Annotated in this window: 50 protein-coding genes and 1 other RNA gene (2 of these 51 cut by a window edge); 37 read left to right on the top strand and 14 right to left on the bottom strand. The window is 37.8% G+C overall.

Translation table 11 applies throughout. The annotated features are described in order from the left end of the window. Positions 1-391: the 3' portion of a glutathionylspermidine synthase family protein gene (locus tag AEA09_RS11170; protein ID WP_053583912.1), read on the top strand. 845 nt of this gene lie to the left of the window's left edge; the window shows 391 of its 1,236 coding nt (coding positions 846-1,236); the start codon falls outside the window, past its left edge; its stop codon occupies positions 389-391. A gap of 133 nt (positions 392-524) precedes the next feature. Here the strand turns inward: AEA09_RS11170 and AEA09_RS11165 are convergent, their stop codons facing one another. Further along, a complete protein-coding gene (locus AEA09_RS11165; RefSeq protein WP_281176746.1) occupies positions 525-794 on the bottom strand; it encodes an ECF transporter S component in 270 nt (89 codons plus the stop codon). A 267-nt stretch (positions 795-1,061) separates the two neighbouring features. Between AEA09_RS11165 and mmuM the strand changes: the two genes are divergently transcribed. From mmuM to AEA09_RS11150, 3 genes are all read left to right on the top strand, one after another. Further along, positions 1,062-1,997, top strand: coding sequence for a homocysteine S-methyltransferase (mmuM, locus tag AEA09_RS11160; protein ID WP_053583910.1), 936 nt, complete (start codon positions 1,062-1,064; stop codon positions 1,995-1,997). A gap of 75 nt (positions 1,998-2,072) precedes the next feature. Further along, positions 2,073-3,617, top strand: a complete 1,545-nt coding sequence (locus tag AEA09_RS11155; protein ID WP_053583909.1) for a BCCT family transporter — start codon at positions 2,073-2,075, stop codon at positions 3,615-3,617. A 53-nt stretch (positions 3,618-3,670) separates the two neighbouring features. After that, positions 3,671-4,804, top strand: coding sequence for a M20 family metallopeptidase (locus tag AEA09_RS11150; RefSeq protein ID WP_053583908.1), 1,134 nt, complete (start codon positions 3,671-3,673; stop codon positions 4,802-4,804). Positions 4,805-5,016: 212 nt separating this feature from the next. Here AEA09_RS11150 and AEA09_RS11145 read toward each other — a convergent pair whose 3' ends face one another. Then, positions 5,017-5,673, bottom strand: a complete 657-nt coding sequence (locus AEA09_RS11145) for a CatB-related O-acetyltransferase (RefSeq protein ID WP_053583907.1) — start codon at positions 5,671-5,673, stop codon at positions 5,017-5,019. A 901-nt stretch (positions 5,674-6,574) separates the two neighbouring features. Between AEA09_RS11145 and AEA09_RS11135 the strand changes: the two genes are divergently transcribed. From AEA09_RS11135 to AEA09_RS11120, 4 genes are read left to right on the top strand one after another with little or no spacing between them, the layout of a single operon-like run. Continuing rightward, on the top strand, positions 6,575-7,345 hold the full coding sequence (locus AEA09_RS11135; RefSeq protein WP_053583905.1) for an isocitrate lyase/PEP mutase family protein: 771 nt from the start codon (positions 6,575-6,577) through the stop codon (positions 7,343-7,345). A 24-nt stretch (positions 7,346-7,369) separates the two neighbouring features. Further along, positions 7,370-7,927 carry a bifunctional transcriptional activator/DNA repair enzyme AdaA gene (locus AEA09_RS11130; RefSeq protein ID WP_211263246.1) on the top strand — a complete coding sequence of 186 codons (558 nt, stop codon included), beginning with the start codon at positions 7,370-7,372 and terminating at the stop codon, positions 7,925-7,927. Between the two features lie 12 nt (positions 7,928-7,939). Further along, a complete protein-coding gene (locus tag AEA09_RS11125; protein WP_053583904.1) occupies positions 7,940-8,848 on the top strand; it encodes a DNA-3-methyladenine glycosylase 2 in 909 nt (302 codons plus the stop codon). Beyond that, positions 8,841-9,329 (top strand): methylated-DNA--[protein]-cysteine S-methyltransferase, encoded by a 489-nt coding sequence (locus AEA09_RS11120; RefSeq protein WP_053583903.1) that lies wholly within the window; start codon positions 8,841-8,843, stop codon positions 9,327-9,329. Before AEA09_RS11125 ends, AEA09_RS11120 begins: the two co-directional genes overlap by 8 nt. 77 nt (positions 9,330-9,406) lie before the next feature. Here AEA09_RS11120 and AEA09_RS11115 read toward each other — a convergent pair whose 3' ends face one another. Beyond that, positions 9,407-10,981 carry an L-lactate permease gene (locus tag AEA09_RS11115; protein WP_053583902.1) on the bottom strand — a complete coding sequence of 525 codons (1,575 nt, stop codon included), beginning with the start codon at positions 10,979-10,981 and terminating at the stop codon, positions 9,407-9,409. 44 nt (positions 10,982-11,025) lie between these two features. Further along, positions 11,026-11,958, bottom strand: a complete 933-nt coding sequence (locus tag AEA09_RS11110; protein WP_053583901.1) for an L-lactate dehydrogenase — start codon at positions 11,956-11,958, stop codon at positions 11,026-11,028. Between the two features lie 959 nt (positions 11,959-12,917). On the opposite strand from AEA09_RS11110, the gene deoD reads away from it, so the two are divergent. From deoD to splB, 5 genes are all read left to right on the top strand, one after another. Next, the gene (deoD, locus tag AEA09_RS11105; protein ID WP_053583900.1) at positions 12,918-13,637 is read left to right on the top strand and encodes a purine-nucleoside phosphorylase; all 720 of its coding nucleotides are present in this window, start codon (positions 12,918-12,920) and stop codon (positions 13,635-13,637) included. Positions 13,638-13,765: 128 nt separating this feature from the next. Further along, complete coding sequence (locus AEA09_RS11100; protein ID WP_053583899.1) at positions 13,766-15,100, top strand: MFS transporter; 1,335 nt, start codon at positions 13,766-13,768, stop codon at positions 15,098-15,100. A gap of 164 nt (positions 15,101-15,264) precedes the next feature. After that, positions 15,265-16,005: a GntR family transcriptional regulator gene (locus AEA09_RS11095; RefSeq protein WP_053583898.1), complete on the top strand. Its 741-nt coding sequence runs from the start codon at positions 15,265-15,267 to the stop codon at positions 16,003-16,005. Positions 16,006-16,301: 296 nt separating this feature from the next. After that, the gene (locus tag AEA09_RS11090; RefSeq protein WP_053583897.1) at positions 16,302-16,526 is read left to right on the top strand and encodes a transcriptional regulator SplA domain-containing protein; all 225 of its coding nucleotides are present in this window, start codon (positions 16,302-16,304) and stop codon (positions 16,524-16,526) included. 12 nt (positions 16,527-16,538) lie between these two features. Further along, entirely contained in the window at positions 16,539-17,567 is a 1,029-nt protein-coding gene (gene splB / locus AEA09_RS11085) for a spore photoproduct lyase (RefSeq protein ID WP_053583896.1), read from the top strand. A gap of 85 nt (positions 17,568-17,652) precedes the next feature. Here the strand turns inward: splB and AEA09_RS11080 are convergent, their stop codons facing one another. Continuing rightward, positions 17,653-18,387 (bottom strand): glucose 1-dehydrogenase, encoded by a 735-nt coding sequence (locus AEA09_RS11080; protein ID WP_053583895.1) that lies wholly within the window; start codon positions 18,385-18,387, stop codon positions 17,653-17,655. A gap of 716 nt (positions 18,388-19,103) precedes the next feature. Between AEA09_RS11080 and AEA09_RS11075 the strand changes: the two genes are divergently transcribed. Then, the gene (locus AEA09_RS11075) at positions 19,104-20,429 is read left to right on the top strand and encodes an amino acid permease (protein ID WP_053583894.1); all 1,326 of its coding nucleotides are present in this window, start codon (positions 19,104-19,106) and stop codon (positions 20,427-20,429) included. A 411-nt stretch (positions 20,430-20,840) separates the two neighbouring features. Here AEA09_RS11075 and AEA09_RS11070 read toward each other — a convergent pair whose 3' ends face one another. Next, on the bottom strand, positions 20,841-21,272 hold the full coding sequence (locus AEA09_RS11070; protein WP_053583893.1) for a MarR family winged helix-turn-helix transcriptional regulator: 432 nt from the start codon (positions 21,270-21,272) through the stop codon (positions 20,841-20,843). A gap of 119 nt (positions 21,273-21,391) precedes the next feature. On the opposite strand from AEA09_RS11070, the gene AEA09_RS11065 reads away from it, so the two are divergent. Then, positions 21,392-21,979, top strand: a complete 588-nt coding sequence (locus AEA09_RS11065; RefSeq protein ID WP_053583892.1) for an NAD(P)H-dependent oxidoreductase — start codon at positions 21,392-21,394, stop codon at positions 21,977-21,979. Between the two features lie 482 nt (positions 21,980-22,461). Here AEA09_RS11065 and AEA09_RS11060 read toward each other — a convergent pair whose 3' ends face one another. Continuing rightward, entirely contained in the window at positions 22,462-24,111 is a 1,650-nt protein-coding gene (locus AEA09_RS11060; RefSeq protein ID WP_053583891.1) for a putative bifunctional diguanylate cyclase/phosphodiesterase, read from the bottom strand. Between the two features lie 240 nt (positions 24,112-24,351). Continuing rightward, positions 24,352-26,121, bottom strand: a complete 1,770-nt coding sequence (locus tag AEA09_RS11055; protein WP_156312149.1) for a multicopper oxidase family protein — start codon at positions 26,119-26,121, stop codon at positions 24,352-24,354. A gap of 461 nt (positions 26,122-26,582) precedes the next feature. On the opposite strand from AEA09_RS11055, the gene AEA09_RS11050 reads away from it, so the two are divergent. The 6 genes from AEA09_RS11050 to AEA09_RS11025 all read left to right on the top strand — a co-directional run bounded on the left by AEA09_RS11050 (position 26,583) and on the right by AEA09_RS11025 (position 31,495). Further along, positions 26,583-27,065, top strand: a complete 483-nt coding sequence (locus AEA09_RS11050) for a cell wall elongation regulator TseB-like domain-containing protein (RefSeq protein WP_053583890.1) — start codon at positions 26,583-26,585, stop codon at positions 27,063-27,065. A gap of 16 nt (positions 27,066-27,081) precedes the next feature. Further along, the gene (locus AEA09_RS11045; RefSeq protein WP_053583889.1) at positions 27,082-28,275 is read left to right on the top strand and encodes a pyridoxal phosphate-dependent aminotransferase; all 1,194 of its coding nucleotides are present in this window, start codon (positions 27,082-27,084) and stop codon (positions 28,273-28,275) included. Between the two features lie 28 nt (positions 28,276-28,303). After that, the gene (gene asnS / locus AEA09_RS11040; protein WP_053583888.1) at positions 28,304-29,599 is read left to right on the top strand and encodes an asparagine--tRNA ligase; all 1,296 of its coding nucleotides are present in this window, start codon (positions 28,304-28,306) and stop codon (positions 29,597-29,599) included. 130 nt (positions 29,600-29,729) lie between these two features. Beyond that, positions 29,730-30,461 (top strand): DnaD domain-containing protein, encoded by a 732-nt coding sequence (locus AEA09_RS11035; RefSeq protein ID WP_053583887.1) that lies wholly within the window; start codon positions 29,730-29,732, stop codon positions 30,459-30,461. 15 nt (positions 30,462-30,476) lie between these two features. Beyond that, positions 30,477-31,139, top strand: coding sequence for an endonuclease III (nth, locus tag AEA09_RS11030; protein WP_053583886.1), 663 nt, complete (start codon positions 30,477-30,479; stop codon positions 31,137-31,139). Next, on the top strand, positions 31,136-31,495 hold the full coding sequence (locus AEA09_RS11025) for a YpoC family protein (protein WP_053583885.1): 360 nt from the start codon (positions 31,136-31,138) through the stop codon (positions 31,493-31,495). Before nth ends, AEA09_RS11025 begins: the two co-directional genes overlap by 4 nt. A gap of 137 nt (positions 31,496-31,632) precedes the next feature. Here the strand turns inward: AEA09_RS11025 and AEA09_RS11020 are convergent, their stop codons facing one another. Both AEA09_RS11020 and recU read right to left on the bottom strand, forming a co-directional pair. Beyond that, positions 31,633-34,326 (bottom strand): transglycosylase domain-containing protein, encoded by a 2,694-nt coding sequence (locus AEA09_RS11020; RefSeq protein WP_053583884.1) that lies wholly within the window; start codon positions 34,324-34,326, stop codon positions 31,633-31,635. Positions 34,327-34,351: 25 nt separating this feature from the next. Further along, entirely contained in the window at positions 34,352-34,981 is a 630-nt protein-coding gene (recU, locus tag AEA09_RS11015) for a Holliday junction resolvase RecU (RefSeq protein WP_053583883.1), read from the bottom strand. Between the two features lie 281 nt (positions 34,982-35,262). On the opposite strand from recU, the gene AEA09_RS11010 reads away from it, so the two are divergent. From AEA09_RS11010 to AEA09_RS10975, 9 genes are all read left to right on the top strand, one after another. Next, complete coding sequence (locus AEA09_RS11010) at positions 35,263-35,460, top strand: hypothetical protein (RefSeq protein ID WP_053583882.1); 198 nt, start codon at positions 35,263-35,265, stop codon at positions 35,458-35,460. A gap of 57 nt (positions 35,461-35,517) precedes the next feature. Next, positions 35,518-35,904 carry a YppE family protein gene (locus tag AEA09_RS11005; protein WP_053583881.1) on the top strand — a complete coding sequence of 129 codons (387 nt, stop codon included), beginning with the start codon at positions 35,518-35,520 and terminating at the stop codon, positions 35,902-35,904. Beyond that, positions 35,876-38,152 (top strand): DEAD/DEAH box helicase, encoded by a 2,277-nt coding sequence (locus AEA09_RS11000; protein ID WP_053583880.1) that lies wholly within the window; start codon positions 35,876-35,878, stop codon positions 38,150-38,152. The genes AEA09_RS11005 and AEA09_RS11000 overlap by 29 nt, the downstream gene beginning before the upstream one ends. 5 nt (positions 38,153-38,157) lie before the next feature. Then, entirely contained in the window at positions 38,158-39,408 is a 1,251-nt protein-coding gene (locus AEA09_RS10995) for a ribonuclease H-like domain-containing protein (RefSeq protein ID WP_053583879.1), read from the top strand. 121 nt (positions 39,409-39,529) lie between these two features. Next, positions 39,530-39,823, top strand: coding sequence for a cell division regulator GpsB (gene gpsB / locus AEA09_RS10990; RefSeq protein ID WP_053583878.1), 294 nt, complete (start codon positions 39,530-39,532; stop codon positions 39,821-39,823). A gap of 58 nt (positions 39,824-39,881) precedes the next feature. Then, positions 39,882-40,263: RNase P RNA component class B (gene rnpB, locus AEA09_RS19635), an RNA gene on the top strand. A gap of 277 nt (positions 40,264-40,540) precedes the next feature. After that, the gene (locus AEA09_RS10985; RefSeq protein WP_245622830.1) at positions 40,541-42,304 is read left to right on the top strand and encodes a sensor domain-containing protein; all 1,764 of its coding nucleotides are present in this window, start codon (positions 40,541-40,543) and stop codon (positions 42,302-42,304) included. A 3-nt stretch (positions 42,305-42,307) separates the two neighbouring features. After that, positions 42,308-43,444, top strand: a complete 1,137-nt coding sequence (locus AEA09_RS10980) for a THUMP domain-containing class I SAM-dependent RNA methyltransferase (RefSeq protein WP_053583877.1) — start codon at positions 42,308-42,310, stop codon at positions 43,442-43,444. Positions 43,445-43,655: 211 nt separating this feature from the next. Beyond that, on the top strand, positions 43,656-45,563 hold the full coding sequence (locus AEA09_RS10975; protein WP_053583876.1) for an ATP-dependent DNA helicase: 1,908 nt from the start codon (positions 43,656-43,658) through the stop codon (positions 45,561-45,563). 84 nt (positions 45,564-45,647) lie between these two features. Here AEA09_RS10975 and AEA09_RS10970 read toward each other — a convergent pair whose 3' ends face one another. The 4 genes from AEA09_RS10970 to AEA09_RS10960 all read right to left on the bottom strand — a co-directional run bounded on the left by AEA09_RS10970 (position 45,648) and on the right by AEA09_RS10960 (position 48,842). Continuing rightward, positions 45,648-47,306: a b(o/a)3-type cytochrome-c oxidase subunit 1 gene (locus AEA09_RS10970; protein ID WP_053583875.1), complete on the bottom strand. Its 1,659-nt coding sequence runs from the start codon at positions 47,304-47,306 to the stop codon at positions 45,648-45,650. Then, positions 47,296-47,784, bottom strand: a complete 489-nt coding sequence (locus AEA09_RS10965; RefSeq protein WP_053583874.1) for a cupredoxin domain-containing protein — start codon at positions 47,782-47,784, stop codon at positions 47,296-47,298. The genes AEA09_RS10970 and AEA09_RS10965 overlap by 11 nt, the downstream gene beginning before the upstream one ends. A gap of 70 nt (positions 47,785-47,854) precedes the next feature. Next, positions 47,855-47,977: a hypothetical protein gene (locus AEA09_RS20495; RefSeq protein ID WP_281176721.1), complete on the bottom strand. Its 123-nt coding sequence runs from the start codon at positions 47,975-47,977 to the stop codon at positions 47,855-47,857. Positions 47,978-48,386: 409 nt separating this feature from the next. Then, positions 48,387-48,842, bottom strand: a complete 456-nt coding sequence (locus AEA09_RS10960) for a chemotaxis protein CheX (RefSeq protein WP_053583873.1) — start codon at positions 48,840-48,842, stop codon at positions 48,387-48,389. A 385-nt stretch (positions 48,843-49,227) separates the two neighbouring features. Between AEA09_RS10960 and AEA09_RS10955 the strand changes: the two genes are divergently transcribed. The 7 genes from AEA09_RS10955 to AEA09_RS10925 form a co-directional block, all read left to right on the top strand. After that, positions 49,228-52,839, top strand: coding sequence for a dynamin family protein (locus tag AEA09_RS10955; RefSeq protein ID WP_053583872.1), 3,612 nt, complete (start codon positions 49,228-49,230; stop codon positions 52,837-52,839). Positions 52,840-52,849: 10 nt separating this feature from the next. Beyond that, positions 52,850-53,659: a sulfurtransferase gene (locus tag AEA09_RS10950; RefSeq protein ID WP_053583871.1), complete on the top strand. Its 810-nt coding sequence runs from the start codon at positions 52,850-52,852 to the stop codon at positions 53,657-53,659. 203 nt (positions 53,660-53,862) lie between these two features. Then, on the top strand, positions 53,863-54,378 hold the full coding sequence (locus AEA09_RS10945; RefSeq protein WP_053583870.1) for an RNA polymerase sigma factor: 516 nt from the start codon (positions 53,863-53,865) through the stop codon (positions 54,376-54,378). After that, complete coding sequence (locus AEA09_RS10940) at positions 54,375-55,493, top strand: DUF1206 domain-containing protein (RefSeq protein ID WP_053583869.1); 1,119 nt, start codon at positions 54,375-54,377, stop codon at positions 55,491-55,493. Before AEA09_RS10945 ends, AEA09_RS10940 begins: the two co-directional genes overlap by 4 nt. Continuing rightward, positions 55,480-56,037, top strand: a complete 558-nt coding sequence (locus tag AEA09_RS10935) for a hypothetical protein (protein WP_053583868.1) — start codon at positions 55,480-55,482, stop codon at positions 56,035-56,037. The genes AEA09_RS10940 and AEA09_RS10935 overlap by 14 nt, the downstream gene beginning before the upstream one ends. A gap of 57 nt (positions 56,038-56,094) precedes the next feature. Beyond that, complete coding sequence (locus tag AEA09_RS10930; RefSeq protein ID WP_245622829.1) at positions 56,095-56,928, top strand: MBL fold metallo-hydrolase; 834 nt, start codon at positions 56,095-56,097, stop codon at positions 56,926-56,928. A 387-nt stretch (positions 56,929-57,315) separates the two neighbouring features. Then, positions 57,316-57,671, top strand: partial view of an NAD(P)-dependent malic enzyme gene (locus AEA09_RS10925; protein ID WP_053583866.1) — the 5' portion only. Its footprint extends 847 nt past the window's final position; the window shows 356 of its 1,203 coding nt (coding positions 1-356); its start codon is at positions 57,316-57,318; its stop codon lies off the right edge, out of view.

Genomic DNA, 57,671 nt, shown 5'->3' with positions numbered 1-57,671 from the left:
GGAAGAGCATAAGTGGATCGATGAATATTTTCTTCCGACTTATCTTGAACCAGATTATTTTTTACAAAAAGGCCTCCCTTTTGTGAAAAAGCCTTCTTTTGGGAGAGAAGGGGACACCGTAGAAATATTTAATTATGATGGTCAGTTAATCCACACGGATGTTCAAAGATCTTATTCGGAATATATCCCTGTTTATCAACAATTTGTCGAGCATCCATCAATTACTTTTAATAGTAAAAAGGGAAAACAAGATGGTCGACTTTTACTTGGAAGCTTTTTACTTAACGGTAAATCGGCAGCACTCGGTTATAGAGTTGGAGGTACCATAACTAATAATTTATCTTATTATTTGCCTGTAGGACTCTTAAAAGAAGAGGAAAGGCATATGTGAATTTAAGAAATAAGTAGTTTTCTTAGATTAGTTTTAGTAATTAAGCCTATCTCTTAGAAAAACAGGAGATAGGCTTTTATGTAGTAATGAGAGTACTTCAGTTTGTTGCTGGAGTCACATATTTTAAGAGTTATTAAAAAATAGGAATTCTTTTTAGCACTAGACAAACCGGAATGGCTACACAGATTCCTACTGCCTTCTGAAGAAGGTTCCCAGGAATAGTGGCAGCTGGTACAATCCAATTCCCTAATAGAACGCGTTCACAAATGTAATAACCTGCTAACATATAGGGAACTGAACTGATAATAGCCAGTGGATTGAAAACTAAACTTTTTCCATTGTGGCCCATCGACCAAGCCATTTTCCCAAATATATATCCTTGCAAACCACTATTTACTGATATGGGCAGTTTGATATATCACGGTTTTTATTTAATAGGAAATAAGCCGACTCTCATTATAATGGAGTCGGCTTTTCAAATTGTTTAATTCAGGAAGGAGTTATTTATTTTAAAGACAGTAAATGCTCATATTTACCTTTTACTTTTACGAAACGAATTAAATATTGCACTATTAGTATGAAAAGTTATAATATTAGTTTTATTGAAAATATTTAGATATATGTTAGTGTGTCTTCTATTTTTACTAAAGTTTTTGGGAGGAAAAAACAAATGAATCCAGTAGAAAAAATTTTGAACGATTTCCCTGTTATGATTCTTGATGGTGCCATGGCTACCGAACTTGAGGGGTATGGTTGCAACTTAAACGATAGTCTATGGTCAGCGAAAGTACTGATGGAAAATCCAGAACTCATCAAGAGAGTTCATTTGGATTATTTTAAAGCAGGTGCTGATTGTGCAATAACAGCAAGTTATCAGGCAACGGTAGTAGGGTATATGGAACGAGGATTGAATGAGGTTGAAGCAATTGAGCTTATCAAAAAATCTGTTCAAATTGCGATCCAAGCACGGGATGAATTTTGGGGAAATCCCGAAAATCGAGTAGATCGACCAAAGCCATTAATAGCAGCTTCTATAGGACCATATGGTGCTTTTTTGGCTGATGGATCTGAGTATAGAGGAGATTACACTGTAACTGAAGATGAATTAGTAGATTTCCACAGAACACGTATGAAGGCGTTGATTGAGGCAGGCGCTGATATTTTAGCTTGTGAAACGATCCCGTGTTTAATGGAAGCAAGAGCAATTGCAACACTCTTGAAGGAATTCCCTGAGGTATATGCATGGATTAGCTTTAGTGCAAAGGATGAGTTACATATCAGCAATGGAGAAACGATTGCGGAATGTGCCAAATGGTTGGATGAGCAAGAGCAAATAGTTGCAGTGGGCATCAACTGTACACCGCCATCTTATATTCCGTCACTGATTAATGGAATACATAAACAGACATCTAAACCGATTATCGTTTATCCGAACTCTGGTGAGGAGTACAATGCTGTAGACAAGACATGGACAGAAGCGTCTTCTGGCGAAAGTTATGGATGTAGTACGAAGCACTGGTATGAGGTAGGTGCAAAATTAATAGGTGGTTGCTGTAGGACTAATCCCGAGGACATCAAAGCAATTGCTGCTTGGGCAAGGAAGTAGTACTCAAGCAGAAAATAGTGGGTAGCTATAAAAACTGTAACGAGGGTTACAGTTTTATTCATTGGAGGAATTAACGTGAGTAATAAAGTAGAGTATAAATTAATAGCATTGACGTTAGTTTTATTGACGTGTATTGTCGTGCCTATTGTATTTTGGCCAAACGAAACGTCAGAGGTAATTAATACATTTTTTAAAAGCATGACGACCGATTTTGCATGGGCTTTTTTGTTAATCGGATTTGGGTGTGCAGTATTTGCAGTCTTTATGATGTTATCTAAATATGGAAGTATTCGATTAGGTGGAGAGGATGCAAAGCCACATTATACGAAGTTTACATGGATTTCGATGATAATTACATCTGCATTGGCAGCAGGTATTCTCATATTTGGAACAGTCGAGTGGATGTATTATGTGCATGGAACGCCATTTGGTATTGAACCGAAATCTGTTGCAGCTTATGAAACAGCATCGGCATATGGAATGTTCCACTGGGGATTTTCGGCATCTGCATTCTATTTACCCGCATCTTTAGCGATTGGTTATATGTACTGGAATCGCAAGGCAGAATCTATGAAGATTTCTGAAGCTTGTTCTGAAGTATTGGGCAAAGATAAGAGTAGAAATTCCCTTTTAAAATTGATTATTGATGGATTAGTAACGTTTTGCTTTGTAGGTGGAATGTTAATTACTGTAGGTCTGGGCACATCTGTTTTGGGTGAACTAATAGCGAATTTATTACATATTGAAAATACACTTACGCTTAGAATTTCAATTATCGTTATGTTTTGCATATTCTTTATTGGTGCTACTTCACAATCGATTTCAACAGGTATGGCGAAAATTAGTAATTTCAATATTTACTTAGCACTTGCCTTCTTTTTGTTTGTTTTTTTAGTAGGTCCAAAATCATTTATGTTAAATAACTTTGTCATGGCTATGGGAAATAATATTACAAATTTCGTCAAGATGAGTTTTTATACAGATGCAGTGGCACAAACAGGATTTATCCAAAGCTGGACAATCTTTTACTGGGCATGGTACTTAGGTTTATCGATATCAATAGGGTTATGGGTAGCGCGCGTATCGTATGGAAGAACATTTAAAGAAATATCAATGGCTATTTCAATCTTCTTACCTTTAGCATGCTGGATTTCATTTGGTACTTTAGGGAATTACGGTATGGGACTAGAAGTAAATAATATTGCTAATTTCTCAGATATTGCAGTAGCACAAGGAAACAGTGCTGCAACACTTGCTGTATTAAAAACAATGCCGCTTTCAACAATAGCAATCATTGTATTTGTTATATTAGTATTCTTTAACCTTGCAACAAGTGCGACGAGTGTTTCAACAGTTGTTGCAATGCTTACATCTAAAAATCTAAAAGCCGATGAAGAACCAAATAAGTGGTTCAAGGTAATGTGGGGATGCATCTTCATGGTGTTACCAGTAGCTATTTTGTATTTGGAAAACGTAGTAGATGGATTAAATATATTAGGGATTTTACAATCCTTTACATCGATATTTGGCATACCTATGCTTTTTGTTAATATTATCCTTCTCTGGTCAGCGGTTAAAGCCATAAAAGCAGATCTTCAGAGTGGTAAATTAAAGTTATAAGGCACGATTAGTTATTTATCGGGGGTAGGGTAAGATTTATGGGAGGGATAGGGATGTACGACAACATAGCTGTTTCATTAACAAAGGAACTTATAAGTATCGAATCCTTTACGCTAGAGGGAAAACGAGAAATATTAAAATTTATGTATAACAAAATAAAAGAAGAAACTGCAGCAGATGTACAAATTATTGATGCGCAAAGTGAAAATCCATATTTGATTGCACATCATAAAAATGGAGAAGGCTATAAACTGCTATTACATGGACATCTTGATACGGTATCTTTAGATGGAGTAAATAATCCGTTGAATCCCATAGAAAAAGCAGGCGAAATTTATGGCCGTGGCTCGTGTGATATGAAGTCTGGTTGTGCATGTAATTACGCCGCATTTAAGTATGCATGTGATCATCATGTAAAAGGCGATGTGTACTTGATGTATTCTACAGATGAAGAGACTAATGCGCAGCAAACGGTATCTGCTTTTGAAAAAGGATTATTGCCTCGTTGTGATATAGGCATAATCACTGAGCCAACGAACCAAATTCTTATGGTTGCACAAAAGGGTGATGCATGGATAGAAGTAGAGTTTATTGGTAAAAGTGCTCACTCAAGTATGCCTGGGCTTGGGGAGAATGCTATTTACATGGCCTGTGAATTTATATTGTCATATAAAAAATATACAGAGAAAAAATACAAAAGTAACCCACATCATTTATTAGGTGAGTCTAAAATGAATGTTGGGGTAATAGGTGGTGGTATTCAGGCCAATAGTGTGCCATCCAGCTGCAAAATTGTTATTGATAAAAGATATCTTCCAAACGAAACGATAGATGATTTTATAGAAGAAATTGATGCAGTTGCAGCAAAAATAAAAGAAACCTATCCAGCATTTCACTATGCAACTAAAACAATAGTGGATTGTACACCAATGGAATTTGATAGTGGCTCGGAGAAGTTTCTACAACTCAAATCATTACTTGAACATGAGCTTGAGCGAAATATAAAGGTTGATGTATTTGGTGGATGGGCAGAGGGTGGCACACTGGCTAAATTTGATACGGATACATTGTACTTTGGTCCAGGCAATCCGATTTATGCCCATGCAGAAGATGAAAGAGTTGGCGTAGAAGACATTAAGGAAGTTACCCGAGGAATGATTTCAATTGTCAAAAATAAGTGTATGTAAAAGTCGACTCAAAGGCAAGATCCAGGTTAACAATGATTCCCTGAAGCAATTTGTCACATAAATTCTTCGGCCTATATCTCAATAAAGATATAGGCCGAAGAATTCTAAATCAATCAGTTTATATTAGTGAATACATATTGATGTCAATAAAGTTTCCATTAGATTTTTAGTACTGTCTTAGTGCCATTCAATGGTGTTGTTCGAATCAGATATTATGACTTAATTTCTCTATGATAAAATTCATATAATTGATCAATAGATGAACTTGATAGGATATGAGTGACTTGTTCAATTTTATCACGTTCCCAATCAAACCAACGCATTTCCATTAACAGTTCGATCTCTTTGTCTGTAAATCGTTTCTTTATCTCTTTAGCAGGATTGCCTCCTACCATTGTGTACGGTGGTACATCTTTAGTAACAACTGATTCAGCTGCAACAATAGCACCTTCGCCTATTGTCACACCGGGCATAATCATTGCATTCATGCCAATCCAGGCATCGCTTTTAATGATTGTATCCCCTTTTGGTTTATATGAATTTTTTATTTGGTCTATAAACGGATACACGGTAATCCACTCAGAATGATGATTGTGATTTCCACCCATTAAAATAATTACACCACTTGCAATGCAAACATAATTTCCTATAATCAATTTATCTAAATACCAACCATTGTCTATGATTGGATTGAATAATTCTCTTGATTTTTTATCTCCCCATAGGTATCTAACACACCCATCTTCAAATTCATAGTTATCGTAGTAACCAGAATAGTAGGAGTATTCCCCTACTTCAATCAAAGGGTTAGTGACAATATCCTTTAGGTACTTTATTTCAGACCAGTGATTAAATTGATGTTGTTTCATTTTTTTTCCTCGCTTCTAAGTAGAATAAATAGGTTTACTTAGAAGCTTGATACCGTAGCAACATTCTTAAGCCGTTTCAAACGACGAACCATCGTTCTCATCCTTTTCCTAATTGATGAGGAGATTGTATCAAATGAATAATCTGATAGTCAAATCTTCTATTGAAAAGTACGAGTTTAGAAGAAAACAAGAAACATATTGTTCAGCAAAAAAAGGAGGGATATCCCATCCCATAACGAAAGAAAATTTACTCAATGAATATAACTAATATTCTCTTTTAAGGTCGGTGAAATCCCAATATACCTAGTAAAATTGCACATAGAAACACTATCAAAAAGAATGAATTGACCAGTATAAGAATCATTCGGATAGTACCTTTAATTCCAAGAAAAGCACTTAATATACCTAGAGCTCCTATAATTAAAGGTGTAAAAATGCTTATATCGAAGAGAAAATCAATAAATTTACCGTACCATTTTGTTGAGTCATACCCAAATATAAGAAAGGTTAACACTAAACAAGCGACAGATAATCCTGTGAAAAATTTTTGCTTCAATTTATCACCACCATCTGAATTGTTTTATAAAGATCTTGTTGAGAAAGTTAGTAGACGTTTTTATAAAATGCTAATATTTGGGATTTATATTTATAAAAGGATAACATAGTTAGAGTGTGTTTAAAACTACGAACTTATTTTAAACTGAACACTTTGAGTGAATTGATAAGAAATTTCATAGGGTATTCTACTTACTACTTCGAATACTCATTCTAATAAACTGAAAGGAGAAGTTATCGTTAACTTCTCTTTTTTTATTTATCTAGACTATAAGAGCAAGAATGAGGACACATTGAATGTCGCTTCCTAGTAAAATGAGATTCATAAACATTAGGAGGCAGTAAAATGACAAAAATTCAAGAATTCAATGAACTCCACACTTCACAGGACATATTATTTATTGGGAATGCTTGGGATCTTCTTTCTGCATTAGTTCTTGAGAAAGCGGGATTTAAAGCCATTGGTACGACAAGTTGGGGAATTGCCAATTCACTAGGATATGCAGATGGAGAATGTATTGATTTTGATAGACATTTAGGGATTATCCAAACAATTACGGGAAATGTAAATATACCAGTTTCCGCTGACATTGAAGCAGGCTATAGTGAAGATATAGATACGATTATTCATCATGTATTAAGGACGGCAGATGTTGGTGTTGCAGGCATCAATATCGAGGATTCATTAAAAATAAAAATGGGATTGAGAGAAACGAAGGATCACAGTCGTCTTTTAACAAAAATGAGAATGGCACTAGATCAAAATGGGTTTAAAAACTTTTATATTAACGCTAGAACAGATACATATTTACAAAGTAATACCCCATTTTTGGAAACGATAGAGAGGGGAAAGGCATACGTGGAAAGTGGGGCAAGTGGGATTTTTGTACCGGGTTTAACTAAGGAAGAAGAAATTAAAGAAATTGCTCTTAATATAGAAGCACCATTAAATATATTATCTTTACCAGGGTTAACAAATTGTCAAAAGCTGAAAGAACTAGGGGTAAAACGATTTAGCTTTGGAAATGCATTCTCTGATAAAGTTATTGCCTATATGGAAAAGAATGCGGCACAATTGTTGGAGTCAAAAGATACAGCATTATTATATAAGGATTAAACAATAAAAGGTGGGGATTCGAAGGTGGATAACATTAATCTCTCTTTTGAAGAAATGTGGGAAAAAATAATTACATGTGATAGTACATACGACGGACTATTTTATACAGCTGTAAAAACGACAAAGATCTACTGTCGTCCTTCATGTAAATCAAGGAAGCCGAAAAAAGTAAATGTAGACTTCTATTATGAAATCATGGAAGTTGAAAAAGCTGGTTTTCGTGCCTGCAAGAGATGCCAGCCGGAAGTTGAGCATTCCCACCACACTGAACTTGTTAAAAAAGTAACGAGCTTTTTAATAAATCATTATAATCAAAAGTTAACTTTACAAGATATTGCCGATCATGTCGGGATAAGCCCTTTTCATCTTGAACGTATATTCAAACAGGAAACTACAGAGACGCCACGAGCTTATTTAGAAAAAATAAGAGTAGATAAAGCAACACATCTTCTTAAAAGTACAGACCTGACTAATCTTGAGATTTGCTATGAAGTTGGATTCCAAAGTACTTCAAGTTTTTATAAATCATTTCGCCATTTAACAAAATGTTCGCCAAGTCAGTATCGTAGTCAAGAAGGCTAAGGGGGTGTGAAAATGAATTGGATTAATCACCAATCATATTTAGAAATTTATCCACCAGCAGAATTCAATTTTGAAGAGTGCTTGGTGTTCTTAAGCAGGTCTGACCAAGAATTGTTGCATCAAATAAGAGATGGTTATTTGTATAAACTAATAAAAATAGAACAAGAATTAGTGCTATGTAAAATTGGGTGTAGACAAAATGTAATGCAAGTTGAATTTCCAATCAATCCTCCTGTTCAGCGAATCCGAGAAGAAATAGTAGCGTATATATGGGAATGGTTTGATTTGGATAGTGATTTAACTGCTTTTTATGTAGCAGCAAAACAAGACAAGATATTACAGGGAGTTGTCTATAAATATCATGGCTTAAGGATGATGTGTATTCCGGATTTATTTGAAGCGCTGACTTGGGCAGTTATTGGTCAGCAAATTAATTTAACATTTGCTTATACATTAAAGAAACGTTTTATTGAAAATTTTGGTGAGTGTCTCATTTTTGAAGGAAACACCTATTGTTTATTTCCTACATTTGAAATGATCGGAAGCATAGAAGTGGAGGATTTACGGAAACTTCAATTTACTGCTAGGAAGTCTGAGTATATTATTGAACTTGCAAAAAGGATGGGAAATGGTCAACTAACAAAAGAAACTTTAATTCAGAAAAAAGACTATCCAAAAGTAAAGAAGGCTTTAATGGAACATAGAGGGATAGGTGCTTGGACCGCTGATTATGTAATGATGAAATGCTTACATCACCCAAATGCTTTTCCAATAACTGATGTCGGTCTTCACAATGCATTGAAATTACAATTAGGACTGGAACGCAAGCCAACACTAGAAGAAATTAAAAACCTAGCTGAAAATTGGGTAGGGTGGGAAGCATATTCTACTTTTTATCTTTGGAGGTCACTATATGATTAGTCTGCACAAACTGGATTATCTATCACCAATAGGCGTATTAGAGATAATAGGAACAGATGAAGCAATTGTTTCCATAATGTTTAGCAATGTTGATAAAATTGTTAACAGGAAAAATGCTGAAACACCGCATGTTTTAGAAGAGTGCTACAAGCAACTGGATGAATATTTTAAAGGAAAGAGATATACATTTACCATTCCAATTATGTACGAGGGGACAGCTTTTCAAAAAGAAGTGTGGGGCTATTTAGCAAGTATTGCTTATGGTACAACTAGTACGTATAAAGATATTGCTATCGCCATTGGAAATGAAAAAGCAATCAGAGCAGTGGGGGCTACAAATGGTAAAAATAAGTTAAGCATCGTCATTCCTTGTCATCGAGTAATCGGAACAAATGGAAAATTAACAGGCTATGCAGGTGGATTATGGAGAAAAGAGTGGCTCTTGCAGCATGAAAAATCGAATAAACACCCTTTTCAATAATTTTAAACATAACATAGTACCTTCCGTCTAAAAAGAAAAGAAGCTTTCGTCTGTAATGACAAAAGCTTCAGCAGATTTTAATAAATCATGGATAGGATGAATGTCCAGATACAAACAAATGCCAGTAATGCGATACTATATTTCAACGTCATTTTCGTTAACTCGGACTCTTTACCAGTTTGTCCAACAGCAGCCGTTGCAATGGCGATCGATTGTGGGGAAATTAGCTTGGCCATTACACCCCCAGCAGTATTAGCAGATACTAATAAAGCTGAATCTACACCAATAATGCTACCTGCAGTGGCTTGGATTGGTGCAAACAATGTATTATTATTTACTACGGATCCCGTCATAAATACGCCAATCCATCCTAGAATTGGTGATAATAATGGGAAGACATTGCCTGTCGTTGCTACTGCTTCACCTAATGCACTAGTTAAGCCCGCATACGTCATGAGTTTAGCAATTCCGAGAATGGCACAAATCATTACAATTGGAATCCAAAATTCTGAAATTGTTCTTTTCAAAAGTTTAAAACCATGACCTAAATTAATGGATTCTGTTGTGAATATAGTAGTTAAACCTGCCAACAAGATGGCTGTACCTGTCGCACTTACTAACTCAATACTTGAACTCAATGTGGATCCAGGTATGCCAAAGGTCAATTTAGTAAAGGAAAGTGCGCCACCTTCTGCAAATAGGTTTTTAAATGCTGGAATACTCCAAATTAAGATAAAGATACTCAATAAGTAAAATGGAGACCAAGCTTTTATTACGTCACTTCTTGAATGTTGTTCAATTTTAACCTCTTCATTATTAAGTAAGAAGATATTTTTTGGCTTCCATTTTCTCAAGAAGACAGCTAATAAGCCCATAGCTAGTAAAGGAGGAATAATATCAGCTAATTCAGGACCGACAAACACGGTAATAATTGCTTGCGTAACCGTATAGGTAGCAGATACAACAAGAATTGCTGGTAATGTTTCTTTAATCCCTTTAATCCCATCAATTAAGAAAACAAGTAAGAATGGAATTGTAAAGTTAATAATAGGAAGCGTTAATGCTGTCATTGCCGAAACATCCATTGTCGTTACGCCGCCTGCTAAATTTAATGTACCTGTAATACCTACTGGAATACCAATTGCACCAAATGCTCCAGAGGCACCATTTGCTATCAGACAGAGCATCGCAGCTTGTAAAGGTTTGAATCCTAACGAAACTAAAAGTACCGCACAGATAGCAATTGGTACACCAAATCCGGCCGCTCCTTCAAGGAAAGCATTAAAACAGAAACCGATTAGCAGTAGCTGTAGTCGCTGATCTTGTGAAATACCAGCTATACTTGCACGTAATACATCAAATTTTCCTGAATCAACCGAAATTTTATATAACCAGACGGCCATAACAATAATATAACCAATGGGCCAAATACCTTGAATGGCACCTTGAATGACACTTCCAACTGACTCGCTAATAGGTAGTTTAAATACAAGCATAGCGATAATAAAGGTGATGACTAAATTTAATAAGGCTGCATAAATACCCTTCATTTTAAATATAGTCAAACATAACAGAAATATTATAATGGGAATTGCTGCAATCATTGAGGAGAGAACTAAATTATCGAATGGATTATAAGTTTCTACTAACATGATGTATTGCTCCTTTGTTAGAAAATCTTAAAACCTTTTTGGAATTACTTCCAAAAAGGTGATTGAACTTCTTTCAACGTTTTAACGGAATGTGCTAATTTTTCTTGCTCTTCCGGGCTCAAAGGAAGTTCTACTATGTTTTTTCTTCCGCCGCGATTAATAACTGTAGGGACACCAATATACACATCGCTGTGACCATATTCGCCTTCTAACAAAGAGCCAACAGGTAAGACGACTTCTTCATTTCGTAAGATGGCTTTTGTGATTCGAGCTAGCCCCATTGCAATACCATAGTAAGTAGCACCTTTTGCATCAATAATTTCATAAGCTGCATCACGAACTTGCGTGTAGATTTCTTCTTTTCTTTGATCTGATAGTTCAGAGGCAATTTGCTTTCCAGAAATATTCGCTGTACTCCAAACAGGAAGTTCTGAATCTCCATGCTCACCAATGATATACGCATGAACACTTGTTGGTGCTACATCAAATTCTTCACCAAGTAGGTAACGGAATCTTGCAGAGTCTAAAATTGTTCCTGAACCGATAACTCTCTCTTTCGGCAGACCTGAGTATTTCCAAGTTGCATAAGCTAAAATATCTACCGGGTTGGAAGCGACTAAGAATATACCATCAAATCCAGATTCCATTATGCTTCCTACGATGGATTTAAAAATTTTAAGGTTTTTGCCTACAAGGTCAAGGCGTGTTTCACCAGGCTTTTGAGCTGCTCCTGCACAAATAACAACAATTGCGGCATCTTTGCAATCACTGTAAGTACCGTATTTAATTTTCTGAGGAATCGGTGCATACACAAGACCATGATTTAAGTCCGCTGCGTCTGCTTTTGTTTTTGCTTCGTTTATATCTACAAGTACTAACTCTTCGCAAATTCCTTGATTTGTTAATGCATAGGCATAACTAGATCCCACTGCTCCTGCACCAACTAATACAACTTTATCTCCACGTGTTAAACTCATCTTACATACCTCCAGTTAAAATTTTATGATCATTAAAAGGAATTTCACAAATGACTAAACGTAGTTTGGCATTGATTATTAGGAATATACTCTCTTTTAAAAGTTCCAATATATTCATGCATGCCATGTATTTCATTGAACTGCACAACATTTTTTTGCTTAATGTGTGGTGTTTTTTTATGATTTGTACTCAAAAAAATTTTATGAAAGAAGATTCTAGTTTAAGGTGCTCTATTTCCTTGAAATTTTGAATTAGTTTCTTTTCAAGGAGAATGGGACAACTCATGTTTTGACCGGTCAGCTTGTATAGTAAGTTGTCTAATTTTTACGTTTATAAAATACCATATGTTTATTTCATTTTTCAAACCAATTTTAAATTTTTTTTATTAAGTTTGAACTATTTGTGATAGTTTTAAAAAATATTCAAAAGTGCCTTTATAGCTAGGGTATAGGAAGATTATTTTTTTAAAAAAGTCTTCCTATATATAAGATTTTCACGACTTTGGGTCTGAGAAAATCTCAATACGTATCGCGTATCTATGCGCGGGTGAGCTTATTTTTATAAGTGGATAATGATTCACAACATACGCTAAATCAATAGGGTCTGATAGAGGATATTAACAAAATAAAAAGCATTCACTATAGAAAATCTTAGTGAATGCTTTTTGATTTCTATAATAGTAGAAGCAGGCTTTTTAAAATGATATTTTGACGAAAATGTGAAAGGGTTTTCATTTTTGTAAGAGAATCTCGAAAATAGGTTTGAAAAAGTAAGGGAACATGTGATACTTTATATACATACCAATTAGACAACTAATTATACAAGTTAAATATTTATTAAATAGTTGTGTAATTATTTTTTTCCTTGAAAAGAAAACGCATTCATACTTCCAAGGAAATAGTACACCCTAATTTAGTATCTGCTTTATAAATTTTTTTAAAAGAAGGAGACTTATTCGATGACTACAACACACAAAGAAACACCACACATTAAGCCTAATGGAGTAGAAATTGCAGAAACAATTCTACTACCAGGAGATCCACTACGAGCTAAATTTATTGCTGAAAACTTTTTAGAAGATGTTGTACAGTTCAATGAAGTGCGTGGCATGCTTGGCTATACTGGGACTTACAATGGTAAGAAAATCTCTGTAATGGGTACAGGTATGGGTACTGCGAGTATGGGTATCTATTCATGGGAATTAATCAATATCTTTGGCGTTAAAAACTTAATTCGTATTGGATCTGCGGGTTCAATTCAAGACGATTTGAACTTATATGACATCGTGTTTGCAATGGGTTCAGCAACAGATACAAACTACGCACACCAATATAACCTACCTGGACACTATTCAATTACTGCATCTTATGAATTGTTAGAAAAAGCGAAGAAAGTTGCAGATGAAAAAGGATATCCAGTTCGTGTAGGTAACGTTCTTTCAAGTGATATCTTCTACAACGCTGATGAAACAGCAATGCAAAGATGGAGTGAAATGGGTATTTTATGTGCGGAAATGGAATCAGCTGGTTTATACATGAATGCTGCACGCGCAGGTGTAAATGCACTTTGTATCTTAACAATCAGTGACCACATCTTCAAACATGAGCAAACAACTCAATTAGAAAGACAAACTGCATTTACTAAAATGATGGAAATCGCTTTAGAACTTGCTGAATAAATGAGCTGTATCAACCAATAAAGACTGTGGGGAAAGGAAATTGTCTAATTTCCCACACCCCCACAGACTATTTTAATATCAAAAATGAATTTGAAAAACGATAAATATTTCGGGAGGAGAAACTTAAAATGGAAGCGGTTAATAAAAATGAAACGCAAAACTTTAATGCGAAAAAAGCAGTTCCTGTAATCTTATTTTTCTTCCTTTTTGCATTAATTATTGATAACTCGTTTAAATTAGTATCCGTAGATATTGCAAAAGACCTTGGTATTTCAGCAACAACAGTTAGTTGGCAAGCAACATTAGCTGGTTTAGTAATTGGTATAGGAGCAGTAGTATACGCTTCATTAGCAGACACAATTAATATCCGTACACTTTTAAGCGCAGGTATTATTTTTATCGTTGTTGGATCGTTAATTGGCTATATTTTTAGAGACAATTTTGCAATGATTCTTTTTGGACGTATTATTCAAACAGCTGGTTTAGCATCTGCTGAAACATTGTATGTTATTTACGTTACGAAACACTTACCTAAAGAGGAACAAAAGAAGTTCTTAGGATTAAGTACAAGTAGTTATGCCTTGTCAATGTTAATTGGTTCTTTAACAGGTGGATTTATTTCTACTTACTTACACTGGACAACTTTATTCTTAATTGCTTTATTATCAATCGCTATCCTGCCATTCATCTTAAAGCTTTTACCGAAAGAAAAGTCTACGAAGGGTCATGTTGACGTAATTGGATTATTCTTAATCGCAGCAATTGCTACAACAATTATGTTATATATCTCAAACTTTAACTGGCTATATCTAATCGGTTTTGCGGTTGCATTGGGTCTATTCTTAACTTACATCAGTAAGAGCTCAAAAGCATTAATTGATGCGAGTTTCTTCAAAAATAAACATTTCATTCGTACGCTACCAATAGTATTTATTATTTACTCTGTACAATTAGGTTATATTTTTGCCTTCCCATTCATTTTAGAGGAAATATATGATTTGAAACTAGATATGATTTCACTGTTACTAATCCCAGGATATGTGGCTTCTGTTATTATTGGTGCACTTTCTGGTAAGATTGGTCAAGTATTAAGCAGTAAGCAAGCTACACTAATTGCACTAGGTGGTATCGCAATTGCGCTACTCATTCCAGGATTATTTACTGACAGCTCTGTTGTTATTTACGTACTCTCTATGGTTATATTCTCTGGTTCATTTGCATTTATGTATGCACCTTTACTTGATACTTGTCTCAGCTCGATTCCTAAAGAAAAATCAGGAACAGCAATTGGTTTCTACAACTTAACGATAAATGTATCTGCTTCTATCGGTATCGCTTACACAGCAGCCATGCTTGATAAAATCAGCATTTCAACAATTTTAATTGTACTTTCAGTTATTGTAGTTGTAGCACTTGGATTGTACTGGGTTTTATTAGGTAAACTTTTGAAAACAGAAAATTAAGTAAGATTTTTAAGTGAATGTGTCACAGCCAAAAACTGTGGCACATTTTTTAATATATAGTTAAGTAATACCAATATTTAGTAAGCGTAAAATACATGATATAATACATAGTAAAGGAAAATCAGATGGTCAATCATATGAAAATAATATAGGTGTGTGAAAAGATGGAATCTAAAATCGCTAACATGCAAGAAAGAAAAAAACCTTTATATATTACTGTTTATGATGAATTATTTAGATTGATAATGGAAGGTACGTTTCAGTCAGATAGCCAATTGCCTACGGAACCCGAATTAGCAAAAATGTTCGGGGTAAGCAGAATGACATTAAGGCAGGCCCTTTCTCTTCTAGAAGATGATGGACTGGTGAGAAGGGTACATGGCAAAGGGAATTTCATTACAAAAATTCCAACCAATGCGCCAAAAATTGGACTTGAGAAAATAGGGAATCCCATTTATAAAACCCATACAAAACAAATAGACGATGTCGAAATGAAGTTTAGAATTGATTTGGATAGCGACTATACACAGCAAGTATTGTGTAGGAAATCAGCGGCAGTAGTTGCGTTGGAGCGTTTTTATAAAAGTGATGGAGAGGTAGTAGCGTATGGCTTCACGTTTATGTCAATAGAAGCTGTGTCTGAACTAAATTTAAATTTACAAGAAAATGATCAATTATTAGAAATGCTGGAAAGCGGTATTTACGAGCTTGCAAATAGATCCACGACTGAAATAAAACGTTCGACCTCTGTAAATTCTTCACTACAAGAATATAAAGTTGTTGGTGGAGAAGACTGTGATTTATTATTGGAGAGTGTATTCGTCCATGATAATTATCCATTAGTTTATAATAAATACTATATTCCTAAAGAATTTAGTCTCTTGAAAATAAATGCAGTAAAATAAGGTTTGTACCTATAAAAGCGGGATTTTGTAGTGTTTTATAGAGAATAGCCTTTGGACTAAAAGCTTGTATATGCGCAAGTTTGACGTAGAAAACATGTATGACCACTCAATTGGATTCAATTCAATTGAGTGGTTTTTTGTTTTTTATATAGAACATTAGGTAAAATATTTCAGAGGTAAAGGCTGTGTCAATACTAAGTCAGTAGAAATACTATCACTACAGTAATCCAAAAGTCATGACATAATTCCCACGTATTTTGCCAAGCTATATGAAAAGATTTAGGGAAGGTGATGACATGCAAAACGACTATCATGCAGGAGATATTGTCTATATTTTTTATCGAAATCCGCATATCCAGAATGTAGCTAATATACAGGAAGCGGCGGTTGTAAAGAATCCAGAAAATCCAGGTGAATTAGCGCTTTTTTTGTATGAGACGTACTATCCGTTAACAAATGAGCTAGCTATATATGCTAGTGAAGCAGATGCAGAACATGCATATCAAAAGTACTTTCATTAATGGAGGCGGGTCATGAGAAAGCCCTTTATACCGCAACTTGTTTATTTTGAGCCGAATGCTTTAGATTATCCGCTTGGCAAAGAACTAAAAGAAAAATTTGAGCAGATGGGCGTGGAAATTCGCTATACGACTTCTCACAATCAGGTGCGCAATCTTCCTGGAGATAATGATTTTCAAAAGTACCGTATTGCAAAATCTACACTGGTCGTTGGCATTCGAAAAACGCTTAAGTTTGATACATCAAAACCCTCAGCTGAATATGCGATTCCCTTTGCGACAGGCTGTATGGGGCATTGTCATTATTGTTATTTGCAAACAACGATGGGGAGTAAGCCTTATATCCGTACGTATGTGAATGTCGATGAAATTCTGGAAGCTGCTGACCAGTATATGGCTGAGCGTGCTCCTGAAATTACGCGATTTGAAGCGTCTTGTACGTCTGACATTGTAGGAATCGATCACTTAACGCATACATTGAAAAGGGCAATTGAGCATTTTGGGCAGACAGAACTTGGTCGATTGCGATTTGTGACGAAATTTCATCATGTCGATCATTTGCTGGATGCCAAGCATAACGGTAAGACAAGATTTCGTTTCAGTGTAAATGCCGATTATGTCATTAAACACTTTGAGCCGGGCACCTCTCCTTTAGCCAAACGGATAGAAGCTGCAGGAAAAGTGGCAAGAGCCGGGTATCCACTTGGATTTATCGTAGCACCAATTTACCTCCATGAAGGATGGGAGGAAGGGTATTATCACATGTTTGAACGCCTTGATGCGGAATTGCCGCGTGATGCACGAGATGATATTACGTTTGAATTTATTCAACATCGGTTTACGAAGCCTGCTAAAAAAGTCATTGAAAAAAACTATCCAATGACTAAATTGGAACTGGATGAATCCGCAAGAAGGTATAAATGGGGCAAATATGGGATTGGCAAATACATCTATCAGAAAGAAGAGGAAGAGGATATAAAGGAGCATCTTTACGATTATATGGAGAAATTTTTCCCCGACGCTAAATTAGAATATTTTACGTAAAAGCACTTGTACTATGAATTTACGATACGGCCTAATGAAAATACCCTTCCCATTTGTAGATGAGGAGGGTATTTATTGTAGTACATTATTGTGCTGTGAGCCCGCCGTCAATAACGAATTCCGAACCGGTTGAGTAGCTTGATTCATCTGATGCAAGGAACAATACTAAGTTGGATACTTCTTCAGATTGTGCCATGCGTTTTAATGGAATATGTTTTGCGAATTCTTTAATTTGTTCAACTGCATCACCTTCAGTAACCATTGGTGTTTCGATAACACCTGGATGTATTGAGTTTACGCGGATTCCGTAATGAGCAAATTCAAGTGCAGCAGCTTTCGTCATACCACGTACAGCAAATTTGGTATCTGTGTAACCAATTGCACCGCCTACTAATCCGTTAATTGATGAAATATTAACAATTGATCCATTTTCTGTTTTTTGCATAGAAGGTAAAACAGCTTTCATACCAAGGAATACTGATACTTGGTTAATGTCGACGATTTTACGGTATTGCTCTAATGTCATTTGTGCGATAGAAGAGGCGATACTAATACCTGCGTTGTTTACTAAAATATGTACTGGACCGAAAGCATTTTCAGTTTCAGTGACAACGTTTGCCCAGTCAGCTTCGCTGGAAACATCTTGTTTGATGAATTTTGCGTTTTCGCCAAGTTCTTGAGCTAAGGCTGTTCCTGCTTCTACATTTAAATCTGTAAGTACTACTTTAGCCCCCTCTGCGATAAATTTACGTGCGTGTGATTCACCCATTCCGCGTGCGCCACCTGTAATAATAGCTACTTTTCCTGTTAAACGACCCATGTGAAATCTCTCCTTGTTATAAAAAATTATAATTCAAAATTATTAAAATGCTATATTTATTATAAGTTACATATTTTTACCAGTCAATGGACAGCAAACTTCATGCGGCCTAAAGCAATCGTTTAAATATGCATTTCTACGATGATCTTTATTAATAAATCATGGATTGGATCATCTTTCGAAAATTTAAAAATGCTGTAATACCAGTTTCCTTGATTAAGAACCAAGCAACCCGATCTTGTCATTTGGTGCTGAAAATCAAAAGTAATGCTGTTTTGTATAAGGGAAAAAGGATGAAATATCCCAGGAGAGTTCATGTTTTTCTGTATAATCCTATTCCTGATGGTAAGGCTAACAAAGATAAGAAAGCACCATGTACGCTTTTAACCAAACTGTTGGTCAGAACACGGAGATATTGAGGTTATTATGTTTTGACAGAGAACACAGCTTAACTTGAAATGACGGAGCAATTTCTAAACAACCATACTTTGAGGTCTATTGGCACGAGAAATATAGTACGATTCCTGCTATCAGCTTTCTCAACCTGGATTCTGAGACATTATTGATTAGTAAAAAAACAAATCTTAAAAAAATATCTAAAGTTGCAAAAAAAAATCATAGGAGTGGAAGTGACTGAGCTAGAGAAAGCTGGTAGTGGCATGCGCTGTATGTCAATACCGCAAAGGAGAAAGTCGTAAAGTATAGGAGTAATGTAAATGGAATCAAAAACGAACAAAGGTCGTATGCTTTGGTGGCAGCTTTCCCTTCTTGGGGTCGGGTGTACAATAGGAACAGGCTTTTTCCTTGGTTCAAGTATGGCCATTAAGAAAAGTGGACCTGCTGTGTTAATTCCCTTTATATTAGCGGCAGTTGGCACATACATCGTCTACGATGCGCTTGGGAAGATGTCTGTTGACAATCCTGATAAAGGTTCTTTCCGTTCCTATGCAAAGAAAGCATTTGGAAGGTGGGCAGGGTTTAGCAATGGATGGGTGTATTTAATTTCAGAAATGCTGATTATGGGTAGTCAACTCATGGCGTTAGGGATATTTACACAGTTTTGGTTTCCTGCTCTTCCACTTTGGATAGGAACAGCCATTTTTGCAGGACTAGGCTTACTCGTCATTCTTACAGGCATCAAGGGATTTGAAAAATTTCAAAATATTTTTGGTGTGATGAAAATCGCGGCCATTGTCATGTTCATCATTGTTGCTGTTGTGATAATTAGTAGAGAGATGAATGGTCAACCGAGTGGTATCAATTCATTGCTAGATACCTATACAAACTTCTTTTCAGAGGGCTATAGAGGGATTTGGCTTGCACTACTATATGCATTTTATGCTTACGGTGGAGTTGAAGTAATGGGTCTTTTAGTCATCGATTTAAAAGAGCCAAAGCAAGCCCCTAAAGCAGGGAAGATTATGATTCTTGTGCTAACCATCATCTACGTATTGTCCATTGGGCTTGCTTTGGTGCTCGTTTCTTGGAAAAACATTAAAATAGAAGAAAGCCCATTTATTACAGCACTTGAAAAATTTCAGTTCCCGTACGTGACGGACATCTTTAATGGCATTCTTATTATTGCTGGTTTTTCAACGATGGTTGGCTCTTTGTATGCCGTGCTGACGATAATAACCTCGCTTGCGGAAGATCGTGATGCGCCTGCTATCCTAGCGAAAAAAGGGAAAATGAAAGTGCCTTTACCAGCCATTGTTTTTATATCTGGTGGGTTACTCATCACCATCTTTATGGGCTTCCTATTGCCAGAAAAGATTTTTGAATATTTGATAACTGCAGCAGGGTTGATGCTTCTTTATAATTGGCTTTTTATATTAGTGACGTATATCAAGCTGATGAAAGTGTCGAAATGGGAACGAGCGAAGACGATCTTCGGGATGTTATTGATCGTAATTACTGTATCAGGGACATTAGGTGAACATGCAAGTAGACTTGGGTTTTATGTAAGTTTATTTTTCATTGTTATTATTGGAATCGCAACTTTGGTAAAGGTGAAAAGATGGGGCAGCAATAAGTCCGCATGATAGCTAATCTAATTTATTAGCACTCAGAAAGAAAATTCAGCGTTCGCAGAGATATATCAGCACTCAGAAAGAAAATTCAGCGTTCGCAGAGGTATATCAGCACTCAGAAAGATAATCCAGTGTTTGCAGAGATATATCAGCACTCAGGAAGATAATTCAGCATTCACAGAAGTATTTCAGCAAGCCATCGAATTACAGCGGAATTGTTTCGCCGTGTTCTTGCCGACCTCTAGAGAAAAATATAAATACCCATCATCATCCTGATTTTTAGTTAATAATATTTTGTTATATTGACAATTGGTCTGTTTTTTAAAAAAACGACCTCTTTTTATTTGTTTTGAATATTAGTTTGAAAATTCATGCAAAAGCGGAAAGGCGTATTATTAACGATATCGTTTTTTGAGCCTATACTCATCGAGTGAATACCTTATTTTGCAGAACATCTAGCGCGTGGTTAATCTCTTTTAAATCTTCCTCAGAAATATTTTCTATGAGCTTTTGGAAACGAACTTCAATGGCTGCAAAAGCTTCATCCATCATAATCTCCCCATCTTTCGAAAGTCGAATATGCTGTTTTCTTCGGTCTTCTTTGTCACTAATCTTTTCAATTAAATTTTGTTCGTATAATTTCTTTAATTCCCTGCTCGTATTGGGCATAGACATATGCATACAATCACTAATTTCTGTAGGGGTAACGGGTTGACTTACTTTTACATTTTCAAGAATTTTATATTGTACGGATGTAACGGAATCTGCTTTCACATCTTGTGTTAATGCATGTGTTACCTCGTGAACGGAGGTTGTAAACGATACAAATTTGTGAAATAGGGCTTTCTTGTCCAAAATTATCACCTCTTATTGACAAGATAACAAAAAACTTATCATAAAACAATTATCAATTGACAACTAATGGCGCCGAGAGTTATGATTTGCTTATCAAATGATAAGTAATGGGGGATGTCATGAAGACGTTAATTATTTACACGTATCCAAATCATAAAAGTTTAAATTATGCATTTTTACAGGAAGTCATCAAGGGGTGTAACGAAAATCCATACATAAAGGAATTACAAGTTTTAGATTTATATGAAGAGGAATTTAATCCACTATTAGTATTTAATGAAGAGAAACGTAGACGCGATATGTACCGTGACCAAAATCTTGAGAAATATAGAGATCAAATTACTTGGGCAGATAAGATTGTCTTTGTTTATCCCATTTGGTGGGGAAGGCCACCCGCAATGCTAATGGGATACATTGATCAATTATTTGCGGCAAATTTTGCTTACAAGGATAAGAAGGGGCTGTTTCCAGATGGGCTTTTGACAGGAAAATCTGTTGTCTGTGTATCTACGATGAAGGGACCTACAAAATATCCGCTTCTTTGGCTGAATAATGCCCATAAAATATTGATGAGAAAAGCTTTGTTCAATTTTGTTGGTATAAAAAAAGTGAAGTTTTTTGAATTTGGCAATATGGAGAGTGAAAAGGGGAGGCAAGTGAAAAAATTAGAAAAAATCTATCGCTATTTTAAAAAAGTGGCCTATTGAAAAACTATATTACAAGTGGTAGTAAAGTAAAACCTACTATCACTTATAAGTTGATTCATCGACGTTAGACTTTATAGCGATTAACAGCACAGCTTAATTTTCATACAATCCTGTTAATATTTCTGTTTCAGTCGTTACTGATAAAATAGCGCAGAGCTGGTTATCTGTAGGCTCTTACTTCCTCATAAGCAAGAGCAGTTTCTTGAGATATGGATGCCTTCGTTTGGATCGTCTCCGAGATATCATCTTTGTGCAGGCTGCTTTTGGGATTTCACTGTAGACGGCATCGATAGAATCTTGCATGTCTGCCATCAATTTTAAAGTTTCTCCAAAAGAGTTTTCTATGATTTTTATTTTTAAGAGTGGATAGAAAAAAGACTAGGGCGGGTAGTTAACCTATAGTAGTTCGGAAATTTAATCTTTAACACAGTAAAATTTATCAAATCGATCTTATCTAATTCATCTGTCTTAAATCGATTACATTAATTACTCTGATAATAATAACTAACTGGCTGAGGTTTACCAAGAAGGTAACCTTGGAATGCGTCACAGCCTTTATCTCGTAAATAATGTAATTGCTCTTCGGTCTCGATCCCCTCAGCTATAATTGTAAAACCAAGTTCATGTGCTAAATGGATTGTACTATTGATGATGGCTTTGCTAGAGGCATTTGTAAGTAAATCTTTAACGAAGCTTTGGTCAATTTTAATGCAATTGATTGGGAAGTCTTTTAAATGCTTAAGACTTGAAAATCCTGATCCATAGTCATCTAACTCTACTTCCATCCCAAGATCACGAAATTGCTTAATGATGGAAATGACATATGGGATTTTTGATGAAGAAACCCCTTCGGTAATTTCGATTTTAATATAGTGTGGATCTACTTGGTATAACTCACAAAGGTGCATGAGTTTAGAAATTAGCTTTGTATCAAAAAATTGCTTGAGTGATAAATTGAAAGCAACTTTTATATCCTTTCCAATTGCTTTTTGTAGATTTGGAAGGTCTTGTACAACGAGTTCGAATAACAAGTAGCCTAGAGGAATGATAAAACCAGTACGCTCAGCCACTGGAATAAATTCTGCAGGTGAAATGTCTCCTAGTAAAGGGTTATTCCATCTTACAAGAGATTCAAAGCTTATGATTTCTCCTTGAAAATTATATTGTGGCTGATAATGCATGACAAATTTTTTCTGTTGAATTGCTTCGTGTAACAAATTTTTCAGTAGCAATACTCTATTCTTATTATTATTCATACTTTCATCAAAAAGGGTATACGTATTTTTTCCGTTCCCCTTAGCGGTTTGTACAGCACTATCTGCGTTTTGCATAAGATCCTCATAACTGTTTCCATGAGTTGGATAGTGAACAGCTCCAATACAAAATGTAATATAGTAATCAGTATATAAATAAGAAATTGGATTTTCAAAAATGTGAAATACTTCTTTGATGATCAATTGGAAGTTCGTATCTGAAACACTACAAAGCAAAGCGAATTCATCATTATAAGTTCTAGCTAAAATAGATTTTTCACACTGTATGAGAGAGGATAGTCTTTCACCTATAAGAGTGAGTATTTGATTAGCATGATGGCTTCCTAGACTTTCATTAAAGCTTTTAAAATCATCCATATTGATTAATAATAGTCGAAACTCTTCATTCGCTAGAATTTTTTTCTCTACTTCATTTTCTAAATAAAATGCATTTGGAAGACCGGTTATTTTGTCTTCTATTAACTGCTTATGTAATTGTTGTTCTAGTTTTTTTCTATCCGTTATATCGTGCCGGATGGATACATACTGATAAGGTGATCCATCGTGATCTAAAAATGGAATAATAGCTGTGTCCACCCAATAAATAGACCCATCTTTTGCGCGATTTCGAATTTCGCCCGTCCATTTTTTTCCTTTTGAAATGGTATTCCACATATCTCTGAAAAAAGATGAATCGTGATAATTTGAATTTATAATTTTATGTGTATGCCCTATTAACTCTTCTGAAGTATATTGGGAAATGTTGCAAAACTTGTCATTAGTAAAAACAATCCTTCCTGCAGTATCTGTAATGGCTAGAATTGTAGTTTCGTTTAATGCTGCTTGGATAGAATACAATTCTTTTAGTTCACTGTGCAAAACAAGTCCCTCCAACTAATAATCAACAAAATAATTATTTCATAGTAAATAAAATGATTATACACCATAAATACCATTAATATATAATAAAAAGAATATTTTGTAATTTTTACAATATTTGTGTTTTGGATCTTCAAAATCTCAGAGGCTCAAATGTGTCTATTTATGAAATTGCGATACAGTGACAAAGGACCCTCACCAATAGAGGGTCCTTTGTCTTGCTGCGTTTCTTAATTACCTTCACTTTTTTCGCTTTTTAGACGGAGGTTTATTTTGATTCGCGGATTGGTATTGCAGATATTTAGACTGTTTAGTCGTAGCGTGACTGTCATGCGGTACGACCGGTTTCTTATGATTATTGGTAGGAATTGTCGTATCTTGAGGATTGATAGGTAGAGTAGTAGTGCCCTTTGAAGAGTCGGATGTATGCCCCTCGTCTGCATGGGGTTGCTGTACTGGATGAACATCTTTGATGACAAGTATTGGCCGCATCATATCATGGTCTTCGTGTTCAAGGAAATGACAATGCCACATGTAATAGCCAACATGGTCCTTCCAATGCATAATAATTTTCGTGACCATACCGGCATCTGTTTTTACGGTATCTTTCCAACCGCGTTCATAGTCTCTTGGTGGTTGGGGATCCCCCGTAAATTCAAGCTTCCCTTCTTTTTGATACAGCTCAACATTAAAGGGTCGGCGTTCAAGGATTTGGAATTGGACTAGATGTACATGTATTGGGTGTGGGAAAGGCGTGGCGTTAATAATATTCCAAATTTCGATGCTATCAAGGGAAGGTTTTTCAGTTATGGGTTCATGGAACATCCGATCATTTAAAAGTAGCATAGGTCTTCCGAAAGAATCTGAAGATACACTTAAAGGCAAGTCTCGTTTGATATGGGCATGATGCGCGTGTAAATCCATCGATTCTGCGAGTCGCTCGGGTATTTTGCTTGTATCCTCATCCTTTAAAGGAAGGTCAACCTTAAATTGCAGTACGACACTTGTATGTTCACCGGGAAACTCTGTATCCGTATTTACTAAAGTGATTTCTTGGCATTCGAGGTTTGAAAAATCAATAATGATATCTGTTCTTTCTGCTGGTAGTAGTTCAACTGAATTGATTGCGAGAGGCGCCGTTAAAAAACCTCCATCTGTCCCAATTTGAATTAGTGGTTGCTCGTTTGAAAGGCTTAGAACATAGCCTCTTCTATTAGACGCATTGAGTAAACGGAATCGGTATTTTCTAGGCTCCACACTAAAATAAGGCCATACTTTCCCATTTACGGTAATCGTATTGCCAACAAACCCAGGTGTGATAGAGGGATGTACGGGGACAGGGAATGGTGGTGCATCTGGGTAAAAAATAGAGCCGTCCTCATTAAAGGATCTGTCCTGAATCATTAAAGGGATCTCATAGTTTCCGCACGGAAGTTGTAGCCGATCTTCTGACGTGTCTCGAAGAAGGTAGAAGCCTGCTAGCCCTGCATAAACATTCAATCTGGTTAAGCCCATTGTGTGGTCATGATACCACATTGTTGTTCCAGGTTGATGATTTGTATATTCATGTACTTCTCTTTTGAATTTAGGCCCTGTATGGATAAAATCTTTGCTGTACCACGATTCTGGATTACCATCGCTTTCCCAATCAACGTTTGCGCCATGTAAGTGAACGACGGTTCTGACCTCTTGTGAATCACTGACACTGTGAAGGGTATAATCTACTGGTAGAAAGTGTTTTATGGGCAATCGGTTATTATATTTTACACAGGTTGTTTTATCTTTTGTTGCCTCTATGGTAGGTCCAGGACAGAGACCATCATATCCCCAAATGTTTGACTGTGGGAAATCTTTATGGAAACGATGTTTAGCCTCTTTCATTTGTAGCTCATGATAATCAGCATTTGGAAAGCTACTGTTATACCTAGGCCTAGCAATTTTCGGCTTCTGTAGTTTATCGACAAATTTAGGAATCGTATTTGGGTCAGATGGATTTACATCATTATGCAAAAAGCTCACTTCCTTTTTTAGTCATTTACGATTTCTCTGTATACTTAATCATATGCGAAAACAATTTTGTAACTGGGCTTATTTTTAAATTTTTATGCAAATCAACAATTGAAATTGAAGCGTACATCGCTGCGCGCGATTGAAAGAAAATGAAGCAAGGATGATATTGAAGTGCATACATTTGAATGAATATCTCAATGTAAAGGCTATCATTTTCAATAAAATAAAAAAAATGATAAATTGTCGCCTAAATCATTTGAAAACGTTGGTCTATCAACGTACAATATATGAAATTAGGAAACACGACAACTTAAATTTGGTGTATAATGTTGTGGTATGAGGAAAGAAAGCAGGTTGACAAAAGTGAAAAGCAAAATTGAAGTATTATCATTTATTGACACTCAAAAAGGTCGAGCATATTTGTTCGGAGAAGTGCTCGAATTAGAACATAAGGTGAATATATGAAAAACTGGTTGATTTTCATTTCTGTCTTTATTGTTTCTTTGTCACTTGTCATTTCTATTTTAGTCCTTTGGAGAGCCGAGACACCCTTCAATTCAATTGAAGAACAGGCTGAACAGTTGGCACTCGATGCCAAAGCCCTCGCGTCTGTCTCGGAATCGTATACTTATAATGGCAAAAGTTCGTATGTCACTGTTTTCGGGGTTGACGAATATGGTGATCAAAAGGCTGTCTTTGTTCCGACGAATCTAGAAGAGGATTCGATTCAGGAAGTGTTTTTGGAAGATGGTATTACGGAGAAGGAAGCATTATCGGTTTTGAAAAATGAAGGAAATGTTCAAAAAGTTCTACACATAAAATTGGGCTATGAAGAGCCTGGTGCCGTTTGGGAAGCTACATACTTGAACGACCAAGACAAGCTCAATTATGTCTACATTTTGTTTGAGAACGGCGAATGGTGGAAACGCATTAAGAACTTATAAGAGGAGTAGATTCCGTATGAAAAATTTATTAGCAAACCGTGTAAAAACTTTAACACCATCTTCAACTTTAGCCATTACTGCTAAGGCTAAAGAATTAAAAGAACAAGGCATTGATGTAATCGGCTTAGGTGCTGGTGAACCAGACTTTAACACGCCACGTAATATTTTGGATGCTGCGATTGAATCAATGGAAAAAGGCCAAACAAAATATACACCAGCTGGCGGTCTTCCAGTGCTTAAAAAAGCAATCATCGACAAACTACAACGCGATAATAGCCTTACATATAAACCAAATGAAGTGATTGTGGGTATCGGTGCGAAACATATTCTTTATACGTTATTCCAAGTTATTTTAAATGAAGGCGATGAAGTGATCATCCCAATCCCTTACTGGGTATCATATCCTGAACAAGTGAAATTAGCTGGTGGTGTACCAGTGTATGTTGAAGGTACACGTGAACAAGGCTACAAAATTACAGCTGATCAATTACGCGCGGCAGTAACGGATAAAACAAAAGCGGTGATCATTAACTCACCAAGTAACCCATCAGGTATGATTTATTCTCGCGAAGAGCTTGCTGAACTAGCGGCTGTAGCGGAAGAAAAAGACATTCTAATCGTGTCAGATGAAATTTATGAAAAGCTTGTATACAATGGTATTAAGCATTTTTCTATTGCTCAACTTTCTGATGCAGTTAAAGCACGTACAATTGTAGTAAATGGTGTAGCAAAATCTCACTCTATGACAGGCTGGCGTATTGGGTATGCAGCAGGGGATGCAGACATTATTAAACCAATGACTGACCTTGCGTCACACTCCACTTCAAACGCGACAACAACTGCACAGTATGCAACTGTTGAAGCATATAACGGGTCACAAGATACTGTAGAAGAAATGCGCCAAGCATTCGAATCTCGCCTTGAAAAAATCTATCCTCAAGTTAGTGCAATTCCTGGTTTCAAGGTATTAAAACCACAAGGTGCGTTTTACTTATTTCCAGACGTAGCGGAAGCTATGGAGAAAACTGGTTATGACTCAGTAGATGCATTTGCAGCGGATATTTTAACAGAAGCGAACGTAGCAGTGATTCCAGGTTCTGGGTTTGGTGCACCAACCACAATGCGATTATCTTATGCTACATCTTTAGAATTATTAGAAGAGGCAGTCCGCCGTATTGATACTTTTGTAAAATCAAAATGGCAAGACTAATCCTTCTATCCAACTTGGGAGGATCTATATGAAAAAAATTATGATTCAAGATATGCCAAAACATATCGGCGAAACAGTGAAGTTAGGTGCTTGGTTATCTAACAAACGTTCAAGTGGTAAAATAGCCTTCTTACAACTTCGCGATGGCTCAGGCTTCGTCCAAGGCGTTGTTGTCAAAGAAGAAGTAGGCGAAGAGATTTTTGCAATTGCAAAAGGGATGTCACAAGAAACTTCTATGTATATTACAGGTGAAGTAAAAGCAGACGAACGCTCAAGCTTTGGCTGCGAGCTTGCTGTAACAGGTATTGAAGTGATTCATGTGGCACAAGATTTCCCAATCACACCAAAAGAGCATGGTCCAGAGTTTTTAATGGATAACCGCCATTTATGGTTGCGCTCTCGTAAGCAACATGCAGTGATGAAAATCCGTAACGAAATCATTCGTGCAACGTATGAGTTTTTCAACGACAACGGCTTTACAAAAATGGACCCACCAATATTAACAGGCTCTGCTCCTGAAGGTACTTCGGAGCTCTTTGCTACAAAATATTTTGATGAAGATGCGTATCTTTCTCAATCTGGTCAGCTTTATATGGAAGCGGCTGCGATGGCATTAGGAAAAGTATTCTCATTTGGTCCAACATTCCGTGCAGAAAAATCTAAAACTCGTCGTCACTTAATTGAGTTTTGGATGATCGAACCGGAGATGGCTTTTGTTGAATTTGAAGAAAACTTAGAAGTGCAAGAGCAATATGTATCTCATATCGTGCAATCAGTGCTAGCTAATTGTAAATTAGAATTAGAGCGCCTTGGTCGTGATACATCGACACTTGAAAATATTAAAGCGCCGTTCCCGCGTATATCTTACGATGATGCGATTAAACTATTACATGAACAAGGTTTCAATGATATTAAATGGGGCGATGACTTTGGCGCACCACATGAAACAGCGATTGCGAATTCATTTGACAAACCTGTTTTCATTACTTGTTATCCGGTAGGCATCAAACCGTTCTACATGCAACCACATCCAGATCGTGACGACGTTGTACTTTGTGCGGACTTAATCGCACCAGAGGGCTACGGAGAAATTATCGGTGGTTCTGAGCGTATCCATGACTATGATTTACTAAAATCTCGTCTTGAAGAACATAATTTATCTTTAGATGCTTATGCATGGTATTTAGAACTTCGTAAACAAGGCTCTGTACCGCACTCAGGCTTCGGTCTAGGATTAGAACGAACAGTGGCATGGATTTCAGGAACTGAACATATTCGAGAAACGATTCCGTTCCCACGTTTACTAAATCGTCTTTATCCTTAATAGGTAAGTGCGAATTTACACCAATTAAAAGTCGCGTAGTGAGCTTGTTGGCTACGCGGCTTTTATTAACTTTACAAAGTTGGCGAAGGACGCCAATCAAATCGATTCATAAAAAAGGAGTCATGCATAAATGAATAGCAATAATAACCGACTCCGCACGTGGACTGAGCAGGGAAATGTAACGATTCCTCAGCTTTTTTTTCAGTTTTATAAGGAGTTAAACATTGAAGATGAAGAGGCACTCATTGTCATACATTTACTTGCCTTTCATATGGAAGGGAACAACTTCCCGACACCGAATGATTTAATGAGTCGTTTGTCGATGTCTGACAATGAAATTTCAACTCGTTTACAACGCCTCATGCAAAAGGGCTTTCTCGAGATTACACGTGATGTTGATGAAGGCGGGAAATTATATGAAAAATATTCGGTTTATCCACTTTGGGAGCGCATCATGCAGGCGATTGAAATGAAGGAACAAAAGCAATCCGCTGCTTCAGTGCGTCAAGAAGAGGGGGAGATATTCCGTTTGTTTGAAGAAGAAATGGGGCGTCTTTTATCTCCTTTAGAGCTTGAAAAAATTGGTCAGTGGTTAGATGAGGACAAGCATAGCCCAGCCCTCATCAAAGAGGCGTTGAAGGAAGCTGTATTTGCTAGTAAAATGAGCATTCGTTATATTGACCGAATTTTACTGGAGTGGAAAAAGAAAAATATTACGACACCAAAGGCCGCACAAATCCAAAGTGAACAATTCCGTGAAAAACAAAGCTTTAATCGGCAGCCAACTCGTTCGCCGCAACAGCAGGAAACGCAGTCGACAAACAAAGTGCAGTTTTATAACTGGTTAGAAGAGAGAGAATAAGGGGGACGGTCTAGAATGTTAACGAAAAAGCAGTGGGAACATTGTTTAGCTGAAATGGATCGTATGTTTCCCGATGCACATTGTGAACTTGTTCATGAAAATCCGTTTGAATTAACGATTGCAACGCTCTTATCAGCACAGTGTACGGACGTGCTTGTCAATAAGGTCACAAAAACATTATTCCAAAAATATAAAAAGCCAGAAGATTATTTAGCAGTGCCTTTAGAAGAATTACAGCAAGATATTCGTTCCATTGGCTTGTATCGTAATAAAGCAAAAAACATTCAATTACTTTGTGAGCGATTGCTCGTTGAATATGGCGGGGAGATTCCTGCAAGTCGCGAGGCGCTTGTGACATTACCAGGCGTGGGGCGTAAAACGGCAAATGTTGTGTTGTCTGTGGCGTTTAATGTGCCAGCACTTGCGGTAGATACACATGTTGATCGTGTATCAAAGCGTTTAGGTTTATGTCGGTGGAAGGATTCGGTTCTTGAAGTCGAAGAAACGATTATGAAAAAAACACCTATAGAAAAATGGTCGAAAACGCATCACCAGCTAATTTTCTTTGGACGTTATCACTGTAAGGCACAAAACCCTGGTTGTCATGCCTGCCCGTTGCTAGCGGATTGTCGTGAGGGACAAAAGCGTTTGAAAAAAGGTTTGGTGAAAGAAGTATGATTGGCTTTCGTGTAGAAGCAATTTCAAAAGAGATCGTCGATGCTTGGTTTGCCGAGTGGGAGGCATTAGAGGTACGCATTCATGCAGCTCATGATGCTCGAAACGGGGAAGCAAAGGGCTTGATGGAAGAAGCCATAGTTTTATTTGAGCGTCTGCTTATTGATAGTGCTGACGTAAGTGAAGTGGCATTAGACCCTTCTGAGACGTATGAGCTAATGCCGATTAATGGAGCAGAGCGTTTAGCCTTTATAAAGACAAAGCCAGGTCAATACGCGTGCTATCGCCAACTGGGTGAGTTATTTAAAGAAACGAAAAAACGTACTGCACGTCTACGTTTGCAGGCGGCAAAGAAATAGAAAAAGAGAGCAGCTACTTTTATAGTAGCTGCTTTTTTTATATATGGGAGGGTTAGACGGATAAAATGCAAAATACACAGCAAATATAAGTAAAAAAAAGCAGAGTAGCCATCTAAAAAGGCTACTCTACTTTAAGGTTATTCGACTGTTTCATCCTCATCTTCATTCGGATTTACAGGCGTTGTTGGCTGTGTCGGTGGAACTGTTCCGGGTTGACCGTTACTGTTGCCGCCATTGCCATTATTTCCGTTTCCGTTTCCGTTTCCGTTTCCGTTTCCGTTTCCATTTCCATTTCCATTTCCATTCTCATTGCCATTACCATTACCGTTATTATTGTTACCATTGTTTGGTTTATTATTTTCATTTTGATCAGGAGGTAATGGTGTTTCTAAATCAGGTGTTTCGGGTTCTTCTATTTCGTCATCTTCCTCAGTCATGCTTGTTACCTGAATGGAAGTTGTTCCTGGTTCGCTTCGTACATCATCCATAATGGCCACGACAGAAATGACATAGTTGCCTTCAGAAAGAGTATTGGCTACTGTAAGTCCGTTACTTTCTGTAGTGCCGAGCGTAATTGTTTCGCCGCCCTCAAGTGCAGCAGTTACTTCGAATGTTACAGGTATTGGTTCGCTTGTTTCTTCATCAATTGTTGAATCGTGTGACCAACCAATATTGATAGATTGCCCACCTAAGTCTAAGTTTGCACTTACGTTATAAGGCGCAGAAATTGTTGGTGCTTCGTATTCACTTGAGACTTCAGTCGGCTCAGTACCACGCACGAATAACTCTGTTTGACGTTTATCTGCTGGTGTAAACTCACTCGCCAATTTTAATGGAGATGTGCCAATTTCAACAGTTGCTTCTACAACAGAACTTGGTTTTTTGAAACGTTCAGTCTCAATGTCTGCAGATAACGAACTCATAATATTCTTAAATAGCTTTTGTGGTAAACGACGTTCATCCCATGTTGTGATAGGTTCAGAGCGTTTTTCATACCCACTCCAAATAGCAATTGAGTAGTTCGTCGTGTAACCTGCAAACCAAGAATCAGGCACACTTGTATCTGGTAAATTGTATTTGTTAAATTCATCAGCTGAATAGTTCGTTGTTCCTGTTTTACCAGCGATATCTAGGCCGGATACATTCGCATATGAACCAGACGCATCAGGCTTGTTACTTACAACGTCACGAAGCATATCTGTCACCATATAAGCTGTGTAATCACTCATCGCAACATCAGATTCTGGCGTATAGTTTTTCTCTGTTTTACCATCACGGTAAACAATTTTTGTAATGGCATAAGGTTCCGTGTAAACCCCGTTATTCCCAAATGCAGCATAGGCAGAAGCCATTTGGATAGGGGACATCGTAATATCTCCTCCTCCGATTGCATCCGATTCGTACACATTTTTCGCTTCAATACCTAGCCCACTGATAAATTCTTTCGCTTTATCCGGACCGACTTCTTTAAATGTTTTAACGGCTGGTACGTTACGTGAAGCGTATAGTGCTTTACGTGCAGACATAGTACCCATATATTTGCCGTCCCAGTTTGTAATCGTTTGTTTGCTGTTTGTATAGTTCATAGGCTCATCGACTACTGTTTGACCTGTTGACCATTTTAAATATTCAATAGCAGGGCCGTAATCGAGTAACGGTTTCATAGTTGAACCAGGTTGGTTCATTGTTAAGTCATCAGCGTAGTTAAATTTCCGCTCAGCGCCGTAATTGCGACCGCCACCAACTGCTTTTATTTGACCTGTTTTTGTATCAATAACAGCGACCCCAGATTGGATATTTTCTGTTGGGAAGTTGCTATCATCATTCATAATGCCTTCAACAGTCTGCTGTGCATTTGGATCAAGTGTTGTGTAAACTTTAATCCCTTCTGCCAATGCGGAGCCATCACCCTCTTCTTCAAGCTCATTAAGGACGATATCTAAGAAGGCATCATATTTAGTGCCTGCAAAAGTTTGGCGTGTAGCTTCGTCAGCAAGACCTGCTTGAACGTCAACTGCTTTTGCTTCTTCCATTTCGGCCTCAGTTATTTTCCCGTGTTGCAACATTAAGCCTAATACGATGTTACGACGTTTTTCAGCACGCTCAGGGTTTTTAATTGGGTTATAAGCATTTGGTAATTGCACCATACCTGCGAGCATTGCTTCTTCAGCTAAATTTAATTCATCTAATTCTTTTCCATAGAAGTATTTCGCAGCTGTGCCGATTCCGTAAACACGTCCTGACATCAGAACTTTGTTGAAGTACATTTCGAAAATTTCTTCTTTCGAATATTTACGTTCAAGTTTGATGGCAAGCCAAGCTTCTTGTGCTTTACGTTTTAATTTTTTCTCATTTTGTAAAAATGAGTTTTTGACAACTTGTTGTGTTAGAGTGGAAGCTCCTTGAGCACCGAATCCATCACGTATGTTGGCAAGAACGGCGCCACCTAGTCGATAGAAATCGATACCATGATGTTCAAAAAATCGTACGTCTTCTGTTGCAAGTACGGCATTGACCATATCCTCAGGTATATCTTCAAATTTCACATATTGTCGGTTTTCAGCCCCGATTGTGGCAAAGATTTCTCCGGTATTATCGTAAAACTCAGATGAAACAGGGTCTTTTAATAGTTCCTCATCGAGTTCAGGTGCTGTACTTGCATAAAAAGCAAATAAACCAGCCCCGGCTACTAAACCAGTCACTCCTATAAATAGTACCGTTAAGAAAATACGTTTAAGCCATATTTTTAGAGGTGTGTTTGGTGTATCCTTTTTATTTTTTCTAGCGCGAGCCTTCTTCAGATCTCCGCGTGTTTGACGACGTTCAGTCATTTTATAATCTCCTCACTTTCAAAACCTAGTCTTTAGATTCGATAAATTGCTGTAAGACGTTTAAATAATCGATTCTTGGATAGTAGCTTGTCGGAATTTCATACGCTTCTTGTTCAATTTGTGTCAGCGGTATCGATTTCCGTTCACCTTTTTCCATAGCACACCAGGCTTTTTGTAAAACTTCGTATGGCACAATAAAATAGCGCTCAAGTGTTGAAAAGCGCATGAGAATAAAGGCCACACCTAATTGTTCCGTCACTTTCTGCATATGTGTCATTTGATGTGTGTGAATATTTTTCAAAGGAAAACTCGTTTTAGAGGAGGTTTCCTTTGCATCAAAATCGATATAATACCCGTTCCATACGCCATTATAGTCTGTTGTCGATGGCGTTCGGAAATAGGCTTCTCTAATGACAGCTGCACTTCGTGATGGATACTCTACTTTGACGATTTGTACGGGAACAGGTTTCTTGTGAATCACGGCAAGTTGTCTGTTTAGATAATAAGCGTTTGCTTCATCGATTTCATCTTCTAATGTTTTCCCACGGTTACTAAAGGAAAAATCTTTTTCCTTTTCCATCTTTTCCGTCTTTTCAGTTTTAGTTATAGGCGTCTTTGGCGTGTAAACCTTTCCGTTCGGATAGCGAATTGTCACTTTTTATCACCCTCTATAATACTGCTATTATACACGATATTTTAACATGATTCAGTAGAAGAATCCCATTTCTATAAGTGGTAGATATATGCAATTATAGTCCGGAATATTCGGTATCCCAACGTTCATTAAATCATCATCAATTAAGCTAAGGTGTAAGAAACAATAAAAATTTAGCGAATTAATTCTTCTTTCCACCAACTTGCTCTTATTTTGTCACATGTGAAGGTAATTCTATACGTGTGAGGAATACAAATACATAAGAAAAAGGGGGCGGTTTGTTGAACAAGTTGGGACGATTAGTTGCACAGTTGGATTTAGTCAATCAATTCCTTTTAACAAGAGTATCTTTGGAACACAACGTACACAGCATGGAATTTTTTGTGCAAATAGAATCACTAAATCAGAAAGTAAGCTTAGCAGAAATGAAGGGTCAAGTAAAGAATGCTTGTTCGCCTAATAGTAGTGAAAAACGATAGACTTTGGTACACTAACCTCATATACAATTCGAAATGAACAAATGAGGTGCAAATGGTATGTTATTAATAGAAAAAACTTCAATTTTAATAGATGAATGTGCACAATGTGTAGAACGATTTTGGAAAATGCGTGAGGAAGATCGCGCGCCAGATTTTTTTCAGGAAGTAAAGCCGCATGCAGACAACATACATGCGTTATTAAAAGACTGGCAGCAACAAGCAGATGCTTGGATCAAAGAAAATCGTCCGAAATATATGCATTCACAACAAATTGCTTCAGCGGTTGAATCGATGGAGCAATTTGTTGTGCAATCCTTTTATAAGGAAACAAGTAAAAAACGTTTCTTGGATGCGACACACTCCACTTCCTATACAATGAAAAACTTTTACCGTCTACTAGAGGGGGAAGAAATAGATGCTGTCGAAAAAACGGACGATAAGTGAACTGTTAAATGAGTGGCGCTATGATGAAGAATTAAAAGAGCGTATCTTACATTGGCATACATTAGATGGGCGTGAGGCAAAACTGGCTCCTTTTCCAGAAACTTTACATCCCTCACTGGTCAAAGCACTTATCACACGTGGTATTCAACAATTATATACGCATCAGCGGGAAGCATTTGATGTAGCTAGTAGTGGGCAATCGTTTACGGCGGTCACGCCAACTGCTTCTGGAAAATCATATTGCTATCACTTGCCAGTATTACAAAAAATTCTTGAAGACAAAAATGCGCGTGCGATTTATTTATTTCCGACAAAGGCACTCGCACAAGATCAAAAAAATGATTTGAATGACCTAATTGAACAAACTGGCGAGGAAATCTTTAGCTATACGTACGATGGTGATACAGCACCAGGCATTCGTCAAAAAGTACGTAAGGCTGGTCATATTGTGATGACAAACCCTGATATGTTGCATTCAGGCATTTTGCCGCATCATACAAAATGGGTATCACTCTTTGAAAATTTGCAGTATATCGTCATTGATGAATTGCATACATATAAGGGTGTATTTGGTTCGCACGTAGCGCATGTCATTCGCAGGCTGAAGCGTATTTGCGAATTTTATGGGAGTAAGCCCGTGTTTATCTGTACGTCTGCTACGATTAAAAATCCAAAGGAGCTTGCTGAAAATTTAACGAATGAAAAGCATGTTTTAATTGCTGATTCGGGTGCACCTGTTGGGAAAAAGACATTTTTATTTTATAACCCACCAATCGTCCATAAAACATTTGGTGTACGCCGCAGTGCTGTATTAGAAGTAAGTGATTTAGCCAAAAAATTATATACAGCAGGCATTCAAACGATTATTTTTGCAAAGAGCCGTGTACGAGTGGAAATGATTGTAACCTATTTAAAGGAACTTACGCGTGATAAATTACTAGATGAATCTGTACGTGGCTATCGTGGTGGTTATTTGCCGTCAGAGCGTCGGGTTATTGAAAAGGGCCTACGTGATGGGTCAATTAAAACGGTGGTCAGTACAAATGCGCTAGAGCTTGGAGTAGATATTGGCCAATTACAGGCTTGTATTATGACAGGTTACCCGGGAAATATTGCGAGTGCATGGCAGCAAGCTGGACGTGCAGGGCGACGCCAAGATGAGGCGCTTATTATTTATGTGGCACAGTCAACGGCACTCGATCAGTATGTGGTGCAGCATCCGTTATTTTTACTCGGCAGTGCGCCGGAAGAGGCACGAATTTATCCGGAAAATATGCTGATTTTAATGGACCATTTAAAATGTGCAGCGTTTGAACTGCCTTTTTCAGTAAATGATGCTTATGGGGAATACGAAATCCAAGAGCTGCTCGATTATTTAGCAGAAGAGGGTGTTGTTTTTAAGACGAGTAATAAGTGGCACTGGATGAGTGATCGTTTCCCAGCACATGATATTAGCCTTCGTTCAGCCTCACAGGAAAACGTAGTGATTATTGATATGACCGTGCCAGCACAGACGAAGGTGATTGGAGAAATGGACCGTCATAGTGCCATGACATTACTACATGAAGAAGCGATTTATTTGCATCAAGGCATTCAATTCCAAGTCGAAAAGCTTGATTGGGAAGAGAAAAAGGCCTTTGTGCGTGAAGTGGATGTCGACTATTACACGGATGCCAATTTAGCGGTTGAAATGAAGGTACTTGAGGAAGATCGCAGTCGTGATTATCACGGCGGAACAATTAGCTTTGGTGATGTCGGGCTTGTGGCGCAGGCGACGATTTTTAAAAAAATTCGTTTTAACACACACGACAATATTGGCTCAGGGCCAATTCATTTACCACCGGATGAAATGCATACTAGTTCTTCGTGGTTATCTTTTACAGCACCTGAAAAATGGTCGGATGCAGAGCTAACGGATGCGATGACAGGGGCAGCATATGCGATGAATGCATTTATTCCGCTATTTATCCAGTGTGATAGTAGTGATGTGGCTGTTGTACCGCAAGTGAAAGCAACACATAATGAAGCTCCTACGTTTTTTGTGTATGATAAATATCCTGGCGGCATTGGGTTAAGTGAAAAGGTATACGATTTATGGGAAGAGTTACTGGTGAAAACAAAACAACATGTAGCTAACTGTGCATGTGTAGAAGGCTGTCCATCCTGCATAGGTGCGCAAGATAGTCTACAGCAAGCAAAGGGCAGAGTCTTACATGTCATCCGTACTTTACTAGCAGAAAATGAGTGATATAGATGTCTTACGAAAATAAAATACTACAGATGAAAAAGATGCTCGGTAAAAAAGTGGAAAAGCCCAAATCAAACGAGCCAAAACCAGCCTTTCAAAAACCTGAAGTCCCTAGGTATACATCGCAGTGGGAGCAAGCGGGTTTAACGCGCATTGATAATGACTTTGGAATTGTCTTTTTACGAGAAGTTCACTTTCCGCTAACGTATCAGCATGGACATTATCAGTTACAGGAGTTTTTTAACGCTGTTAACAAATGGCAGAACGCTGATTTTTCGCATCCATACTCAATAGATATTGAAGAGAATGTGCTGTTTTTTGATACGGAAACGACAGGCTTAAAAGGTGTGGGGACACAAATTTTTTTACTTGGTTTTTTAGAAGTAGCCGAGGAGAATTTTGTGCTGACTCAATATGTATTAGCAGACCCAGCTCATGAAGCGGCACTTTTATTTGAATCGAAGCTTTGGCAAAAAACGGCGACAGTTGTTACGTATAATGGTAAGAGCTTTGATTGGCCTATGCTTGAAACACGTTGGACGCTCAACCAAAAAGTCTTACCGAAATTACGTGCACAACGTCAAATCGATTTGCTGCATAGTTCCAAGCGATTATGGAAAAATGATATGGAGCGCATGAAACTGAAGTCGGTTGAGGAAGAGAAGCTTGGATTTTTGCGAAATGGAGATATTCCAGGCTATTTAGCACCAATTATTTATTTAGACGCGGTGAAAAGTGGTGTACCTGACGCACTGATGAAAGTCTTGTTGCATAATGAGTGGGATTTACTGTCGCTCATTACACTTTATGTCCATTCTACAAATCTATTATTTGAAGAAGCGGATGTTGAATCTGCCAAAACGTACACAAATATTGGGAAATGGTATGCGGATTTAAAAGAGGGCGCCAAAAGCGTCAAAGTATTAGAAAAGGTGACGTCACAGTTTAATGCACTCGAAGCAGGAGATGCCCAATTTCATTTAGCTTTTCAACTAAAACGAAATAAACAATACAATGAAGCTATCGATGCCTTTGTAGCGTCTCTTCATTTTGTAGACGCAAGGAAGAGATTACTGGCATTGGAGCAATTAGCGATGCTTTATGAACATCAAATTAAGGATCTTCAAAAAGCGAAAAGCTACACAATGCAAGGTTTACAACTCATCACAACCATTGAGGAATTACGTGAAGAGCAGAAGAAGAAATGGGGAATTTCTTTGGAAAAGCGGCTTCATCGGTTGGAAAATAAGAAATAATTTCCTGGGGAAGCGCAAAATATGACAAGTTTAGCGTTTTAATCACGTTTTGAACGATATATTTATATGAAATATGCTATAATAAATCCGTGTACGCACTGTGTAAGGAAGGGCGATGTGAATGGACATTAAATTAACGTCAAAAATGATTCTTGAAAAAGAATTTAAGAAAAACTTTAAAGGTTACAATGTGGAAGAAGTCGATTCATTTCTTGATGAAATTATTCAAGATTATGAAACGTTTGAAAAAGTAGTGGCCCAACTTAGAGAAGAGAATAGACAATTAAAAGAAGAAGTTGAAACTATACCAAAAAGACAAAGTGTTGCACCTACTAATGGCACAACAAATTTCGATATTTTGAAACGACTTTCTAATTTGGAAAAACATGTATTTGGTAGTAAGTTGTACGAATGATTTTTGCAAATATGTTGTATTTCTCGTAAATCTCTAGTATAATATTCGTATCATCATGAAATTCGAGTAATCGCTGCGACGCTAGACGTCGTAGAGGAAAGTCCATGCTCACACGGTTCTGCGATGACCGTAGTGTTCGTGCTTACTGAAAAAATAAGGTAAGGCAGCCTAAAAGCTGACGGCGGAAGGAAAACCTAAGTCTTTATGATATGGTTGAAACTTCCTGAAAGTGCCACAGTGACGATGCTTGCTTGGAAACATGCAAGGTGGAACGAGGTAAACCCCACGAGTGAGAAACCCAAATTATGGTAGGGGCACTCTCCTGAAGGAATTGAACGGATGGAGGGACGAAAGCACGCTTTCGTAGATAGATGATTACTACCCGGCCGTACGAGGCGTAAGCTGTTTGAGTACTCGGGAACAAAACATGGCTTACTGAATTTTTTGATGTATACCTATTTGATATCAAGCGCTCTCCAATTAGGTGGAGAGCTTTTCTTTTGTAATAGAATAAAAGTAAAAAAGTTTTAATTGATGTCTTAGTAGGGCGCCATCCCTTGAGGTTATTACTGACATGATGTTGGTTATGGGCCAGTGCTTAACGCGTTTGCTTTTAAAAACATCTGTTGGCTATGACACAAGAGGTGGCGTTTTTACGGACATTTTTGGGGGACACAGGCACTTTAGCGCTTTTCTTAAACGAAGGTAGCAAATGAGATGGGATGGAACCAAAACATGAACGTTGCAAATAATCGTACTAGTCTGGAGAAGCTAAATTCGATTTCTAATTATCCTATTGCATTAATGATGAAAATTTTTGAAAATGTATCAGAAGGCATCATGATCACCGATAAGAATAAAAAAATTGTGATGGTAAATCCTGCTTTCGAATTCGTTACAGGCTATAAACGAGACGAAGTGATTGGGAAATCCCCAGCAGTTTTACAATCTGGTGTACATGAGCTACCTTTTTACATAGCTATGTGGGAAAAGATACGACAAGAAGGAATCTGGCAAGGTGAAATTTGGAATCGCCGAAAAATGGGAGATGTATACCCTGAGTGGTTGACCATTGTAGGTGTAACCAACGATGAGGGCGAAATTACAAATTATTGTGGTATATTCTCAGATTTGTCTGAAAGAAAAATAGCAGAACATGAATTAGAGAAACGTTTATTAACAGACTCATTAACGGATGTATCAAATCGATTTGCTTATATTGAGAGAATGGATAGCTTATTAGAGTCGACTTCTACTATTTCTCATTCAGTGCAGCATGCTGTCTACGTCTTAGATTTAGATCGTTTTCAATTAGTTAATGATACATTAGGACATGCTAACGGCGATACGATTCTTGTAGAAACGGCAAATAGAATTCAAACACTGCTAAAAAACAAAGATATCGTTGCTAGATATGGTGGCGATGAATTTATCATTACATTAACAAATGTGAAAAATGTAAAAGAAGCAGCAAAGTTTGCTGAACAAATCATTGACGTCATTGAACAACCTCTGGACATTAACGGTCAAGACGTTTTTATTTCAACAAGTATTGGTATAAGTATGCATCCCATAGATGGTGAATCCACTGAAGAATTAATCCACTGTGCTGAAAAGGCGATGTCATATTCGAAGAAAAATGGGCGAAATGGCTATGCATTTTATTTTGATGAACTACAAACAGATTCTCAGCGTGTCCTACTTTTGGATGCTGAACTACGTAAAGCCATTGAAAATCAGGAATTCGAATTATATTTCCAACCGAAAATTGATATAGAAAAAGATACAATTCAGGGTTTAGAAGCGCTAGTACGTTGGAATAATAAAAAATTAGGATTTGTCTCACCAGCAGAGTTTATCCCTTATGCGGAAGAAACAGGGCTAATCATTCCGTTAAGTGAAATTATTATTAATAAAGCTTGTGAAGCTGTGATCGAATTGCAGAAATTCGGACAAAAACTACCAATAGCTATTAATATTTCAAGCATTCATTTTAAGCAACAAAACTTTTTAGAATCTATACAGACGATTTTAGAGCGTAATAATACGCCTGCAAACAATTTTGAAATTGAAGTAACAGAGCGTACAGTGATGAATAGTGCGGCTGAAACTGTAAGTAAGCTTGTAAGACTGAAACAACTAGGCTTTAAAATTTCAATAGATGATTTTGGTACAGGGTATTCATCTTTAAGTTATTTAGTACGATTCCCGCTCGACTGCTTGAAAATTGACCGTAGCTTTATCCAACATATTAGCTCGCTTGATGAAAAACAAGCTGTCGTCGATGCGATTATTCAAATGTCGCACCGCTTAAAAATGAAAGTTGTGGCAGAAGGTGTAGAACAAGCGCAACAAGTGGATATACTGCGAAAGATGAATTGTGATATTATCCAAGGCTTCTACTACAGTAAGCCTTTACCAATGAATGAATTACTGGAATTTATTGAGTTTTGGGAAATTGAACACCAAGGAAGGAAATAAAGTATGGCACAATATAAATTAGTAGCAACATCAGCAATGGGTCTAGAGGCACTTGTGGCACAAGAGGTGCAAGCGCTAGGCTATGAAACAACGGTCGAAAATGGCAAGGTATATTTTGAGGGAGACGAAACGGCAATTGCTCGTGCGAATCTATGGTTACGCGTGGCGGACCGTGTGAAAATTGTCGTAGGACAATTCCCAGCCACTTCGTTTGAACAACTATTCGAAAGTGTAAAGGCACTACCGTGGGAAAAATATTTACCGGTTGATGCAGCTTTCCCAGTATCGGGTAAATCTGTGAAATCAAAATTATTTAGTGTACCGGATTGCCAAGCAATTTCGAAAAAGGCAATCGTTGAACGTTTGAAGCAACATTACAAACGACTTGGCTTTTTGGATGAATCTGGTGCTACTTACAAAATTGAGGTATCTATTTTAAAAGATGTGGCTACACTAACAATAGATACATCGGGTGTTGGCCTTCATAAACGAGGCTATCGTCAAGTACAAGGGGAAGCACCGTTAAAAGAAACATTAGCGGCAGCACTTGTGCAGATTTCAAAATGGAACCCAAGTCGTCCGTTTGTTGATCCGTTTTGTGGATCAGGTACAATTGCTCTTGAAGCAGCGATGATGGGCCAAAATATTGCCCCAGGCTATAATCGTGAGTTTATCTCAGAAGAGTGGCCATGGATGAAGGCGAAAATTTGGGATGCTGTTCGTGATGAAGCAGAGAGTATTGCGAATTACGATCAACCAATCGAAATTATCGGGTCTGATATTGACCATCGCATGGTTAGTATTGCACAGGAAAATGCACGAGAAGCTGGCTTCGGTGATATTATTACGTTCAAGCAAATGCAAGCACGTGATTTTACAACGATCCTAACAGATGGTGTTATGATAGGTAACCCGCCATACGGTGAACGTATTGGTGAAGTGGAAGCCATCGAACAAGTTATTCGTGATTTAGGACAAGTGATGAAAAATCATCCAACTTGGTCTGTCTATATGCTGTCATCGATGAAAAACTTTGAAGAATTGTACGGTCGTCAGTCGACGAAAAAACGTAAATTATTCAATGGCTTTATTGAAACGAATTACTACCAATTCTGGGGACAAAAGTCTAAAAGAGACTAATGTTGGTTTATCATCAGAAATTCGGGATAATATTTGATTGAAGTGGCTCTTCGGACGCCTCCCGGGAAGCGCCCAGCCGGAACGAAAATCAACCCAAAATCATGGCGAATTAAATAAAATAAAAAATTAGTCGGGTACGGAAGGTGAGATGTTTCTTACCTTCCGTTTCGTCGCGTATAATAGGAATGATTGTAAGAGGGGGAACGTTAACTTGCGAAAATCTTTACCATTTGCATTATCAAAAGAAATGTCGTTTTTCGAATCATTAGGAAATTGGATGGGCGACGTTTTATATGATGAACTACCAGAAAAAGGATTTGAATGTCGCGATGAACAAATTTTCATGGCCTATCAAATTGAGCAAGCTTTAAAAGAGAAGAATGTTCTATTTGCGGAAGCGGGTGTGGGAACAGGAAAAACGATTGCCTATTTACTGCCGGCTGTATCGTATGCACGTTATACAGGAAAGCCAGCACTCATTGCTTGCGCTGATGAAACGTTAATCGATCAGCTTGTAAAAGAGGGCGGCGATATTTATAAATTACAAAAAACACTCGGTCTTGACATTGATGTTCGTTTAGCGAAATCACGTGACCAGTATCTTTGCTTAAAGCGTTTTGAAGAAGCAGAAAAAGTGGAAACAGATGAGTGGATTGACGATATTTCGTTTTCAATTCCTGATGGTGTGTACGCTCAAGGTTCAATGATCGCAGTGCAACCATACGGAGACCGCAGTGATTATCCGTCTGTGAGCGATGAGGATTGGCAAAAAGTTAATTACAATTCAATTATGCAGTGTTCAGTATGTGATTTACGTAATCGTTGTGGTCAAACATTACACCGCGCACATTATCGTAAATCAACGGATTTGATTATTTGTTCACAAGATTTCTTAATGGAGCATCTAGCAACAAAAGAATCACGTGAACGCGAAGGCCAACTGGCACTTTTACCAGAAGTATCAATGATGGTATTGGATGAAGGCCATTTACTAGAATATGCAGCGCAAAGAGCTATGACATATAAAGTACAGGCAACGACAATCGTACAGTTATTAGAACAATTGATGGTCGATGGCGTTCGTGAACGTACATTGTATGCTATGGAAAAATTACAGGACGATCACGAGCTATTTTTCGATCAGCTACGAGATGATGTTGTACAATCTGGTGAAGACCGTAAACGTATTAAGAAGTCTGCCTCATTAATGAAATATGGTAAGCAACTAATTGCCGATGTGGAAACATTACTTGAAGAATTGGTCTTTGAATCAGAAATGTATATGATTCCCGAATACGAGCTCAATATGACAGAGGAATATTTAGAGCAATATGAGGCTTCGCTACGTATTTTCACTGCACAAGGTGATGCAGTAGACTGGCTTGAGGAAACGGACGGCGAAGAAACGCTTGTTATAATGCCACGACTTATTACTGAAGTACTAGAGGAAAAGTTATTCTCGAAAAAACTACCAATCGTATTCTCTTCCGCAACACTATCAGTTAATAAGGATTTCTCGTATATTGCCTATAGCTTAGGAATTCGTGAATACCAATCATTCTCAGTGCCATCACCATTTGATTATGAAGAAGTAATGAGAATTTACTTGCATGAGTTGTCACAACAACAAAAAACAGCGCGTGTACAACAGTTGTTAAAAGACGGCGAGAAAACGTTAATCTTATTTAAATCAAAACAAGCGATGTTAGATTTTAAAGCGGGATTACCAATAATGGAGCGCATGTATGTAGCCTTTGAAGGTGATCGTGAACTATCATCCATTGTCCGCGATTTCCAAGAAGGTACTGTAAAAACATTATGCTCATACCATTTATGGGAGGGCTTAGACTTGCCGGAAGAGGCTCTAACACGCGTTATTATTTTTGATTTACCTTTCCCACCACATGATCCATTATTTGATGCAAAACGTTCTTTTGCTGAGGATCCTTTTGAGGAAGTGGAATTACCATTTATGCAACTGCGTCTACAGCAGGGCATGGGACGTCTAATTCGTACATCAAATGACCATGGGGACATTCATATTCTGTTAAATGAAGATGAAGCGAAGCAACGTGCAGCATTCGAAAACATTTTAGCAGTAGCACCTGAAATGAAGTAATAAAAAAAGTGATTTTGCGATAATTTGCAAAATCACTTTTTTTGTAAAGAAAAATCCCCTCCAAAAAAGGAGGGGATGGGCGTATTACCAAAGCTTATAGCCTTTTACACCAGGTGGAGCATTCGAAATAATATCGATTAGTGGAACTGTATAAGCAAATAAAATTAATGCTACTAAAATAACAAGCCACAATTTAAAGTTTTCTAATAATGGAGGTGTTGGTCCACTGCTTTCATGTACATCGCCAACTGGGAACTCTTCTTCGCCTTTAGGAGCGAACCAGATTAATTTTACGACAACATACATAATGACTAAAATAGCAATGAAAAGGATAGTTCCACCAACTGCTTGCGCGATTTGATAAGGAATCCAATCGTAAGCTTGCTGAGCACCGCCATATTCAGAGTAATCCGAGCGACGAGGTGCACCAAGTAAACCTGCGATATGCATCGCAGCAGACATAATCGTCATACCAATTGCCCATAAAATACCTGAAATATTAGCAAGATTGTTTATCGATTTTGTAAGCTTGCGACCCGTTAAATGCGGAATTAACCAGAATGCTGCACCGAAATATGTTAACACAACTGCACTTGCAAAGGTTAAGTGGAAGTGCCCAGGTACCCAAATTGTATTATGCACTAATTGGTTCATTTGGTAAGATGCGTTGACAATACCGCCTGCGCCACCAGGGATGAATGCTAGCATACCAATGAATGGTACGAAGAAGCGTGAATCATTCCAAGGTAATTTTCTGATCCAGCCAAAAATACCTTTACCGCCAAGCTCACGCCCACGTAATTCAAACATTGCAAACATCGAGAAGGCAGTCATTAAGGATGGAACAACTACTGCCATCGTTAAAATAACTTGAATAAATTTCCATGTTCCGTCGATACCAGGCTCTGTTAATTGGTGATGTAAACCAACCGGTACAGAGAAAAGTAAAAATAGAATAAATGAAAGTCTTGCTAATGAATCAGAGAAAATTTTCCCACCGATTACTTTTGGAATAATAACATACCAAACCATATAAGCTGGTAATAACCAGAAGTATACTAATGCGTGACCGAAATACCAGAATAATGTCCGCGATAATAACACATCAACACGTTCGATCAAGCCAAGTGACCAAGGTAGAAGTTGGAATAAGACAGAAACTGCAACCCCTAAAGTAGCTACTAACCACATTAAGTTGTTAATTACGACCATGAAGCTTAGAAGAGGAGAAGGTTCTTTACTACCTTTATTCTCTTTACGCCATTGAACATAGCGTAAAACCTGACCTGCACCACCAACCCAAGAACCTACAACGACTAAAGTTAAGCCTAAGTAGAAAATCCAGTGTGCTTGAAGAGGGGCATAGAACGTATATAATACAGTTGCTTTGTTTAATAAAACCATTACTGCAGCAGCCGTAGTACCGATTGTCATTAACCAGAAACCAATCCAGCCAAGACGACGTTGTAAATCTGAAAACGTTCCAGAAGTACGGCTAACACTAGCAATTTGGAAGCCGAAAATGAAAAATGTTGTTAAAATAAGGCCGAGTAAGACACCGTGAACCGTTAGAACTTGATAATAACCAATGCCCGCTGGTAATGTAAATTGTCCTGTACGTACGAATACTTGTAATAAACCAGCCAGACCACCTAGTAATAATGCGATAAATGCCACATAAATATGGGCAAGTGCTAACTTCGCATCACGGCGATCCACTGTTGTCAATTTATTAAGACTCATTAGGATCCACCACCTTTAGCATAGAGTGCATAAGTGTATGTCCTGTACCGCAGTACTCGTTACATACAATTAAAAATTCACCTGCTTGATTGATTTCAGCAACATATTCAGATACATATCCTGGCTCAAGCATCATATTAATGTTTGTCCCAGCGATTTCGAAACCATGAATAACATCTTCACTCGTTGCAATAAATTTTACTTTTGCGCCAAGTGGAACTTCTATTTCAGGAGGGTTATAGTAGAAAGCAGAAGCTAAAATAACAACCTCATAGTCCCAATCTTTTCCTTCCACTTTATGAACACCTGGATTGTCAAATGGTGCAATTTCTTTTACTTTTTCATAATCTAGTGTTTTCTTTCCACTGTTAGGGTGTGAACCTTGATGGAATGCACCAATACCGAGAATAATGAGGAAAGCTACTAACGTACCTACTCCAAACACAAGAAAGTACTTCTCGTATTTATGTATATGCATATCTCTCTGTCCCTTCTGTTGTAAATTTAGTGACGTCTCGACGTAACTGCCTTAGCCGCTATGCAGCGCTTTAGAAACGATCAATGAATAAATTAAAGCAGTAAACCCAAACTAAAATTACAAAAATACCGACTCCCATTACCGCATAGAATGTTCCTTTAAGATTATCTTCGGATTTCTTTTTGTTTGCCATCCTTGCTCCCTCCTACGATTACAAAATGGACTTTCTTAATGACATCATATAAAAATTCCCTATCTTTTGATGTGAAAAAAGTCACACATCAAGAGAGATTGTGTGAAAAAACTGTGAAAATTCCTAAAAATTTTTTCGCCAAAAGGAGGGGATGACAATTGCTTATATAGAGGTTGATTGAAGGCTGGGAGAGAGTGAAGCGGCTCATGGGCGGCCCCTGGAAAGCGCCCAGCCGGAACAAAAATCAACTCTAAGCTATGATTATGGACAGAAAAAAGTGGAAAAGGGTTGTGCCAAAAGTGATCAAAATCACTTTTGGCACAACCCACATCCGTAGTATGTAACGTGTATAAATAGATTTGTATAGCTTTCACTTTGCTTTCGTGAAGGCAGAAGAATTTACGATTTCCTATTCTTCTTCAATTGTTAGGAGGACAGTTAATGGTCCAACGCCTGGAATATCTACAGGGAGGGCAAAAGCTTTGTCAAAGCCGTATAACTTTGTGTTCCCGACCATAACTGTTGGTGGCGTAATATCTATTTCTAAGTTCTCTTGTCCAACAGCTGTACATAAATTACCGGCAATCATATTTCCGAACTCACCTGTAAATGATTCAAGCATTTCACCTTCTAAAGGCATGCCGAACATTGTGTTTCCTATTCCACCGAAAGTTTCAGGGGAAGAATCAATAATCACTCGACCTTTCAAATCACCAATGAGCCCAATCAATACGCCCATTTCTTGTTGTTCAAAAGGTTCTGAGACAATACTGGGTGCTTTCACTTGGATGTCCATAGGTAGTATCGATTTTAATGCATGAATAGTACCGTTTAATATGGTTTGGAAGTGCTTCGAATTACTCATAATTACCACATCCTTTTCCCGACTTTTCTATATCTTACCATGTCAAATGGGTAAGATGAAAGTATGTCTTGACGAAACATCGAGAAATTATTAAGATAGTTATTGAGAATGATTTTCAAGTTCATTAAAAGGAGCGGTCAATAATGGCATTTTTATTCATCGGAGCAACAGTAGTAATCTATATTGGGGTGGGGAAATATGTCATGAATCAAGCGACTGCCCATTTAAAATAAATAGCCAAGCATATCTAGTTTTCTAGGTATGCTTTTTTTTTGAGCAATTAAGTATTTTTCGTCAAAAAATGTTCAAATTTAAGTCTGACAATTCATAAATCATGGTAGAATACTAATTATGAATAATAAATAGGTAAAGGGGTTACTGTTTTATGAATGAATTTGATCAGCAGTTGGAGGGGCTTTTAAAGCAAGCTTCATTACAATACATAATTTATCAGCACAACGGGGATACGGAGCGGATGGAGAAGACCTCACTGTTTGCACGTAAATTACAGCAAAAAGAGTACGTCATTGGTTTTGCAGGCCATTTCTCTGCCGGTAAGTCGAGCATGATTAATGCATTGTCGGGCGAAAATTTACTGGCATCTAGTCCAATTCCAACAAGTGCGAACATTGTAAAAGTCCATAAATCTGAAGAGGATTTTGCAATCGTTTACATGCATAATGAAAAACCAGTTAAGTTTGAAGCGGGCTATGACTTTAAAACTGTTAAAGAGTTAAGTAAAAATGGGGATTTAGTATCGCAAATTGAAATTGGTCATAGTGCTTCAACGTTGCCACTTGGTGTTACGGTAATGGATACACCAGGGGTTGACTCAACAGACGATGCGCACCGTATGTCCACGGAATCAGCACTTCATATTGCGGATGTCGTGTTTTATACGATGGACTACAATCATGTGCAATCAGAACTGAACTTCCAATTTACAAAACAACTAATGAAATATAATCCGAATGTTTATTTAATCGTCAATATGATTGATAAGCATAAGGATAATGAACTAAGCTTTGAAGAATTTAAGGGAACTGTGCATAACTCATTTGCAGCGTGGGGTGTTGAGCCAAAAGGCATATTCTTTACATCACTACGAGAATTAGACCATCCACATAATGATTTTGACACAGTGAAGAAAATTGTTATGGACAGTATGGATGACTGGCAAGATCAGCTTGTTTTAACAGCAACCAATACACTGCGTTTACTTCAAAGTGAGCATGACACGTATTTAAGTGAAGAAAGACAGGACCGTCTTGATATTGATGAAGATATGTTAAGTGCGGATGATTGGGCACATCATACCGATATTTTAGAGCAATACAATAAGCTAAGTCGTCAAGTCGAGCTATTTTCGATTGAGGCATGGAATGAAACGTTTGAAGATGAGCGTAAGGGGCTTCTTGCCAATGCAGCCATTATGCCAGCCGATTTACGCGATAAATTACGTTTATATTTAGAAAGTAAACAGGATGGCTTTAAAGTGGGCGGTTTATTTTCTGCCAAGAAAAAGACGGAGGAAGAGCGCAATCGTCGAAAAGAAGATGCCTATAGCACGTATCAAACGGTTGTTCACGCACAAATTTCAGGACATTTAAAAGCACTCATGAAAAAAGTGTTAAAGGATGTTGGGGCGTTAAGTGACGAACGAGCAGCAGCAGTTGATGCACATGCGTTTGATTTGCCATTTTCAATAATAGAAGATCAAATTCAAACAGGGGCTATTCTTACTGGGGATGCTGTCCTAAACTTTGCAAACCGTGTGGCAGAAGCGACGAGACGTTATTATATTCAAAATACGGATGCGTGGAAAGATGCACAGGCGGCAACTCTTGAAGCAGTTGCAACCGAAACATCTGCACCATCAAAGCTGAAAATGGCAAGTATGCAAGCAAAAGTAGATGCCATTAATGCTGTACTAGAAATTGAAGGTTACCAAAAACACAGTGCTGGCGTTATGCACCAAGCTAGTAATGAAATTCGTAAAGAAGCGAATACACAATTAGTAGTGTGGGAGAAAGCGTTTGAGCAAGCACTAGCAGAAATTCGTGTATTTGATGAGTCCATGTTAAAGCTAAAAGAAGTTGCAGTACAAGAGGAAGAAGTGCAACAAGCAGTTAGTGTGACTAGCTTACCGGTTGACGGTGTCATCAAACGCGCACTCCATACGGCACATGCGGTGAAGGATGTGCAAGGCTTTGCGGAAGTGGCACGTTATCTGGAAAGTAAAGTGGAGCGACTGCAGAAAAAAGATTTCACGATTGCTTTATTTGGTGCGTTTAGTGCGGGGAAATCCTCTTTTTCAAATGCATTAATGGGGGCACAGGTCTTACCTGTATCACCAAATCCAACTACAGCAGCAATCAATAAAATCCGTCCAGTGACACCAAATCATCCACATGAAACGGCGGATGTATTGTTGAAAACAGAAGCCCAAATGCTAGAAGATATTAAAGGGTCTTATGCGGCGATTGGTTTGTCGGTTTCTTCATTAGAAGAAGCATTTAAGCGTGCAGATGAAGGACTTGCGGTGCAACTGACAGATGAACGATTAAATGTCCATAAATCATTTATTCGTGCTTATAAGGAAGGCTACCCGACATTTAAATCAGAACTTGGTGAAATACTGCGTGTTGAGCGCGAGGAATTTGAAAAGTTTGTCGCACAGGAAAACAAATCATGCTTCGTTGATAATATAGACTTCTATTATGATAGCCCATTAACAAGAATGGGAGTGACGCTAGTAGACACACCAGGGGCAGACTCGATTAATGCGCGTCATACAGGAGTGGCTTTTGAATATATCCGTAATGCCGATGCAATTCTATTTATTACGTATTATAATCATGCATTTGCTAAGGCAGACCGTGAGTTTTTAATCCAGCTTGGTCGTGTGAAAGATGCATTTGAACTTGATAAAATGTTCTTTGTTGTTAATGCAATTGATTTAGCGACAACAGAGGAAGAACAAGAAGATGTCAAAGGCTACGTGCGTTCTGAGTTACAACGTTTCGGTATTCGTTTCCCACGTCTGCACGGCGTGTCGAGCTTAATGGCATTAAAAGAAAAAGTAGAGGGTGCTGATTTTGCATCTGGCATGCCACCATTCGAAGATGCCTTCTATACGTTCTTAAATGAAGAATTAAGTGCATTAGCAGTGCAAGCTCTTGCAGAGGAAGTCGACAAAACGGAGCAACGTTTAGGCGACTTAATCGCACAGACGGAAGAAAACTTAAAACGTAAAGACGAACGATTAGCGGAACTGGAAACACTCGAAAAGCATGTGAAGTCGAAGTTTAGCGCACTCAATACAGGTATGATGGAAAGTGAAACGAAGCAAGAACTAGATGAGCTACTTTACTATGTATTGCAACGTGTGTATTACCGCTATCCAGAATTCTTTAAAGAAGGCTATAATCCATCTACCTTTGCGGCAATGCCTGCCCAACAAGCACTGGAGCATGCTTTGAAAGAAGTGCTTCAAAGTTTACACTTTGACTTTACACAGGAAATGCGCGTAACGAATTTCCGCCTATCGCAGTTTATCGGCAAGAAAATGCAGATGCGTTTTAAAGATGAAGTACGTGAGCTAAAAGAATATAATCGCAGCTTCTCATTTTTAGGATTTGAGCCATCCGAGTCAGATTTACTAAACTTTGAAGGGCCATTTGCAGAAAGTACGAAATACGCAAGTGTCAAATCACACTTCCGCAATCAAAAGGCTTTCTTTGAGAAAAATGAAAAAGTAAAATTAAGTGAAGCACTTGAGGCACTGACGAAGCCAGATGCACAAAACTATTTAGATGTACAAAAAGCTTCACTCATGACGTGGGCAAATGCCTTTATTCAAGAGGAAGCAGAGAAATTACGCATCTATATTTTACAACAAGCACTAGAGCAAATTGAGACAGAACGACTTGTGCTACAAGAAGAAAGTCGCTTAGCAACGTGGAAATCAATTTACGCACAATTACAATATGCATGAGGTGAAACCAATGGGAAAAGTATTTAAAACGGTTGAGGAAATACAAGTAGATCAAGTTCGCTTTATCGATGCACGTTTCGACTTACAAGATAAAGCTGCAGGTCCGCAAGCATTTGCGAAGGGGCATGCACCTGGAGCTGTGTATTTCGATTTAGAGAAAGATTTATCGGACATGACGAGTGGCAATGGACGTCACCCGATGCCAAGTAAAGAGCAATTGGCTTCGCTATTTGAGAAATCTGGTTTAACATATGAAGATACGATTGTTGTGTACGACCAAGGGGCAGCGCCGTTTGCACCGCGTGCTTGGTGGATGTTAAAATACGCAGGCTTTCCGAACGTGTATATTTTAAATGGTGGGGCAGGAGCGTTAGAAAAAGTAGTAGACTTTACGAGCGAACAGACTGTCTATGAACCGAGTACAGTTGATTTTGCATGGCAGGAACAGCTGTATGCACCACGTGAAGCGGTCAAAGCAATCGCTGACGGAGAAGTGGCAGCGACGTTGCTAGATGCACGTGCAGCGGCTCGTTACCGTGGTGAAGTGGAGCCGCTAGATAAAGTAGCTGGGCATATTCCGACGGCGAAAAACTTTGACTGGGAGCAGTTGAAGGCAGACGGCACGCTACATGCGAGTGAAGCCTTGCGTGCGAAAGTTGCGAAGGATGAGCATGTTGTCGTGTATTGTGGCAGTGGTGTTACAGCTTCACCTTTATATGCGGTGTTAGCGGATGAAGGCTATGATAATATTCAATTATATGTAGGTAGCTTTAGCGATTGGATTACGCAGTATGAGGTAGAAACTGGAACGAATGAATAGTTTTGATTGGAACGCTCACTTTGGTGGGCGTTTTTCGCGTTTATTAGGTGTAGACGGATAAAAGGTAAAAATAGACGGATAACACTTGGATTTAGACAGATAAAATTGAGATTAAACGGATAACTAGCATGCGCTGAAAAAATCCTAAAAATGAAGAGCTAAATTCAATATTTTACGGTCTAATAGGAAAGGGAGGTGGTTTCTTGCTAGAAAAACTCATCAAACATGCACAAGGTGGAGATGCGGAAGCCTTCGCTCAGCTTTTTTCACAATTTGAAGTGGATCTTTATAAAATGGCGTATGTGTACGTCGGCAATGAAGCGGATGCGCTCGATGTTGTGCAGGAGGTTGCGTACCGTAGCTTTAAATATATACATTCCTTACAAGGGTCAACTTACATAAAAACTTGGCTTATGCGTATTACGATAAATTGTGCAACAGATGTGTTGACAAAGCGTGGACATATCCTGTCATATGAGAATGATTTTGAGGAAAGCGAAGAGCCTTATGGAGAGCTATCTGATAAATGGGTGCTTGAGGATGTCATGACGAAGCTCACGAAAGAAGAAAAGGACGTTATTTTACTGAGGTTTTATCATGATTATACACTTCAGCAAACGGCTACGATTTTGCAATTAAGACTTGGGACAACGAAAACGATTTTATACCGTGCGCTTAGAAAACTTAGGCAAGCTCTAGAACAGGAGGTGCAGGAATGAGTGACTTCAAAAGACAATTGGATGATATTAAAATCCCAGAAAACCTTCATCAACGGAGTTTACAAGGGATTCAGCAGGCGCAAAAAGAGCAACGGAAGCCTCGTAACTGGTTGCCAAAGGTGGTGGCGATGGTCGTTACGTTTGCAGCTATAGGCTTTATCGCACTAAGTGTTGGTGAAAGGGAAGAACAACAACAGCAGGCGAGCGATTTTATGGGGAAAAGCCCGTTCTCACCTCAGTTTTATTGGCTTATTGCGATTGTACTTATGGTAGTTAGCATTATTGTCATACGACGCGCCATAAAAAAGGGGATGCATCAGAAGTTCGGCATTGCTTCGTGTGTCATGTTGGTGTTAATGCTTGGTAATAGTGCTTTATTTCTGCAAAATCAATTAACAAAGCCCGTTACTGTACCACTTGTGCATGATTTTTTCGGCGGCAATGTCGCACATGCTCTAGAAATTCGCTATATCATTAATAAAAATGACCATCGCTCGGTTAGATATTTACAAGCAGGTGAGCTAACATTACAGGCGTTACATCGAGATGAACTGCAGAAAGAAGATGTTTTTTATTACCCAACCGATACATCAGATGAAGGGAGTTATCAACTAATCCGTTCGGCTTTTTTTCAAGGGAATACCGAGGAAATGCAAGTACTGATTGACAGTGATGAGGTGTTTCTTGTGTTAGATGATGGCGAAAAACTACCAACGACGCTACAAATTGATTTCGATTTCCACTATGGTCCGATTCTCAAAGAGGATACTTATATGCCTGAAAGTAATATTGAAGGGAACATGGGTAGGACGGGTGTCATGGAGAGAGATGTCGTGTTAGATGAAGTGTATATACCTAAAATGCTTGAAGGTAGTTTGGCTTTTGAGAAAATGGTTGTTGATAAAGTGACTTATTTGAAATCAGATTTTCCAATAGTCGTTAAAAAGGGACAACAGGTAACACTTTATTTCACAGGCGACAAAGCACCGATTGATGTAAATACTATGGTTGGTGTCCGTGGTCCAAATGGTTTGTTTCCAATTAGGATTTATGGCAAGGCGGACATGGGGGTAACAAAATTACGAGAGGAGCTATTGCGACATGATGGAGTATGAGAAAAAGCAACGGCAGTTAAAATTATTGAAATGGCTAACATTTGCTCTTTTTTTAAAGCTCTTCTATCTTGATGTATTTCAAGGTGCCAATTTTGTTCAACATTTATTGATGTACGTAGCCTTCATAAAAAGCTTATCTTATTATGATGGTGTAACGCATGCAAAGATTTACATTAGGATTGGATTTGGCGTACTGTTGGTTAATTTATTGTCTGACGGTTTGTTTTCACATTATTGGTTACTGATTATGACGGCGGCAATCGATATACTCATCATCTTTGAATTTTTAAAAATTTTACAAATCATAGAAGAAGAGCAAAAGACTATAGGCCCGACTGCGCGTATTATGAAAAAATATTTGTGGAGTGCCCTTGTAGTAATGATAAGCTGGACATTTTTAATGAATCTAAAATATGATACACAGGTTTTATTATTATTTATTGGTGCTGTATTACTTTTTGGGATCAATGCAAGGCTACTGCTCCACCTTCGCCTCCTAAAAAAAGATATTAAATCAACGATGCATTTTGTGACGTATTCATAAAATGACTGGCTATTCATTTTATGGTAAACTCTTTGTTAAAGGGGAAAAGGGGGAGAAATGATGTATAAGCTAGAAAAAAGCGTAGTTATCGACAGAAATCAAGATGTGCAGTGGGTACAGGGGAAGGTTGCCGTTCAGGGAATCGCGATGAGTGTATATAGTTTTTATGTTGATGGATTACTGATTGACACAGGATCTAGCTCGCTTGCACAGGAGTTTCAATCATTTTTTAACGAGGTTGATATTCAGCAAGTAGCGTTGACACATGGGCATGAAGATCATGCTGGAAATGCTGGCTGGATTCAGCAACATAAAGATGTGCCGATCTATATTAATCGGGATTCAGTAGATGTTAGTGCGAAGGACGGGGAGTTTCCATTTTATCGTAAGGTTCTTTGGGGTGAGCGCCCAGCGTTTGTTGCCAAGCCACTAGGGGACACGCTACAAACCAATCAGGCGACGTGGGATGTCATTGCGACGCCAGGTCATACGACGGATCATGTAGCTTTTTATAACCGTTCAACTGGTGCGATGTTTACAGGCGATTTATATGTGCAAACGAAAACAAAGGTCGTGATGGATGAAGAAAATATCGTACATACCCTGGCGTCATTAAAGCATCTATTAAACTATGATTTTGAAACGGTATATTGCTGTCATGCAGGCTTTTTAGCAGACGGCCGTGCGAAAATCATTGAAAAAATTACGTATTTAGAGGAATTGGAAGGGAATGTTCGCAACCTTTACGATCAAGGTTATTCAATGAAGGAAATCGCAAAAAGCATATTCCCTCGTGATTACCCGATTACAAAAGTCTCAGGAGAACAATGGTCGTCGAATCATATCATTTCTGCATTTATAAAACATTTTTCGAAAGAGTCCTTACGCTAAGGGCTCTTTTTTTGCTTGTATAATAAAAAACTTTGTGAAAAAATATGTAGAAAATGTGACGGAGTCAGATTTGACAATGGATACGCTTACAAAAGTTTGTGAAATTCTTCTCATTTATCGGGAAAAAATACTATGTGAAAAGGTGAACAGCATTTTTGGCTCTATTTGTACATTTCACAAAAATAGTATACAATAAAACATTATTTCAATATAATACATTGTGAAATTCGTAACACAAGATAAAATGTGGATTTTAGAGAATAAATGTGTGGAAATTAACAAATAATACGATTTAAACGGATTTTTTGTTGACTATGTTTTCACAAAGTATTATGATTCTAAAATATAAACACGAAAGTAAATTTCACAGGAAAAGGATGGGATTGAATGGACATTATGAAAAAGGCGTTAGATATGCATGCATATTATAATGGGAAGTTAGAGGTTATTTCGAAGGTGCCTGTACAGGATGCATATGATTTGAGTTTAGCCTATTCACCTGGAGTAGCAGCACCGTGTGTGGAAATTGAAAAAAACCCATCCCTTGTGTATGACTACACGATGAAGGGCAATATGGTGGCAATTGTTTCGGACGGTACAGCAGTTTTAGGTTTAGGGGATATTGGGCCAAAAGCAGCACTACCAGTTATGGAAGGAAAAGCGATTTTATTAAAGCGCTTTGCCAATGTTGATGCATTTCCAATTTGTTTAGATACAAAAAGTACAGATGAAATCGTCAGCAT

It is taken from the genome of Lysinibacillus contaminans, from assembly GCF_001278945.1.
Taxonomy (GTDB): Bacteria; Bacillota; Bacilli; order Bacillales_A; family Planococcaceae; genus Lysinibacillus; species Lysinibacillus contaminans.
This window is presented reverse-complemented; position numbering and strand designations above follow the sequence as displayed.

What these genes read in the sequence shown, in the direction of transcription:
- AEA09_RS11135 (WP_053583905.1), top strand. Translation starts at nt 6,575, where the DNA reads ATGACAAAAATTCAAGAATTCAATGAACTCCACACTTCACAGGACATA.
- AEA09_RS11025 (WP_053583885.1), top strand. Translation starts at nt 31,136, where the DNA reads ATGATTGGCTTTCGTGTAGAAGCAATTTCAAAAGAGATCGTCGATGCT.
- AEA09_RS10980 (WP_053583877.1), top strand. Translation starts at nt 42,308, where the DNA reads ATGGCACAATATAAATTAGTAGCAACATCAGCAATGGGTCTAGAGGCA.
- AEA09_RS10995 (WP_053583879.1), top strand. Translation starts at nt 38,158, where the DNA reads ATGTCTTACGAAAATAAAATACTACAGATGAAAAAGATGCTCGGTAAA.
- AEA09_RS11115 (WP_053583902.1), bottom strand. Translation starts at nt 10,981, where the DNA reads ATGTTAGTAGAAACTTATAATCCATTCGATAATTTAGTTCTCTCCTCA.
- asnS (WP_053583888.1), top strand. Translation starts at nt 28,304, where the DNA reads ATGAAAAAAATTATGATTCAAGATATGCCAAAACATATCGGCGAAACA.
- AEA09_RS10950 (WP_053583871.1), top strand. Translation starts at nt 52,850, where the DNA reads ATGGGAAAAGTATTTAAAACGGTTGAGGAAATACAAGTAGATCAAGTT.
- splB (WP_053583896.1), top strand. Translation starts at nt 16,539, where the DNA reads ATGAGAAAGCCCTTTATACCGCAACTTGTTTATTTTGAGCCGAATGCT.
- AEA09_RS11090 (WP_053583897.1), top strand. Translation starts at nt 16,302, where the DNA reads ATGCAAAACGACTATCATGCAGGAGATATTGTCTATATTTTTTATCGA.
- AEA09_RS11150 (WP_053583908.1), top strand. Translation starts at nt 3,671, where the DNA reads ATGTACGACAACATAGCTGTTTCATTAACAAAGGAACTTATAAGTATC.
- AEA09_RS10970 (WP_053583875.1), bottom strand. Translation starts at nt 47,306, where the DNA reads ATGAGTCTTAATAAATTGACAACAGTGGATCGCCGTGATGCGAAGTTA.
- AEA09_RS11035 (WP_053583887.1), top strand. Translation starts at nt 29,730, where the DNA reads ATGAATAGCAATAATAACCGACTCCGCACGTGGACTGAGCAGGGAAAT.
- AEA09_RS10940 (WP_053583869.1), top strand. Translation starts at nt 54,375, where the DNA reads ATGAGTGACTTCAAAAGACAATTGGATGATATTAAAATCCCAGAAAAC.
- AEA09_RS11110 (WP_053583901.1), bottom strand. Translation starts at nt 11,958, where the DNA reads ATGAGTTTAACACGTGGAGATAAAGTTGTATTAGTTGGTGCAGGAGCA.
- AEA09_RS11095 (WP_053583898.1), top strand. Translation starts at nt 15,265, where the DNA reads ATGGAATCTAAAATCGCTAACATGCAAGAAAGAAAAAAACCTTTATAT.
- AEA09_RS11120 (WP_053583903.1), top strand. Translation starts at nt 8,841, where the DNA reads ATGATTAGTCTGCACAAACTGGATTATCTATCACCAATAGGCGTATTA.
- AEA09_RS11005 (WP_053583881.1), top strand. Translation starts at nt 35,518, where the DNA reads ATGTTATTAATAGAAAAAACTTCAATTTTAATAGATGAATGTGCACAA.
- AEA09_RS11100 (WP_053583899.1), top strand. Translation starts at nt 13,766, where the DNA reads ATGGAAGCGGTTAATAAAAATGAAACGCAAAACTTTAATGCGAAAAAA.
- AEA09_RS11050 (WP_053583890.1), top strand. Translation starts at nt 26,583, where the DNA reads ATGAAAAACTGGTTGATTTTCATTTCTGTCTTTATTGTTTCTTTGTCA.
- mmuM (WP_053583910.1), top strand. Translation starts at nt 1,062, where the DNA reads ATGAATCCAGTAGAAAAAATTTTGAACGATTTCCCTGTTATGATTCTT.
- AEA09_RS11145 (WP_053583907.1), bottom strand. Translation starts at nt 5,673, where the DNA reads ATGAAACAACATCAATTTAATCACTGGTCTGAAATAAAGTACCTAAAG.
- gpsB (WP_053583878.1), top strand. Translation starts at nt 39,530, where the DNA reads ATGGACATTAAATTAACGTCAAAAATGATTCTTGAAAAAGAATTTAAG.
- AEA09_RS10985 (WP_245622830.1), top strand. Translation starts at nt 40,541, where the DNA reads ATGGGATGGAACCAAAACATGAACGTTGCAAATAATCGTACTAGTCTG.
- AEA09_RS10965 (WP_053583874.1), bottom strand. Translation starts at nt 47,784, where the DNA reads ATGCATATACATAAATACGAGAAGTACTTTCTTGTGTTTGGAGTAGGT.
- nth (WP_053583886.1), top strand. Translation starts at nt 30,477, where the DNA reads ATGTTAACGAAAAAGCAGTGGGAACATTGTTTAGCTGAAATGGATCGT.
- AEA09_RS10930 (WP_245622829.1), top strand. Translation starts at nt 56,095, where the DNA reads ATGATGTATAAGCTAGAAAAAAGCGTAGTTATCGACAGAAATCAAGAT.
- AEA09_RS10960 (WP_053583873.1), bottom strand. Translation starts at nt 48,842, where the DNA reads ATGAGTAATTCGAAGCACTTCCAAACCATATTAAACGGTACTATTCAT.
- AEA09_RS11080 (WP_053583895.1), bottom strand. Translation starts at nt 18,387, where the DNA reads ATGGGTCGTTTAACAGGAAAAGTAGCTATTATTACAGGTGGCGCACGC.
- AEA09_RS11000 (WP_053583880.1), top strand. Translation starts at nt 35,876, where the DNA reads ATGCTGTCGAAAAAACGGACGATAAGTGAACTGTTAAATGAGTGGCGC.
- AEA09_RS11045 (WP_053583889.1), top strand. Translation starts at nt 27,082, where the DNA reads ATGAAAAATTTATTAGCAAACCGTGTAAAAACTTTAACACCATCTTCA.
- AEA09_RS11075 (WP_053583894.1), top strand. Translation starts at nt 19,104, where the DNA reads ATGGAATCAAAAACGAACAAAGGTCGTATGCTTTGGTGGCAGCTTTCC.
- AEA09_RS11065 (WP_053583892.1), top strand. Translation starts at nt 21,392, where the DNA reads ATGAAGACGTTAATTATTTACACGTATCCAAATCATAAAAGTTTAAAT.
- AEA09_RS11020 (WP_053583884.1), bottom strand. Translation starts at nt 34,326, where the DNA reads ATGACTGAACGTCGTCAAACACGCGGAGATCTGAAGAAGGCTCGCGCT.
- AEA09_RS10935 (WP_053583868.1), top strand. Translation starts at nt 55,480, where the DNA reads ATGATGGAGTATGAGAAAAAGCAACGGCAGTTAAAATTATTGAAATGG.
- AEA09_RS20495 (WP_281176721.1), bottom strand. Translation starts at nt 47,977, where the DNA reads ATGGCAAACAAAAAGAAATCCGAAGATAATCTTAAAGGAACATTCTAT.
- deoD (WP_053583900.1), top strand. Translation starts at nt 12,918, where the DNA reads ATGACTACAACACACAAAGAAACACCACACATTAAGCCTAATGGAGTA.
- AEA09_RS10955 (WP_053583872.1), top strand. Translation starts at nt 49,228, where the DNA reads ATGAATGAATTTGATCAGCAGTTGGAGGGGCTTTTAAAGCAAGCTTCA.
- AEA09_RS11125 (WP_053583904.1), top strand. Translation starts at nt 7,940, where the DNA reads ATGAATTGGATTAATCACCAATCATATTTAGAAATTTATCCACCAGCA.